This is a genomic window from Streptomyces tailanensis (assembly GCF_008386495.1).
In the GTDB taxonomy this organism is placed as follows: domain Bacteria; phylum Actinomycetota; class Actinomycetes; order Streptomycetales; family Streptomycetaceae; genus Streptomyces; species Streptomyces tailanensis.
The window spans coordinates 55,745-113,135 of the sequence record NZ_VTHJ01000018.1; the positions used below are offsets into that span (position 1 = coordinate 55,745).

At 69.4% G+C, this 57,391-nt stretch carries 52 protein-coding genes and 1 pseudogene (2 of these 53 cut by a window edge); 34 read left to right on the top strand and 19 right to left on the bottom strand.

The features are described 5' to 3' along the window. The 3 genes from F3T56_RS17105 to F3T56_RS17115 all read left to right on the top strand — a co-directional run. Positions 1–38 carry the 3' portion of a prepilin peptidase gene (locus F3T56_RS17105; protein ID WP_149826035.1) on the top strand. 715 nt of this gene lie to the left of the window's left edge, so only the last 38 of its 753 coding nucleotides appear in the window; its start codon lies off the left edge, out of view; its stop codon occupies positions 36–38. A gap of 109 nt (positions 39–147) precedes the next feature. Then, positions 148–1,347 (top strand): cyclic dehypoxanthinyl futalosine synthase, encoded by a 1,200-nt coding sequence (mqnC, locus tag F3T56_RS17110; protein ID WP_149826036.1) that lies wholly within the window; start codon positions 148–150, stop codon positions 1,345–1,347. A 7-nt stretch (positions 1,348–1,354) separates the two neighbouring features. After that, positions 1,355–1,819: a hypothetical protein gene (locus F3T56_RS17115; RefSeq protein ID WP_149826037.1), complete on the top strand. Its 465-nt coding sequence runs from the start codon at positions 1,355–1,357 to the stop codon at positions 1,817–1,819. Positions 1,820–1,831: 12 nt separating this feature from the next. Here the strand turns inward: F3T56_RS17115 and F3T56_RS17120 are convergent, their stop codons facing one another. Beyond that, positions 1,832–2,854 carry a chitinase gene (locus tag F3T56_RS17120; protein WP_149826101.1) on the bottom strand — a complete coding sequence of 341 codons (1,023 nt, stop codon included), beginning with the start codon at positions 2,852–2,854 and terminating at the stop codon, positions 1,832–1,834. Positions 2,855–3,136: 282 nt separating this feature from the next. Here F3T56_RS17120 and F3T56_RS17125 point away from each other — a divergent pair, with 282 nt between their 5' ends. The 6 genes and pseudogenes from F3T56_RS17125 (at position 3,137) to F3T56_RS17145 (ending at position 9,895) form a co-directional block, all read left to right on the top strand. Further along, complete coding sequence (locus F3T56_RS17125) at positions 3,137–3,613, top strand: hypothetical protein (protein WP_246203657.1); 477 nt, start codon at positions 3,137–3,139, stop codon at positions 3,611–3,613. Positions 3,614–3,630: 17 nt separating this feature from the next. Then, entirely contained in the window at positions 3,631–5,925 is a 2,295-nt protein-coding gene (locus F3T56_RS17130) for a bifunctional polysaccharide deacetylase/glycosyltransferase family 2 protein (protein ID WP_149826038.1), read from the top strand. Next, positions 5,925–7,085 carry an acyltransferase family protein gene (locus F3T56_RS17135; RefSeq protein WP_149826039.1) on the top strand — a complete coding sequence of 387 codons (1,161 nt, stop codon included), beginning with the start codon at positions 5,925–5,927 and terminating at the stop codon, positions 7,083–7,085. The genes F3T56_RS17130 and F3T56_RS17135 overlap by 1 nt, the downstream gene beginning before the upstream one ends. 56 nt (positions 7,086–7,141) lie before the next feature. Continuing rightward, positions 7,142–7,840 carry a demethylmenaquinone methyltransferase gene (locus F3T56_RS17140; protein ID WP_149826040.1) on the top strand — a complete coding sequence of 233 codons (699 nt, stop codon included), beginning with the start codon at positions 7,142–7,144 and terminating at the stop codon, positions 7,838–7,840. Positions 7,841–7,969: 129 nt separating this feature from the next. Then, positions 7,970–8,038: pseudogene (locus F3T56_RS49290) on the top strand (zinc-ribbon domain-containing protein); the annotation flags it as partial. Between the two features lie 231 nt (positions 8,039–8,269). After that, on the top strand, positions 8,270–9,895 hold the full coding sequence (locus F3T56_RS17145; RefSeq protein WP_246203669.1) for a zinc ribbon domain-containing protein: 1,626 nt from the start codon (positions 8,270–8,272) through the stop codon (positions 9,893–9,895). A 145-nt stretch (positions 9,896–10,040) separates the two neighbouring features. Here F3T56_RS17145 and F3T56_RS17150 read toward each other — a convergent pair whose 3' ends face one another. Both F3T56_RS17150 and F3T56_RS17155 read right to left on the bottom strand, forming a co-directional pair. Next, positions 10,041–10,364 carry a PASTA domain-containing protein gene (locus tag F3T56_RS17150; protein WP_149826041.1) on the bottom strand — a complete coding sequence of 108 codons (324 nt, stop codon included), beginning with the start codon at positions 10,362–10,364 and terminating at the stop codon, positions 10,041–10,043. Positions 10,365–10,472: 108 nt separating this feature from the next. Next, on the bottom strand, positions 10,473–10,979 hold the full coding sequence (locus F3T56_RS17155; RefSeq protein ID WP_149826042.1) for a GNAT family N-acetyltransferase: 507 nt from the start codon (positions 10,977–10,979) through the stop codon (positions 10,473–10,475). Between the two features lie 147 nt (positions 10,980–11,126). On the opposite strand from F3T56_RS17155, the gene F3T56_RS17160 reads away from it, so the two are divergent. Together F3T56_RS17160 and F3T56_RS17165 are read left to right on the top strand one after the other, a co-directional pair. Further along, positions 11,127–12,431 (top strand): geranylgeranyl reductase family protein, encoded by a 1,305-nt coding sequence (locus F3T56_RS17160; RefSeq protein ID WP_149826043.1) that lies wholly within the window; start codon positions 11,127–11,129, stop codon positions 12,429–12,431. A 105-nt stretch (positions 12,432–12,536) separates the two neighbouring features. Beyond that, complete coding sequence (locus F3T56_RS17165; protein ID WP_246203658.1) at positions 12,537–14,408, top strand: hydroxysqualene dehydroxylase; 1,872 nt, start codon at positions 12,537–12,539, stop codon at positions 14,406–14,408. 106 nt (positions 14,409–14,514) lie between these two features. Here the strand turns inward: F3T56_RS17165 and F3T56_RS17170 are convergent, their stop codons facing one another. Continuing rightward, entirely contained in the window at positions 14,515–15,354 is an 840-nt protein-coding gene (locus F3T56_RS17170; protein ID WP_149826044.1) for a C40 family peptidase, read from the bottom strand. 717 nt (positions 15,355–16,071) lie between these two features. On the opposite strand from F3T56_RS17170, the gene F3T56_RS17175 reads away from it, so the two are divergent. From F3T56_RS17175 to recQ, 15 genes are all read left to right on the top strand, one after another. Next, positions 16,072–16,431 (top strand): NADH-quinone oxidoreductase subunit A, encoded by a 360-nt coding sequence (locus F3T56_RS17175; RefSeq protein WP_033319564.1) that lies wholly within the window; start codon positions 16,072–16,074, stop codon positions 16,429–16,431. Positions 16,432–16,445: 14 nt separating this feature from the next. Then, entirely contained in the window at positions 16,446–17,000 is a 555-nt protein-coding gene (locus F3T56_RS17180) for a NuoB/complex I 20 kDa subunit family protein (protein WP_003998928.1), read from the top strand. Further along, positions 16,997–17,734: an NADH-quinone oxidoreductase subunit C gene (locus F3T56_RS17185; protein WP_149826045.1), complete on the top strand. Its 738-nt coding sequence runs from the start codon at positions 16,997–16,999 to the stop codon at positions 17,732–17,734. The genes F3T56_RS17180 and F3T56_RS17185 overlap by 4 nt, the downstream gene beginning before the upstream one ends. Then, entirely contained in the window at positions 17,731–19,053 is a 1,323-nt protein-coding gene (locus F3T56_RS17190) for an NADH-quinone oxidoreductase subunit D (RefSeq protein WP_149826046.1), read from the top strand. The genes F3T56_RS17185 and F3T56_RS17190 overlap by 4 nt, the downstream gene beginning before the upstream one ends. A 29-nt stretch (positions 19,054–19,082) precedes the next feature. After that, the gene (gene nuoE, locus F3T56_RS17195; protein WP_149826105.1) at positions 19,083–19,913 is read left to right on the top strand and encodes an NADH-quinone oxidoreductase subunit NuoE; all 831 of its coding nucleotides are present in this window, start codon (positions 19,083–19,085) and stop codon (positions 19,911–19,913) included. Next, positions 19,913–21,268 carry an NADH-quinone oxidoreductase subunit NuoF gene (nuoF, locus tag F3T56_RS17200; protein ID WP_149826047.1) on the top strand — a complete coding sequence of 452 codons (1,356 nt, stop codon included), beginning with the start codon at positions 19,913–19,915 and terminating at the stop codon, positions 21,266–21,268. Before nuoE ends, nuoF begins: the two co-directional genes overlap by 1 nt. Continuing rightward, on the top strand, positions 21,265–23,769 hold the full coding sequence (locus F3T56_RS17205) for an NADH-quinone oxidoreductase subunit G (RefSeq protein ID WP_149826048.1): 2,505 nt from the start codon (positions 21,265–21,267) through the stop codon (positions 23,767–23,769). Before nuoF ends, F3T56_RS17205 begins: the two co-directional genes overlap by 4 nt. Further along, complete coding sequence (gene nuoH / locus F3T56_RS17210) at positions 23,766–25,130, top strand: NADH-quinone oxidoreductase subunit NuoH (protein WP_149826049.1); 1,365 nt, start codon at positions 23,766–23,768, stop codon at positions 25,128–25,130. The genes F3T56_RS17205 and nuoH overlap by 4 nt, the downstream gene beginning before the upstream one ends. Beyond that, complete coding sequence (gene nuoI / locus F3T56_RS17215; RefSeq protein WP_149826050.1) at positions 25,123–25,764, top strand: NADH-quinone oxidoreductase subunit NuoI; 642 nt, start codon at positions 25,123–25,125, stop codon at positions 25,762–25,764. The genes nuoH and nuoI overlap by 8 nt, the downstream gene beginning before the upstream one ends. Further along, complete coding sequence (locus F3T56_RS17220; RefSeq protein ID WP_149826051.1) at positions 25,761–26,609, top strand: NADH-quinone oxidoreductase subunit J; 849 nt, start codon at positions 25,761–25,763, stop codon at positions 26,607–26,609. Before nuoI ends, F3T56_RS17220 begins: the two co-directional genes overlap by 4 nt. Beyond that, a complete protein-coding gene (gene nuoK, locus F3T56_RS17225; protein WP_009310327.1) occupies positions 26,606–26,905 on the top strand; it encodes an NADH-quinone oxidoreductase subunit NuoK in 300 nt (99 codons plus the stop codon). Before F3T56_RS17220 ends, nuoK begins: the two co-directional genes overlap by 4 nt. Positions 26,906–26,920: 15 nt before the next feature. Further along, the gene (gene nuoL / locus F3T56_RS17230) at positions 26,921–28,861 is read left to right on the top strand and encodes an NADH-quinone oxidoreductase subunit L (RefSeq protein ID WP_149826052.1); all 1,941 of its coding nucleotides are present in this window, start codon (positions 26,921–26,923) and stop codon (positions 28,859–28,861) included. Positions 28,862–28,866: 5 nt separating this feature from the next. Then, on the top strand, positions 28,867–30,426 hold the full coding sequence (locus tag F3T56_RS17235) for an NADH-quinone oxidoreductase subunit M (RefSeq protein WP_149826053.1): 1,560 nt from the start codon (positions 28,867–28,869) through the stop codon (positions 30,424–30,426). Further along, complete coding sequence (gene nuoN / locus F3T56_RS17240; protein WP_149826054.1) at positions 30,423–32,075, top strand: NADH-quinone oxidoreductase subunit NuoN; 1,653 nt, start codon at positions 30,423–30,425, stop codon at positions 32,073–32,075. Before F3T56_RS17235 ends, nuoN begins: the two co-directional genes overlap by 4 nt. 205 nt (positions 32,076–32,280) lie before the next feature. After that, positions 32,281–34,341, top strand: coding sequence for a DNA helicase RecQ (gene recQ, locus F3T56_RS17245; protein WP_246203659.1), 2,061 nt, complete (start codon positions 32,281–32,283; stop codon positions 34,339–34,341). A gap of 135 nt (positions 34,342–34,476) precedes the next feature. Here the strand turns inward: recQ and fahA are convergent, their stop codons facing one another. Next, positions 34,477–35,715: a fumarylacetoacetase gene (fahA, locus tag F3T56_RS17250; RefSeq protein WP_149826055.1), complete on the bottom strand. Its 1,239-nt coding sequence runs from the start codon at positions 35,713–35,715 to the stop codon at positions 34,477–34,479. 193 nt (positions 35,716–35,908) lie between these two features. On the opposite strand from fahA, the gene F3T56_RS17255 reads away from it, so the two are divergent. From F3T56_RS17255 to F3T56_RS17265, 3 genes are all read left to right on the top strand, one after another. Beyond that, the gene (locus F3T56_RS17255; protein WP_425473578.1) at positions 35,909–37,186 is read left to right on the top strand and encodes a carboxylate--amine ligase; all 1,278 of its coding nucleotides are present in this window, start codon (positions 35,909–35,911) and stop codon (positions 37,184–37,186) included. Positions 37,187–37,246: 60 nt separating this feature from the next. Then, entirely contained in the window at positions 37,247–38,449 is a 1,203-nt protein-coding gene (locus F3T56_RS17260) for an NAD(P)-binding domain-containing protein (RefSeq protein WP_149826057.1), read from the top strand. Between the two features lie 195 nt (positions 38,450–38,644). Continuing rightward, on the top strand, positions 38,645–39,481 hold the full coding sequence (locus F3T56_RS17265) for an HAD family hydrolase (protein ID WP_149826058.1): 837 nt from the start codon (positions 38,645–38,647) through the stop codon (positions 39,479–39,481). A gap of 74 nt (positions 39,482–39,555) precedes the next feature. Here the strand turns inward: F3T56_RS17265 and F3T56_RS17270 are convergent, their stop codons facing one another. After that, positions 39,556–40,320, bottom strand: a complete 765-nt coding sequence (locus F3T56_RS17270) for a LysM peptidoglycan-binding domain-containing protein (protein ID WP_149826059.1) — start codon at positions 40,318–40,320, stop codon at positions 39,556–39,558. A gap of 880 nt (positions 40,321–41,200) precedes the next feature. Here F3T56_RS17270 and F3T56_RS17275 point away from each other — a divergent pair. The 4 genes from F3T56_RS17275 to F3T56_RS17290 all read left to right on the top strand — a co-directional run bounded on the left by F3T56_RS17275 (position 41,201) and on the right by F3T56_RS17290 (position 46,074). Further along, entirely contained in the window at positions 41,201–42,211 is a 1,011-nt protein-coding gene (locus F3T56_RS17275; protein ID WP_149826060.1) for a polyprenyl synthetase family protein, read from the top strand. 509 nt (positions 42,212–42,720) lie between these two features. Next, the gene (locus tag F3T56_RS17280; protein ID WP_149826061.1) at positions 42,721–44,073 is read left to right on the top strand and encodes a LolA family protein; all 1,353 of its coding nucleotides are present in this window, start codon (positions 42,721–42,723) and stop codon (positions 44,071–44,073) included. A gap of 20 nt (positions 44,074–44,093) precedes the next feature. Next, positions 44,094–45,167: an ABC transporter ATP-binding protein gene (locus tag F3T56_RS17285; RefSeq protein WP_246203661.1), complete on the top strand. Its 1,074-nt coding sequence runs from the start codon at positions 44,094–44,096 to the stop codon at positions 45,165–45,167. Continuing rightward, complete coding sequence (locus F3T56_RS17290; RefSeq protein ID WP_149826062.1) at positions 45,154–46,074, top strand: ABC transporter permease; 921 nt, start codon at positions 45,154–45,156, stop codon at positions 46,072–46,074. Before F3T56_RS17285 ends, F3T56_RS17290 begins: the two co-directional genes overlap by 14 nt. On the opposite strand, the gene F3T56_RS17295 is transcribed toward F3T56_RS17290, so the two are convergent. The 12 genes from F3T56_RS17295 to F3T56_RS17345 form a co-directional block, all read right to left on the bottom strand. Next, positions 46,049–46,342 carry an amidase family protein gene (locus F3T56_RS17295; RefSeq protein ID WP_149826063.1) on the bottom strand — a complete coding sequence of 98 codons (294 nt, stop codon included), beginning with the start codon at positions 46,340–46,342 and terminating at the stop codon, positions 46,049–46,051. The two genes, F3T56_RS17290 and F3T56_RS17295, sit on opposite strands and share 26 nt — an antisense overlap. A 4-nt stretch (positions 46,343–46,346) precedes the next feature. Next, complete coding sequence (locus tag F3T56_RS50075; RefSeq protein WP_425473579.1) at positions 46,347–46,610, bottom strand: DUF6406 domain-containing protein; 264 nt, start codon at positions 46,608–46,610, stop codon at positions 46,347–46,349. Continuing rightward, on the bottom strand, positions 46,607–47,659 hold the full coding sequence (locus F3T56_RS17300; protein WP_149826064.1) for a calpain family cysteine peptidase: 1,053 nt from the start codon (positions 47,657–47,659) through the stop codon (positions 46,607–46,609). Before F3T56_RS17300 ends, F3T56_RS50075 begins: the two co-directional genes overlap by 4 nt. A gap of 606 nt (positions 47,660–48,265) precedes the next feature. After that, complete coding sequence (locus F3T56_RS17305; RefSeq protein ID WP_149826065.1) at positions 48,266–51,205, bottom strand: ATP-binding protein; 2,940 nt, start codon at positions 51,203–51,205, stop codon at positions 48,266–48,268. Beyond that, on the bottom strand, positions 51,202–51,696 hold the full coding sequence (locus F3T56_RS17310; RefSeq protein WP_149826066.1) for a hypothetical protein: 495 nt from the start codon (positions 51,694–51,696) through the stop codon (positions 51,202–51,204). The genes F3T56_RS17305 and F3T56_RS17310 overlap by 4 nt, the downstream gene beginning before the upstream one ends. A gap of 132 nt (positions 51,697–51,828) precedes the next feature. Continuing rightward, on the bottom strand, positions 51,829–52,146 hold the full coding sequence (locus tag F3T56_RS17315) for a hypothetical protein (protein ID WP_149826067.1): 318 nt from the start codon (positions 52,144–52,146) through the stop codon (positions 51,829–51,831). A 392-nt stretch (positions 52,147–52,538) separates the two neighbouring features. After that, positions 52,539–53,093: an NUDIX domain-containing protein gene (locus F3T56_RS17320; protein ID WP_149826068.1), complete on the bottom strand. Its 555-nt coding sequence runs from the start codon at positions 53,091–53,093 to the stop codon at positions 52,539–52,541. Positions 53,094–53,131: 38 nt separating this feature from the next. Continuing rightward, positions 53,132–54,454, bottom strand: coding sequence for an amidase (locus F3T56_RS17325; RefSeq protein ID WP_246203662.1), 1,323 nt, complete (start codon positions 54,452–54,454; stop codon positions 53,132–53,134). A 148-nt stretch (positions 54,455–54,602) separates the two neighbouring features. Continuing rightward, positions 54,603–54,815 carry a hypothetical protein gene (locus F3T56_RS17330; RefSeq protein ID WP_149826069.1) on the bottom strand — a complete coding sequence of 71 codons (213 nt, stop codon included), beginning with the start codon at positions 54,813–54,815 and terminating at the stop codon, positions 54,603–54,605. Between the two features lie 268 nt (positions 54,816–55,083). Continuing rightward, on the bottom strand, positions 55,084–55,287 hold the full coding sequence (locus tag F3T56_RS17335; protein ID WP_149826070.1) for a hypothetical protein: 204 nt from the start codon (positions 55,285–55,287) through the stop codon (positions 55,084–55,086). A 95-nt stretch (positions 55,288–55,382) separates the two neighbouring features. Next, positions 55,383–55,907, bottom strand: coding sequence for a hypothetical protein (locus F3T56_RS17340; RefSeq protein WP_149826071.1), 525 nt, complete (start codon positions 55,905–55,907; stop codon positions 55,383–55,385). Beyond that, complete coding sequence (locus tag F3T56_RS17345) at positions 55,904–56,257, bottom strand: hypothetical protein (RefSeq protein ID WP_149826072.1); 354 nt, start codon at positions 56,255–56,257, stop codon at positions 55,904–55,906. The genes F3T56_RS17340 and F3T56_RS17345 overlap by 4 nt, the downstream gene beginning before the upstream one ends. Before the next feature lie 148 nt (positions 56,258–56,405). Between F3T56_RS17345 and F3T56_RS17350 the strand changes: the two genes are divergently transcribed. Next, positions 56,406–56,627 carry a winged helix-turn-helix domain-containing protein gene (locus F3T56_RS17350; protein WP_149826073.1) on the top strand — a complete coding sequence of 74 codons (222 nt, stop codon included), beginning with the start codon at positions 56,406–56,408 and terminating at the stop codon, positions 56,625–56,627. A gap of 197 nt (positions 56,628–56,824) precedes the next feature. On the opposite strand, the gene F3T56_RS50080 is transcribed toward F3T56_RS17350, so the two are convergent. After that, on the bottom strand, positions 56,825–57,391 hold the 3' portion of the coding sequence (locus tag F3T56_RS50080; protein WP_425473580.1) for a transposase. Its footprint extends 90 nt past the window's final position; 567 of the gene's 657 nt are visible here — the last part of the coding sequence; the start codon falls outside the window, past its right edge; the stop codon is at positions 56,825–56,827.

Here is a 57,391-nt window from a genome sequence, read left to right on the forward strand (position 1 = left end):
CGTATGTGGGGCTGCTGGTGGAGGCGTACGCGGCCTGAGCGGTTCACCGGGAGGTTTTCCACAGGCATGCGGGCTGACGTCGGGTGATCAGGACCCCTGGCGTAGTCTGGCCTGGTCCGTTCAACCCTTACGAAAGGGACGCTCCCGGTGACCGAGAAGGCCGACCTTCAGTCCGTTCTCGACCGTGCCGCCGAGGGTGGGCGGATCACGCCGGAGGAGGCGCTCGACCTCTACCGTGACGCGTCGCTGCACGCGCTGGGCGCGGCCGCCGACGCCGTACGCAAGCGGCGGTACGCGGGCACGGAGCACATCGCGACGTACATCATCGAGCGGAACATCAACTACACGAACGTCTGTGTGACGGCGTGCAAGTTCTGCGCGTTCTACGCCCCGCCGAAGGCCAAGGACAAGGGCTGGACGCGCGACCTCGACGACATCCTGCGCCGCTGCGCGGAGACCGTCGAGCTGGGCGGTACGCAGGTCATGTTCCAGGGCGGACACCACCCGGACTACGGGGTGGAGTACTACGAGAAGCACTTCTCCGCCATCAAGAAGGAGTTCCCGCAGCTGGTCATCCACTCCCTCGGCGCGTCCGAGGTCGAGCACATGGCCCGTATCTCCAAGGTGAGCGTGGAGGAGGCCATCCAGCGCATCCACGCCGCCGGTCTGGACTCCTTCGCGGGCGCCGGCGCCGAGCTGCTCCCGGCGCGCCCCCGCAAGGCCATCGCGCCCCTCAAGGAGTCCGGCGAGCGCTGGCTGGAGATCATGGAGGCCGCGCACAACCTGGGCGTCGAGTCCACCTCCACGATGCTGATGGGCACCGGCGAGACCAACGCCGAGCGCATCGAGCACCTGCGCATGATCCGTGACGTACAGGATCGGACGGGCGGCTTCCGGGCCTTCATCCCGTACACGTACCAGCCCGAGAACAACCACCTCAAGGGTCGCACGCAAGCCACGATCTTCGAGTACCTGCGCATGATCGCCATTGCTCGCCTCTTCATGGACAACATCGCCCACATCCAGGGCTCCTGGCTCACCACGGGCAAGGAGGTCGGCCAGCTCTCCCTCCACTACGGCGCGGACGACCTCGGCTCGATCATGCTGGAGGAGAACGTGGTTTCCAGCGCGGGGGCCAAGCACCGCTCCAACCGGCTGGAGATCATCGACCTGATCAGGAAGGCCGGGCGCGTGCCCGCCCAGCGCACCACGACCTACGAGCACATCGTCGTCCACGACGACCCGGCGAACGACCCCCTCGACGAGCGCGTCATGTCCCACATCTCGTCCACCGCGATCGAGGGCGGCACGGCCCACCCCGAGCTGAAGCTGCTGAGCACCAACTAGGCTTGATGTGCTGACGATTCACGCCGCCCACGAGCTGCGGTACGGGTGGGACGACGACACGGAGCCGGTGAAGGACGGCGCCGTCGCCGTGGAGAGCAACCGTGCCGTGTGGTCGGGCCAACTGGCCGAGGTCCAGGAGAGGTTTCCGGGCGCCCGGGTACGACGCTGGCCGGGCGTCATCGGCCCCGCACTCCTCCACCAGGGCCCGCTCCCGGACGCCCCGACACCGCGCGAGCGCGTTCACGAGGTACTGAAACTCGGTGCGACGGCGGTCTTGGAGGAGTACGCGGACACCCCCGAACTCCGGGCCGCCGCAGCCCGCAACGACGTCATCGTGGTCCCACGCGGCACCCCCATCCGCCGCCCGGCAGCCATCATCGGCATCGGCCGCGCCGACCTGGCCGTCTTCGACGAGTCCGGCACCTGCATAGCCACGGTGTGTGCGGGGCGTCTGGTCCACCGCCGCCGCTGACTCGTCTCGCGCTCATCCCGAGAACGCCTCCCCGAACGCCCCCGCCTCCTGCTCCACCCCGCTGCAGTCGGTCAGTTCGTCCTCCGTGCCGTCCCCGCACTCCTGATCCCGGAACGTCGCCCACACAGACACCCAACCGACCCCCTTCGACTCCGCGAACTCCCGCACCTGCGCCGCGTCTTCCAACGTGAACGTCTCGTTGTCGACGTCATTGACGCCGAGCATCGAGGTGAGGGCGAGAGCGCGCCACGCGGTGGACTCGGACGTACCGAAGACCTCCATCAGCTGCTCATGCGTGGCCTCCGCGGCCTGCTCCGCGTAGTCGCCCATGTCGCCGTCGTACGAACTGGCGTAGTTCATGGTCATGATGTTGACGGTGGAGACCCGCACGGAGTGGTTGTTGGCCGAGTCGAGGAGCGCCACGCTGTCGGCGCCGAGACCGGACGGCATGACGGGCAGGGTGAAGGAGACGGAGAGGCCGGAGCGCTCCTCCTGGAGGAGCGCGATCGCCTCGGAGCGCAGGTCGACGGAGTCGGAGTCCTTGAGCGCGCCGCCCTCGACGTCGAAGTCGGCCTCGGTCGCGCTGGCCGCGTCGAGCGCAGCGCCGTACGCCTCGGCCAACGCGTCAGCGCTACCGCAGGCCTGGGCCAGCTCGGTGCCCGAGGCGCCGCCGAACGAGACCCGCACCGACGCCCCGGAGCCGGTGAGCGCCGAGATCCGGGACTTCACCGCCGAGTCGCCGATCGCGGTCGTCCCGTTCCACGCGGGCGTGCACGCGTCGCCGTCCGCGATTACGAAGGCCAGGTTGTACGCGGCCGCCGACCCGGCGTCGTCGAGGTCGGAGGCCTCGGTGGCGTCCACGTAGGGGGCGTACGTCGTGGACGTCTCCGCCGACGACTCCTCGGCGCTCGCCGACGCGCTGGGCGCGGGTGCGGACTCAGCGGACTCAGGCCCGGGGGACTCAGACGTGCAGCCCGCGCAGGTCAGGGCCACAAGACAGAGCAGTCCGGCGACCGGTTTCAGGGAATTCCTCACGGTACTCACGAACGGAAATGAACCACATTCGGCTGTGCTTCATGTGTGCTTCTTGAAGATTGCAGATCTGAAGGATGATCACGAAAGGGCATCCAGCAAAAGGTGCGCCAGTCGGGCAAGTGGGGCATTTAGGTGGAGGGTATAGCCCAAAAGCAAACGCTGACGGCTTCGCAGTCGTTCACAGATTCTCTAAGGAAACGGACAGGTTAAGGAGTTTCTCATGGGGGTCTCACAAGGGAAGCTTGGAATTAACCAAATAAAGCCCGCCTAATATCCGGGGATATGCAATCCGAGTCCGCCAACGAAAACTTCGCCCCTGAGGCCGTGCCGGAGGTCGTGTACGAGATCACCTCGACACCGGCCCGCGGCAGCCGCCGCAAGCAAGGCAAGCAGCACAAGGGGTCGGCAGAGGACGGCCCCGTGTTCGTCGACAACTCCGGGCGCCGCGCGAGACTGCTGCGTCGCTGCGGCATGCTGCTGGGGGTCGTCTGCCTCGGTTACGCCGTCGTACTCGGCATGGCGTTCATGGGCTGGGGCATCTCGGCGAGCCCCTCCGAACTGTTCCCCTTCGGCGGAGGCGGCGGCCAGGCCGGCGTCGCGCCGGGCGGCGGTGGCAATGGCCCGCAGCCCCAGGGCGGCGTCGCCCCCGAAGGCCTCCCCTCGGGTGCCGCCGGCGGAGCCCCCGGCGGCACCCCGCCCTCCGGCGCCCCCACCGCCGTACCCTCCCCGTCCGCGTCCGCCACCGCGTCGGCCAACTGACGGGAGCGCAAGCCCTCATGACCACGACGACACCGCCCGCGCGCCGCGGCCGCCGACGCGCCCCCTCCAAGCTTCAACGCGCCACCGGCAAGGCCGCCGCCCTGCAGAAACCCCGGGTGATCCTCGCCCTGCTGCTCCTGCTCGGACTGACCAGCGTGATGCTGCTCGACGGCTATCTGCGCGCCGAGGTCGGCGGCGACCAGCGCGTCCGCACCGGCGCCAGCTCCAGCGACGTACCCGAGGACATCCTCGAAGGCGGGCCGATCCTGACCTTCCGCGGCGGCGAGGCCCAGACGCAGTCCGTGCCGGACAAGACCATCGCGCTCACCTTCGACGACGGCCCGAACCCGACCTGGACCCCGAAGATCCTCGAAGTCCTCAAGAAGTACGACGTCCCGGCGACCTTCTTCGTGGTCGGCTCGATGGTGTCGCGCTACCCGAGCATCGCCGAGGACATGGTCGAAGACGGCCACGAGATCGGCATCCACACCTTCATGCACGTCGACCTCTCGTACCAGAGCGATGCCCGCATCACCCGTGAAATGACCCAGACTCAGCTCGCCCTCGCGGGCGCGGCCGGCATCACGACGACGTTCTTCCGCGCCCCGTACTCCTCCGAGACGGACGCCATCGACAACTACAGCTGGCCCGTCTACCAGAAGCTCGGCGAGGAGGGCTACACCAGCGTCTTCGTCGACACCGACAGCGACGACTGGAAGAAGCCCGGCGCCAAGAAGATCATCAAGTGGGCCACGCCGGAGGACGGCGAGGGCGCCTCGGTCCTCATGCACGACGCGGGCGGTGACCGCTCCCAGACGGTCAAGGCGCTCGGCACGTACATCGAGAAGATGAAGGCCAGGGGCTACACCTTCACCACGGTCAGCGGCGCCCTGCAGAAGGACGACGCCGCGAACGGTCAGCAGACGGGTGCTCCCGGCGGTGCCCCCGGCGACGCCGGCACGGGTGCCACCGCCAACGGGCAGGGCACGCCCGGCACTTCGAACCCCCAGGCCGCCCACCGCACCGCCACCGGCACCACCCTCTACGAGGGCAAGGCCCTCATCGCGGCCGTCTACGTCGCCGAGTACGCCGTACCGGCGTTGTCGGTCGGCCTGATGGTCGTGGGCGTCGCCGTCATGGGCCGCTTCGGGATGATGCTGATCCTCGCCCGCAGCCACTACCGGCAGCGCAACAAACGCCGGTTCAGCTGGGGACCACCGGTCACCGGCCCGGTGTCGGTGATCGTGCCCGCGTACAACGAGAAGGAGTGCATCGCCAACACCCTCCAATCGCTGTCGAAGAGCACCCACCCGATCGAGATCATCGTCGTGGACGACGGTTCGACGGACGGCACCTCCGAGATCGCGCGCGAGGCGGCGGCCTCCCTCGGCATGGTGAACGTCCGCGTCATCCGCCAGGAGAACGCGGGGAAGCCGGCCGCCCTCAACAACGGTGTACGCAGCGCCAGTTACGACATCGTCATCATGATGGACGGCGACACCGTCTTCGAGCCCGACACCGTCGGCAAGCTCGTGCAGCCGTTCGCCGACCCGGGCGTCGGCGCGGTCGCGGGCAACGCGAAGGTCGGCAACCGCAACACCATGATCGGCGCCTGGCAGCACATCGAGTACGTGATGGGCTTCAACCTCGACCGCCGCATGTACGACCTGCTGCGCTGCATGCCCACCATCCCGGGCGCGATCGGCGCGTTCCGCCGCGACGCCGTCCTGGAGGTCGGCGGCATGAGCGAGGACACCCTCGCCGAGGACACCGACATCACCATCGCCATGCACCGCGCGGGCTGGCGCGTCGTCTACCAGGAGCACGCCCGCGCCTGGACCGAGGCCCCCGGTTCCCTGAAGCAGCTGTGGTCCCAGCGCTACCGCTGGTCCTACGGCACCATGCAGGCCCTCTGGAAGCACCGCAAGTCCCTGACGGACAAGGGCCCGTCGGGCCGCTTCGGCCGCGTCGGCATGCCCCTGGTGGTCATCTTCCAGATCATCACACCGGTTTTCGCTCCTCTCATCGACGTCTTCACCGTCTACGCGATGATCTTCGTCGACTTCAAGGCGTCCCTGCTGGCCTGGTTCGCGGTCCTCGGCGTCCAACTCGTCTGCGCCGCCTACGCCTTCAAGCTGGACAAGGAGAAGTACAGGTACCTGCTGATGCTGCCGCTCCAGCAGCTGGCCTACCGCCAGATGATGTACCTCGTCCTCATCCACTCCTGCGTCACCGCCCTGACGGGCGGCCGCCTGAGGTGGCAGAAACTGAAGCGCACCGGCGAGGTGGGAACCCCGGCGGGGGCAGGCTGATGGGTTCGCACCGCAGAGGAGGTCCCGCCGTTCTCGCTCCTGAGAGCCCTGAGAACGGGGACGCCCCCGCATCCCCACCCGAGCCGAAGAGCACCGGCCGGGACCGCTACTTCGACACCCTTCGTGCCCTCGCCCTGATCCGCGTAGTCACTTACCACACCTTCGGCTGGGCCTGGGCCGGCATGGTCTTCCCCTCCATGGGCATCATGTTCGCCCTGGCCGGCACCCTCATGGCCAAGTCCCTCGAACGCCCCCCGCTCAAGGTGATCAGGAACCGCGTCCGGCGGCTCCTGCCCCCCTTCTGGTTCTGGGGCGCCTTCGTGGTGCTCGCCATGCTGATCCACGACTGGATGCCCGGCTGGCAGATCGTCTTCTGGGTCGTCCCCCTGGGCGACCCCCCGGGCAACGCCTGGGCACAGCAGGCGTGGGAGATCCTCTGGTACCTGCGCACCTACCTCTGGTTCGTCCTGCTCTCCCCCCTCCTCCTGAAGCTGTTCCGGCTCGCCCCGATCCCGGTCCTGTTGCTGTCGCTGTCCCCCGTCCTGGTCCTCGGCTTCCTGTGGGAACCCCCGGGCGGCCGCCTCGGCAGCGCCCTGACCGACCTGGCCACCTACCTCTTCTGCTGGATCCTGGGCTTCGCCCACCGCGAGGGCGTCCTGGCGAGGCTGAAGCCGCTCGCCGTCACGGCCCTCTCCCTCGCGGCCCTCGGATTCGGCGCCTGGTACGCCTTCACCCACCAGGAGGAGACCGGCTCGTACGACCTCGACGACATCCCCCTCGCCCAGGCGTTCTTCTCGGCCGGTTTCGTGACGCTGCTGCTGTACGCGAAGGCGTACTTCAAGGTCGACTTCGCCGGACGGTCCCTCCCCCACTCTCGGCTTCGCTCAAGCGGGGGGACCCTCATCCGCCGCCTCGACCGCATCGTCACGATCTTCAACTCCCGCGCGGTGTCGATCTACCTGTGGCACGAGATCGCCCTGATCCTCGCCGTCCCGCTGATCGACCAGTTCTGGAACGTCCCCGCGTTCGAGAAGTACCTGCCGCTGGAGAGCCAGTGGTTCATGTTCGGCATCGGCTGGGTGCTGATCGGCGTGTTCGTCCTGCTCTGCGGGTGGGTGGAGGACGTGGCGGCGAAGAAGAAGCCGAAGCTGTTGCCGTGACTCCGTATGGGCCGGGCGCCGCGTGTGGGCTCGGCCCGTACTGCCACAATGACCCCGTGACCCGCGCATCCCTGGACAAGCAGCCGCACGAAGTCGCCTCGATGTTCGACCGAGTGGCGAAACGGTACGACCTGACCAACGACGTGCTGTCCCTCGGACAGGACCGCCGCTGGCGCAAGGAGGTCGCGCGGGCGGTGGATGCCCGCCCCGCGCAGAAGGTCCTGGACCTGGCGGCCGGCACGGGCACCTCCTCGCTGCCCTTCGCCCAGACCGGCGCGTACGTCGTGCCGTGCGACTTCTCCCTCGGCATGCTCCAGGTCGGCAAGGAGCGCACCTCCTGGCTGCCGTTCACCGCGGGCGACGCGACGAGGCTGCCGTTCAAGGACGACACCTTCGACGCGGTGACCATCTCCTTCGGCCTCAGGAACGTGCAGGACACCGACGCCGCGCTGCGCGAGATGCACCGGGTGACCAAGCCTGGCGGCAGGGTCGTGATCTGCGAGTTCTCGCACCCGACGTGGACGCCGTTCCGGACCGTCTACACCGAGTACCTGATGCGCGCCCTGCCGCCGGTCGCCCGCGCGGTGTCGTCGAACCCGGAGGCGTACGTCTACCTCGCCGAGTCCATCCGCGCCTGGCCCGACCAGTCCGGCCTCGCCGAACGCCTGCGCGAGGCCGGCTGGGACAAGGTCGCCTGGCGGAACCTCTCGGGTGGCGTGGTCGCGCTGCACCGGGGGTTCAAGAGCCACTCGTAGGGCCTCAAGGTTCACCCGGAAGGGGGTTGTCCAAAAGGGCACCTTGTTGACGGGAACCGGTCAACAGAAAACACCGTCCGTTGAATACGTCTGATTACGGCACGAGTTTTCTGGATGACGGAGCGTTCCATGACGTCGTACTGCCCGCACTGCGGGACACCCGCTCCCGACGAGGCGCGCTTCTGCATGAAGTGCGGGCGCGAGCACGTGGCGGCAGCACGGGCCGAGACACCGCCTACCCCCACCACCGCTCCGCCGCCTGCCCCGCCCGCCGGTCCGCCTGGAGCACCGCCTTCCGCTCCTCCGTCGGTTCCGCCTGCCGGTCCGCCCTCGTTCCCGCCCGCCGCGCCCTTCGCGACGGCACCCGGCGTCCCTCCGTCGGCACCACCAGGCGCCCTGCCCGCGGCCCCACCCGGCACACCACCGTCGATGCCGCCCGGCGCCTCACCGGCCATGGCACCGCCGGTCGGCCCGCCGCCCCCTCCTCCCCTGTACGCCCCCGTCCCCGCCCGCCCCTCACCTCTGGGCGCCTTCTTCGGCCGGGCCTTCCGCGGCGACTGGGCCGGATCCGCACTGGCCGCGCTCTGGCCGGTCGGACTGCTGCTCGGCGCCGCCATCGCCCTGGCCATCCCCGACTACGGCCAGGACGACGAGGTCCTCGTCGGCTTCGGCGACCGCATGGGCATCGCCCTGGCCGCCCTCCTCCAGGGCCTCGGCGGCGGTCTCGAGGTCTCGGAGATCAACCCTGACTACTCCAGCGACCTCCAGACCGCGGAGGCCGCCTTCACCCTCTCCCTCGTCCCGCTCACGGTGACCGCTCTGTTCATCGGGGCCCTCTTCATCGGCGTACGGCAACTGCGTACGCGCCTGGCCACGCGGGCCGCGTACGGCGGTGTCGCCGCCGGAGGCACGTGGGGTGGTGCCGGAGGCACCGGGACCGGCCGTACCGCCGGGCTCGAAGCGGCCGTCCGGGTCACGCTGCTGGTGACCGTCGCCGTACTGCTGCTCGGGCTGTTCGCCCAGCCCACCATCGTCCTCGCCGAGATCTCGACGTCCCCCTGGCTCGCGGCACTGGGCGCGCTGCTGCTCACGGCCGCCGTCTCGGGCGCGCTGCTGCAACGCGACGACCTGGCCGTCTGGCTGGCCGTCCGCCCTGGCCCCCAGACCCTGTTCCGGGCGATCGGCACCGCCGTACGCGCCCTGGCGATCGTCCTCGCCCTCTGCTCGATCGTCGCCCTCATCGTCCTCGCCTCGGACAACGAGTGGAAGTCCGACTGGGAGGAGGACGTCAACCCCCTCCTGATCGCCCTGCTCCTCCTCCCGAACATCGCCGTCAACATCCTCGGCATCTCCTGGGGCGCCTCCTTCGAGGGCGAGGTGGGCCGCTCGGGGTACGGCGACGACACGTCGTACGGAAACGACTCGTCCGGCGACTACGGGATGGTGGAATCCTCCGCGTACGGCGGCTACGAGCGCGAGGCCTTCGGGCTCTCCGAACTGGGCGACGCCGTCAACTCCTGGGCGGTCGTGGGCGCGTTGGCACTGGGCGCCGTCTGCGCCCTCACCCTCGGCATCCTCGCGGCCCGCCGCTCCTCGGGCCGAGGCGAGCAACTCCTCGCGGCCGGCATCTTCTTCGGCCTGTTCCTGTTCCTCGCCGGCATCGGCGGCGTCTCGATGGAAGCGTCCGGCTCCGCCACGACCGACCTGGGCGGCGAACTCTCCGCCGCGGGCCAGGTGGACGCCGGCCTCAACATCGCCGAAACCCTCCTCTTCGCCCTCCTCTGGACCTTCGGCGCGGCCTTCCTGGCCCCGTACCTGGTCCAGATGACCGGCGCCCGCACGGCCGTGATCCCGGCCCCGGTCCCCGCGATGCCCCCCGTCCCTTCAACCCCGGCCCCGTCGTACGTGGTCCCCGTGGTCGAACTCGGCCACCAACTTCCGGCAGCCCCGCCGCCCAAGCCCCGCAACCGAGCGCTCGTATGGACCATCACGATCACGGCGGCGTTCATCATCGGAGGAGGCGGAGCGGCGGCAATACTGCTCTGGCAGAAGTAGAGGGCGCCTGATAACCGCAGGCCAACACCCGCGCCCCTCAAGGGGCGCGGGGCTGTATCGATATACGGCTCCGCCGCGTGGGCGCGACAAGCCCACGACGGCCCGCAGTCCGCGACGGTGCTAAGAGACCACCCCGAACGCGGAACTAAACCCGGACAGCGAACGGATCCCCCGGCTCCGCCAACTCCCGGCGCAACCCGGGCGGAGGCCCACCCCGCCGAGGCTCCCGCACACCCCCACCCTCGTCACCCAACTCGAACCACACGGTCACCACAGCCCCCCGCGGCACCTCAACACCCGGCGGAGGGTACTGCCGTACGACGTAGTCCACGACGGCGAGTTCGAAGTCGGCCCGATCCCCCGCGGCCAGCTGAACCCCACTCGCCTCGGCCGCCTCACGCGCGTCCACGGCCATCAGCCCGACGAACCGTGGCACACGCACTTCGAACGACTTGGGTGTTATACGCACAGACGTTCACCCCCCAGCGGTATCGGAAGGGTAACCGCCAAACACGCTCACCCGGAAGCACTGAGTGGCGATCTGCGCCAAATTGCTACTCTGGGTGACGACTTCGGGCTACAAGGCCAGTCGATAACAGTGCCCCACCTGCTGCGAGACAGGCGTCGTGTACGTCTCAGCCAGCTCCATGCCCAGCCGCCGGGTGACGGCTATGGACCGCTCGTTCCGGGCGTTGACCATGGCGACGACGCTGCCGATGCCCGCCGCCCGCACCCGCTCCAGGGTCAGCATCGCGGCAGCGGTCACGTACCCCTTGCCCCAATGCTCACGGGCCAGCCGCCAGCCGATCTCGATCTCGCCGGTGGGGCCCCACTCCCGGGGCCACGGCTGGGCGCCGGTGAAGCCGATGACCCGTCCCTCCTCGTCGAGGACGGTCCACAGACAGAACCCGTACTCGGCGTCGTGGCGCCGCTGGCGTGCGGTGAGCTCCTCGTAGACGGACAGCTCGGCGGACCTGCCGCCATGGAACTCCATGACGTCGGGATCGTCGAAGATCCGGTGCCACGCGAAGGCGTCCTCGTCGGTGGGGACGCGCAGCCGTACGTCGGGCAGAGCTCGGTTCACAGGGGCAGCCCTTCAGCCGGTGATCGGTACCGCTGAATAGACTGCCCATGTCCGACGCCTGTCGGCACATGTTTTCTGGACTTCCAGTCAGCTCTCTGGTCCTCCAGACGTTCCCGCGTTCCCACTACTTCTTGGGGAGAACCCGTCGTGACCGAGCCCCAGCCCCTTACCGAACACACCGCCGATGTGATCGTCGTCGGGGCCGGGCCAGCCGGTTCCACCACCGCGTACTACCTGGCGAAGGCCGGGCTCGACGTGCTGCTCCTGGAGAAGACCTGTTTCCCGAGGGAGAAGGTCTGCGGCGACGGACTCACGCCCCGCGCCACCAAGCAGCTCGTGTCGATGGGCATCGACATCTCGGAGGAGGCGGGCTGGCTCCGTAACAAGGGGCTGCGGATCATCGGCGGCGGCGTCCGCCTCCAGCTCGACTGGCCGGATCTCGCCTCGTACCCCGACTACGGACTCGTCCGCAAACGCGACGACTTCGACGAGCAGCTCGCCCGCCAGGCCCAGAAGGCCGGCGCCCGCCTCCACGAGAACTGCAACGTCAGCGGCCCGATCATCGACGACCGCACAGGCCGCATCACGGGTGTCACGGCCAAGCTCGGCGACCCCGACTCGGGCGAGAAGCGCGAGGTCACCTTCCACGCCCCGCTCGTCGTGGCCGCCGACGGCAACTCCACCCGCCTCTCCCTCGCGATGGGCCTGCACCGCCGCGAGGACCGCCCGATGGGTGTCGCCGTCCGTACGTACTTCACCTCCCCGCGCCACGACGACGACTACCTGGAGTCCTGGCTGGAACTGTGGGACAAGCGGGGCCCGGGCGAGGACCGCCTCCTCCCCGGCTACGGCTGGATCTTCGGCATGGGCGACGGCACCTCCAACGTCGGCCTGGGCGTCCTCAACACCTCCGACTCCTTCAAGGAGCTGGACTGGCGCGAGGTCCTGAAGGCCTGGTGCGCCTCCATGCCCGGGGAGTGGGGCTACACCCCCGAGAACATGACCGGCCCGATCCGCGGCGCCGCCCTCCCCATGGCCTTCAACCGCCAGCCGCACTACACCAAGGGCCTGCTGTTGGTCGGCGACGCCGGCGGCCTGGTCAACCCCTTCAACGGCGAGGGCATCGCCTACGCCATGGAGTCCGGCCAGATCGCCGCCGACGTCATCGTCCAGGCCCACGCCCGCGCCACCCCCGGCCAGCGCGAACTCGCCCTCCAGCGCTACCCCCAGGTCCTCAAGGACACCTACGGCGGCTACTACACGATGGGCCGCGCCTTCGTGAAGCTCATCGGCAACCCCAAGATCATGAAGCTCGCCACCCAGCGCGGCCTCACCCATCCGCTGCTGATGAAGTTCACCCTCAAGCTCCTCGCCAACCTCACCGACCCCACCGGCGGCGACGCGATGGACCGCATCATCAACGGCCTCTCCAAGGTCGCCCCGAAGGCGTAGCCCCACGGTCGTACGGGGTGTTCACGAGCACGGTGTGAGGATGCTGTGCGTGAGCGGGGCGTGACCTTCCGTCCCGCCGCGCACCTTCCTTACCCTCCCGTGCCCATGACAACAGAACACATTCCCGGCCCGGGGCACCCTCAGGAGCAGTCCGGCGCCACGGGTGACACCGCCGGCTCCGGCCACACCCGCAGACATTTCCTCGCGGCCTCCGGAGCCGCGACCGCTGCCGGCCTCGTCTTAGGAACCCCCGCCCCCGCGCACGCCTCCCCGGCCGCCGCGGGCAAACGCGTCGCCGTCCTCGGCGGCGGAGTCTCCGGCCTCAGCGCCGCCCATGAACTCGCCGAACGCGGCTACGCCGTCACCGTCTACGAGTACTACGACGCCCTCGGCGGCAAGGCCCGCTCGATGGACGTCCCCGGCACGGGGGAGGGCGGCCGCAAGCCCCTCCCCGGCGAACACGGCTTCCGTTTCTTCCCCGGCTTCTACCGGAACCTGCCGGACACCATGCGCCGCATCCCCTTCCCGGGCAACGCCGACGGTGTACGCGGCAACCTCCGCAGCGGCACCGAAGCCCTCTTCGCCCGCGGCAGCTCCGGACACGGACGCCCCGACCTGCACTTCCCCCTCCGCCGGGTCACCACCCCACCCGCCCCCGGCGACATGACCCCGTCCTGGATCCGCGACCAGATCCTCTCCGCCCTGGACCTCGGCACCCGCCTCCCCGCCCACGAGGTCGCCTACTTCGCGAACCGCCTCCTCGTCCACCTCACCAGCTGCGACGCCCGCCGCGAGGACGAGTGGGAGAAGACCAGCTGGTGGGAGTTCATCCGGGCCGGGCAGATGAGCGAGGAGTACCGGACCGTCCTCGGCGTCGGCCAGACCCGCAACCTCGTCGCCACCCGAGCCGAGGTCGCCTCCACCCGCACCGTCGGCCGCATCATCGTCGAGGCCCTGCTCCTGTGGGGCCTGCTCGGCCGGGGCATGGACGGCCCCGACGCCGACGTCGACCGCGTCCTCAACGCCCCCACCAGCGAGGCCTGGATCGACCCCTGGGCCACCCATCTCCGCTCCCAGGGCGTTGAGTTCGTGACCGGCACCCAGGTCCGCGAGGTCGTGTACGACTCCGGCCGCGTCACCGGCGTACGCGTCTCCGACCGGGACGGCGGGCCCGTACGCACCATCACGGCCGACCACTACATCTCCGCCCTGCCCGTCGAACACGCCCGCCCCACCTGGGGCCCGGCCCTGCGTGCCGCCGACCCGCAGCTCGCCCGCTGCGACGCGCTGGAGACGGACTGGATGGTCGGCATCATGTTCTACCTGCGCACCCCCACCCCCGTGGTGCACGGCCACATCAACTGCCTCGACTCACCCTGGTCGGTCACCGCCATCGGCCAGGCCCAGTTCTGGGACGGACGGGACTTTCCGGCCGACTACGGCGACGGCCGCGCCCGCGACTGCCTCTCGACCATCATCTCGGAGTGGGACAAACCAGGAATCCTGTACGGGAAGACGGCCCGGGAGTGCACGCGCGAGGAGGTCGTCGCCGAGTGCTGGGCGCAACTCAAGGACGCCCTCAACGACTCGGGCAAGACCACGCTCACCGACGACGACCGCCTCGGCTGGTTCATGGACCCGGCGGTGACCGGCCTCGGCGGCCCCGACCCGCAGAACCGCGAACAACTCCTGATCCACCCCACGGGCACGCTCTACAACCGCCCCACGGCCCGCACGGCCGTACCCAACTTCTTCCTCGCGGGCGACTACGTCCGCACCGATGTGGACCTGGCGACGATGGAGGGCGCCAACGAGTCCGCGCGTCTGGCCGTCAACGCGCTGCTCGACGCGGACGATGCGGACGCCGAGCGCTGTGAGATCAAGGAGCTCTACCGGCCCCCGGAGATGGAGCCCCTGAAGCGTGCCGACGAGACCCGCTACCGGCTGGGCCTGCCGAACACCTTCGACCTGGGCTGAGGACGCCCTGTGGGGCCGCTGTGGCCCTCTGTGCGGGCAGCGCGGAGGGCCGCTGTCCCCGAACGGGAGAGCGGCCCTCCGAAAGGCGCCTGTGCGACCGCGTGGGTCAGAGCACGCGCACCGCACCCGTCGCCGGGTAGCCGGAGAGGTCCTGGATGACGACGCCCTTGGAGGGGTTCGCCGCGTCGAGGTACTGGCCGTTACCGATGTAGACACCCACGTGGTACGCGGAGCCCTTCGAGCCCCAATACAGGATGTCGCCGACCTGGAGGTTGGACAGGGAGACCTCGGTGCCGACCATCGACTGGTCCTGCGAGACCCGGGGGAGGTCCACGCCGACCTGCTTGAACGCGGCCTGGACCAGGGAGGAACAGTCCCACGCGTCGGGGCCGGAGGCGCCCATGACGTACGCGTCGCCGAGCTGCGCCTTGAGGAAGCTGATGACGGTGCCGACGCTGCCGCTGGCGGGCGCGGGCGCGGTCGTCGTCGTGGTGCTGGTGTCGGTGGACGTGAGCGTGGTCCGCTCACTGTCCCGCGAGGCGCGCTCGGCGGCGGCCTTCCGCTCGGCCTCGGCGGCGGCCTTCTTGCGGGCCTCCTCCTTCTTCGCCTTGGCCAGGTCCTTCTCGGCCTGCTTGGCAGCCTGTTCGGCGGCCGCGTCACGCTCGGCCTGCAGCTGATAGCCGGCCGCCATCTGCTGCGTGGCGTCGGCGGACTGCGCGGCCTGCGTGGCCAGGTCGGCAGTGAGGGTGGGCAGTTCGAGCGTCTGCGTCACCGGCTCAGCGGCGAACGCCTGCGCTGACGCACCGGCCACTGCCACGGTGCTGAGAACGCCACCGGCGACTCCGGCACGCACCGCGATCGAAGGCGCGTTGCGGCGGGGCTTCCGGTGGCTGCGTATGTGAGCGGTGTGGGACATGGGTACAAGCGGTACCAGGGGCTGCTCCATACCTTCAAGAAACGTGTCCTGCGCCACAGTTGTTCAACGGAAGCCGCAAATTCCCTGTGCGTCAGTCTTTATTGACGCCGTAACGGGCATTGTGGACACGACCGATCAAGCCCGTGATCATGCGCTTTCGTGATTTCGTCCGAATTGCCCTGCGCTTACCATCGATTGCGGCGAGTGGCCAGGACCGGTTGATTTGATCTCGCTCCGATGTGGCGCAGGTCACGGAACGGTCACCGATCCGGCTGTGCCCCACGCGTGATCGCCCTCGTTCGACGCTCGTGAATGCGTGCACGCGTCCACATCGGTCACGGGATCCCCCTCTGGTGTGTGAATGCGGGTCACTATCAAGCGGTCTCGTCCAGCACCAATTTGCATGCAGCGGAACTCTCTTGATATGGAGATGCCTCTCGTGGCCTGCGATTACGAGTGAAAATGTCACTTCTGGTGACCACTCTGACGCTTCGTGTACGAAGATCGTCGCTCATCCGGCTTCATGATCGTTCGTCAGGTGGTAGAGATCACAAACTCGGTCCTGTACCCCGTGTCGCAGATCACAGACCCGCAGGCATAGGATGCACGGCAGTTGGGCTTGTGACCTGCTTCACATGTTCGCGATCTTCGCCCCGGGACAAGCGGGGCTCGTGGGACAGGTGAGGCAGGAGAGCCGGTCCACGCAATCCGCCAGCAGTCAGTGCCGACTGAGAGGAGCGAGGAGCGGTGAACGCGTATGCGCCCATCCTGGTACTGGGAGCCCTCGGGGCAGGCTTTGCGATCTTCTCCGTGGTCATGGCCACGCTGATCGGCCCGAAGCGCTACAACCGGGCCAAGCTCGAGGCCTACGAGTGCGGAATCGAGCCGACCCCCACGCCGGCCGGCGGCGGGCGCTTCCCGATCAAGTACTACCTGACGGCGATGCTCTTCATCATCTTCGATATCGAGATCGTCTTCCTCTACCCCTGGGCCGTCACCTTCGACGCCCTGGGTGTTTTCGGGCTCGTGGAGATGCTGCTCTTCGTGCTCACCGTCTTCGTCGCCTACGCGTACGTCTGGCGGCGCGGCGGCCTGGAATGGGACTGAGGGGTCTTTAAGCCATGGGACTCGAAGAAAAACTGCCGAGCGGTTTCCTGCTGACCACCGTCGAGCAGGCCGCGGGCTGGGTACGCAAGGCATCCGTCTTCCCCGCCACCTTCGGCCTCGCCTGTTGTGCCATCGAGATGATGACGACGGGCGCGGGCCGCTACGACCTGGCGCGCTTCGGCATGGAGGTGTTCCGCGGATCGCCGCGCCAGGCGGACCTGATGATCGTGGCCGGCCGGGTCAGCCAGAAGATGGCGCCGGTCCTGCGGCAGGTCTACGACCAGATGCCGAACCCGAAGTGGGTGATCTCCATGGGGGTCTGCGCATCGTCCGGCGGCATGTTCAACAACTACGCGATCGTCCAGGGCGTCGACCACATCGTCCCGGTCGACATCTATCTCCCCGGCTGCCCGCCACGGCCGGAGATGCTGATGGACGCGATCCTCAAGCTCCACCAGAAGATCCAGACCTCCAAGCTCGGCGTGAACGCCGAGGAAGCGGCCCGCGAGGCCGAGGAAGCCGCGCTCAAGGCGCTCCCCACCATCGAGATGAAGGGGTTGCTGCGATGAGCGACACCAACAACGGGGTCAACCCCGAGAAGGACCTCGGCGCCTCCAACCTCCCCGGCCAGCGCGGCGAGGGCGGCGAGGAGATCCGCGTCCAGCGCGGCATGTTCGGTGCCAACAACGGCGGCGACACCTCCGGCTACGGCGGCCTCGTCCGCTCGATCCGGCTCCCGGGCGCGGACACACGCCCCTACGGCGGCTGGTTCGACGAGGTCGCCGACGAACTGGAGGGCGCCCTGGAGGAACAGGGCCTCGTCCCCGAGAACGTCATCGACAAGACGGTCGTCGACCGCGGCGAGCTCACCTTCCACATCGAGCGCGAGTACCTGCTCCGCGTCGCCCAGACCCTCCGCGACGACCCGGCCCTCCGTTTCGAACTGTGCACCGGCGTCTCCGGCGTCCACTACCCCGAAGACAAGGGCCGCGAGCTGCACGCCGTCTACCACCTGCGCTCGATCACCCACAACCGGCTGATCCGCCTGGAGGTCTCCGCCCCCGACGCCGACCCGCACATCCCGTCGCTCGTCCCCGTCTATCCGACCAACGACTGGCACGAGCGCGAGACGTACGACTTCTTCGGCATCGTCTTCGACGGCCACCCCGCGCTGACGCGGATCATGATGCCGGACGACTGGCAGGGCTTCCCGCAGCGCAAGGACTACCCCCTCGGCGGCATCCCCGTCGAATACAAGGGCGCCCAGATCCCGGCTCCGGACCAGCGGAGGTCGTACTCATGAGCACGCAGCACGCAACTCCGCGCGAGACCACCGAGGGCACCGTATACACGGTCACCGGCGGCGACTGGGACGAGGTCGTCGAGACCGCGGCCAAGGCGGATGACGAGCGCATCATCGTCAACATGGGCCCGCAGCACCCGTCCACCCACGGTGTGCTCCGGCTCATCCTGGAGATCGACGGTGAGACCGTCACCGAGGCCCGCTGCGGCATCGGCTACCTCCACACCGGCATCGAGAAGAACCTCGAGTTCCGCACGTGGACCCAGGGCACCACCTTCGTGACGCGCATGGACTACCTCACGCCGTTCTTCAACGAGACGGCGTACTGCCTTGCCGTGGAGAAGCTCCTCGGCATCGAGGACCAGATCCCCGACCGCGCCACGATCATCCGGGTGCTCCTCATGGAGCTGAACCGCCTCTCCTCCCACCTGGTGTGCATCGCCACCGGCGGCTTGGAGCTCGGCGCCACCACGATCATGATCTACGGCTTCCGTGATCGTGAACTCATTCTCGACATCTACGAGCTGATCACCGGCCTGCGCATGAACCACGCGTACATCCGGCCCGGCGGACTCGCCCAGGACCTGCCGCCCGGCGCGGTGGACCAGATCCGTGAGTTCGTGAAGAAGATGAAGAAGAACCTTCCCGAGTACGACAAGCTCGCCACCGGGAACCCCATCTTCAAGGCCCGTATGCAGGACGTCGGCTACCTCGACCTGTCCGGCTGCATGGCGCTCGGCGCCACCGGCCCGATCCTCCGCTCCGCCGGCCTCCCGCACGACCTGCGCAAGGCCCAGCCGTACTGCGGCTACGAGACATACGACTTCGACGTCCCGACCGCCGACACCTGCGACTCCTACGGCCGCTTCCTGATCCGCCTGGAGGAGATGCGCCAGTCGCTGCGCATCGTCGAACAGTGCCTGGACCGGCTGCAGCCCGGTCCGGTCATGGTCGCCGACAAGAAGATCGCCTGGCCCGCCCAGCTCGCCCTGGGACCGGACGGCCTCGGCAACTCTCTGGACCACATCAAGAAGATCATGGGCACCTCCATGGAGGCCCTGATCCACCATTTCAAGCTGGTGACCGAGGGCTTCCGCGTCCCGCCGGGACAGGCGTACGCGGCCGTCGAGTCACCCAAGGGCGAACTCGGGGTGCACGTCGTGTCCGACGGAGGCACCCGCCCCTTCCGGGTCCACTTCCGCGACCCGTCCTTCACCAATCTGCAGGCCATGGCGGCGATGTGCGAGGGCGGCCAGGTCGCCGACGTCATCGTCGCCGTCGCGTCCATCGACCCCGTGATGGGAGGCGTCGACCGGTGACCACCACCCCCGAGGGCGTCAGCCTGGGCATGCCCCAACTGCCCGCGCCCGACTACCCGGACGACGTTCGAGCCCGGTTGGAACGGGACGCCGCCGAGGTCGTCGCCCGCTACCCGGACTCCCGGTCCGCTCTCCTGCCGTTGCTGCATCTCGTGCAGTCGGAGGAGGGCCATGTCACCCGTACCGGCATGCGGTTCTGCGCCGATGTGCTGGGCCTGACCACGGCCGAGGTCACCGCCGTCGCCACCTTCTACACCATGTACCGGCGCAGGCCCTCCGGTGACTACCAGGTCGGCGTCTGTACCAACACCCTGTGCGCGGTCATGGGCGGCGACGCCATCTTCGAGGCGCTCCAGGACCACCTGGGCGTCGGCAACGGCGGGACCACCGACGACGGCAAGGTCACCCTGGAGCACATCGAGTGCAACGCGGCCTGCGACTTCGCCCCGGTCGTGATGGTCAACTGGGAGTTCTTCGACGACCAGACCGTGGACAGCGCCAAGCAACTCGTCGACGACCTGCGCGTGGGAGCGCGGGTCGAGCCCACGCGCGGGGCACCGCTGTGCACCTTCAAGGAGACCGCGCGGATTCTCGCCGGCTTCCCCGACGAGCGGCCAGGGGCCGTCGAGGCAAGCGGCGGTGCGGGACCCGCGTCGCTGGTCGGCCTCCGCCTGGCAAGGGGAGAGACCGCACCCGCGCGCGTGGTCCATCCACGAGACGGCGGCCCCCACGAGGAGCCGCACGGCAAGGTGCACGAGCCGTCGCCCGCCGAGCACCTCAGCTCGCACGACGCGCCGCAGGAAACGTCGGCCTCGGACCCGGCCCACCCGGCAGGGCCTACCGCCGAGGAGGGGGAGTGATGACGTTGGCACCCGAGATCAAGGGCACCAGCCCCGAGAAGCTGCTCGCACCCGTGCTGTCGGCCTTCTGGGACGAGGACAGGTCGTGGTCGCTGGACGTCTACCGAAGGCACGAGGGATACGAGGGACTCCGCAAGGCGCTCGCCATGACGCCGGACGACCTCATCGCGTATGTGAAGGACTCCGGGTTGCGTGGCCGCGGCGGCGCGGGGTTCCCGACCGGAATGAAATGGCAGTTCATTCCTCAGGGTGATGGAAAACCACACTATCTAGTTGTCAACGCCGACGAATCGGAGCCCGGAACGTGCAAGGACATTCCGCTCCTCTTCGCGAACCCGCATAGCCTCATCGAGGGCATCGTCATCGCGTGTTATGCCATCAGGTCTTCGCATGCCTTCATCTATCTGCGTGGTGAAGTCGTCCCCGTATTGCGGCGGTTGCACGAGGCCGTACGTGAGGCCTACGCGGCGGGCTACCTCGGCGAGAACATCCTGGGCAGCGGACTCGACCTAGACCTCACCGTGCACGCGGGCGCGGGCGCGTACATCTGCGGTGAGGAGACCGCACTGCTCGACTCGCTCGAAGGCCGCCGTGGTCAACCGCGGCTCCGTCCCCCCTTCCCTGCTGTGGAAGGCCTCTACGCCTGTCCGACTGTGGTGAATAACGTCGAGTCGATCGCGTCGGTTCCCGCGATCCTGAAAAACGGCAAGGAATGGTTCAGGTCGATGGGCAGCGAGAAGTCTCCCGGCTTCACGCTCTACTCGCTCAGCGGCCATGTCGCCAATCCCGGCCAGTTCGAGGCACCGCTCGGCATCACCCTCCGCCAACTCCTGGAGATGAGCGGCGGAATGCGACCCGGGCATCGCCTCAAGTTCTGGACGCCGGGCGGCTCCTCGACCCCGATGTTCACCGACGAGCATCTCGACGTCCCTCTTGATTACGAAGGAGTGGGTGCCGCGGGTTCCATGCTCGGCACGAAAGCACTCCAGTGCTTCGACGAGACGACCTGCGTCGTCCGCGCCGTGACCCGCTGGACCGAGTTCTACGCCCACGAGTCCTGCGGCAAGTGCACACCCTGCCGCGAAGGCACGTACTGGCTCGTGCAGTTGCTGCGCGACATCGAGGCCGGCAAGGGCGTCATGAGCGACCTCGACAAGCTGAACGACATCGCCGACAACATCAACGGCAAGTCCTTCTGCGCCCTCGGCGACGGTGCCGCCTCGCCGATTTTCTCCTCCCTGAAGTACTTCCGCGCGGAGTACGAGGACCACATCACGGGCCGGGGCTGCCCCTTCGACCCCGCCAAGTCGACCGCCTGGGCAGACAAGGACAAGCACGCGGAGGTGAACGCATGACCGTGACCACCAGCGCTCCCTCCGGAGGCGGGGAGGCGGCGGTCCCGCCGGAGGATCTCGTCTCGCTGACGATCGACGGCGCCGAGATCAGCGTGCCCAAGGGCACCCTGGTCATCCGGGCCGCCGAAGAACTCGGCATCGAGATCCCCCGCTTCTGCGACCACCCCCTGCTCGACCCGGCAGGGGCCTGCCGCCAGTGCATCGTCGAGGTCGAGGGCCAGCGCAAGCCCATGGCGTCCTGCACGATCACCTGTACGGACGGGATGGTCGTCAAGACCCATCTCACCTCGCCCGTCGCGGAGAAGGCCCAGAAGGGTGTGATGGAGCTCCTGCTCATCAACCACCCGCTGGACTGCCCGGTCTGCGACAAGGGCGGCGAGTGCCCGCTGCAGAACCAGGCCATGTCGCACGGCCACGCCGAGTCCCGCTTCGAGGGCAGGAAGCGCACCTACGAGAAGCCCGTGCCGATCTCCACGCAGGTGCTGCTCGACCGTGAGCGGTGCGTGCTGTGCGCCCGCTGCACCCGCTTCTCCAACCAGGTCGCGGGCGACCCGATGATCGAACTCGTCGAGCGGGGCGCGCTCCAGCAGGTCGGCACCGGCGAGGGCGACCCCTTCGAGTCGTACTTCTCCGGGAACACCATCCAGATCTGCCCCGTAGGGGCGCTCACCTCGGCGGCGTACCGATTCCGCTCCCGCCCGTTCGACCTCGTCTCCTCGCCGTCCGTGTGCGAGCACTGCTCCGGCGGTTGCGCGACCCGCACCGACCACCGGCGCGGCAAGGTCATGCGGCGGCTCGCCGCCAACGACCCCGAGGTCAACGAGGAGTGGATCTGCGACAAGGGGCGGTTCGCGTTCCGGTACGCGCAGCGGCCGGACCGGCTTACTACCCCGCTCGTACGAAATGAGGCGGGCACCCTGGAGCCCGCGTCGTGGCCGGAGGCCCTGGAGGCCGCCGCTCAGGGGCTGCTCGCCGCGCGCGGCAGGGCCGGTGTCCTGACCGGCGGCCGGCTCACCGTCGAGGACGCCTACACCTACAGCAAGTTCGCGCGCGTGGCCCTCGACACGAACGACATCGACTTCCGCGCGCGCGTGCACAGCGGCGAGGAGGCCGACTTCCTGGCGGCGCGGATCGCCGGACGCGGACGCGACCTCGACGGTACAGGCGTCACGTACGCCTCCCTGGAGAAGGCGCCCGCGGTGCTGCTGGTCGGGTTCGAGGCCGAGGAGGAGGCGCCCGGCGTCTTCCTCCGGCTGCGCAAGGCGTGGCGCAAGCACAAGCAGCGGGTGTTCTCGCTGGCCACCCACGCCACCCGGGGTCTGGAGAAGGCCGGCGGCACGCTGCTGCCCACCGCGCCGGGCACCGAGACCGAGTGGCTGGACGCGCTCGCGAGCGGGTTCGGCCTGGAGGAGGACGGCGCCAAGGCCGCCGAGACGCTGCGCACCGAAGGCGCCGTGATCGTCGTCGGGGAGCGGCTCGCGGCCGTGGCGGGCGGGCTCACCGCCGCCGTACGGGCCGCGTCCGCGACCGGTGCCGAACTGGTGTGGATTCCGCGCCGGTCCGGGGAGCGGGGCGCCGTCGAGGCCGGGGCGCTGCCTACGGTGCTGCCGGGCGGGCGTCCGGCCACCGACCCGCGCGCGCGGGAGGAGGTCGCCGGCGTCTGGGGCGTTGCCCAACTTCCGTCCCGGTACGGCCGGGACACCGGACAGATCGTCGAGGCCGCCGCCACTGGAGAGCTCGGGGCCCTGGTGGTGGCGGGTGTGGAGGTCGCCGATCTGCCCGATCCGGCACGCGCGCGTGAGGCGCTCGCCGCGGTGGGCTTCCTGGTGTCGCTGGAACTGCGGCCCAGCGAGGTCACCGAGCACGCGGATGTCGTCCTCCCGGTCGCCGCGGTGGCCGAGAAGGCGGGCACCTTCGTCAACTGGGAAGGCCGGGTTCGGATGTTCGAGGCCGCGCTCAAGCCCGACCAGATGACGCGCCGGGTGGCGCCCACCGACGGGCGGGCGCTCCAGATGCTGGCCGACGCCATGGACGTACACCTCGGGTTGCCGGATCTGCGCACCACGCGCGCGGAGCTGGACCGGCTCGGGGCGTGGGACGGGCCGCGGGCCACGGAGCCCCTGGAGACCGCGGCCTCGCTGCCCCGGCCGGCCGCCGGAGAGGCCGTACTGGCCGGACACCGGCTGCTGCTCGACCAGGGCCGGCTCCAGGACGGCGACGAGGCACTCGCGGGCACGCGGCATGCCGCACGCGCGCGTGTGTCACCCGCCACGGCCGCCGAGGCGGGCGTCAAGAACGGCGACGTCCTCGCGGTCAGCGGCCCCGCCGGGGTCGTCGAACTGCCGCTGCAGATCACCGAGATGCCCGACCGCGTCGTCTGGCTGCCGCTGAACTCCACCGGCTCGGGCGTCGCCTCCGACACCGGGGCGCTGCCCGGCGCACTCGTCCGCATCGGCCCCGCGACGCTCGCCGCCGAGGCCCCCGAGGAGGTGGAGGCATGAGCGCGTACTACCTCGCCGCAGAAGACCTCTCGATGTTCGGCCGTGACCCCTGGTGGCTGGTCGTCATCAAGGCGGTGTTCTGCTTCGCCTTCCTGATGGTGACCGTGCTGTTGTCCATCGTGTGGGAGCGCAAGGTCGTCGCCTGGATGCAGCTGCGCATCGGCCCCAACAGGAATGGCCCCTGGGGCATGCTCCAGTCGCTGGCCGACGGCATCAAACTGATGCTCAAGGAAGACGTCATCGTCAAACGCGCGGACAAGGTCGTCTACGTCCTCGCGCCGATCGTCGCGGCCATCCCGGCCTTCATGGCGATCGCGGTGATTCCCTTCGGCCCCGCCGGCAACGAGATCTCGATCTTCGGCCAGCGCACCACGATGCAGCTCACCGACCTGCCGATCGCGATGCTCTACATCCTCGCCGTCGCCTCGGTGGGCATCTACGGGATCGTTCTGGCGGGTTGGAGTTCCGGATCCACCTACCCGCTGCTGGGCGGTCTCCGCTCCTGCGCGCAGATGATCTCGTACGAGATCGCCATGGGCGCCGCCTTCGCCTCGGTCTTCCTGTACTCCGGGTCGATGTCGACGTCGGCGATCGTGGAGGCGCAGGCGGACCGCTGGTACATCGTGCTGCTGCCGGTGTCGTTCGTGATCTACATCGTGACCATGGTCGGTGAGACCAACCGCGCCCCCTTCGACATGCCGGAGTCCGAGGGCGACCTGGTCGGCGGCTTCAACACCGAGTACTCGTCCATCAAGTTCGCGATGTTCATGCTCGCCGAGTACGTGAACATGGTGACGGTCTCGGCAGTTTCGGTGACGCTCTTCCTGGGCGGCTGGCGGGCCCCGTACCCGATCAGCGCTTTCTGGGAGGGCGCCAACCACGGCTGGTGGCCGATGCTCTGGTTCGTGGTGAAGGTGCAGCTGCTGCTGTTCTTCTTCATCTGGCTGCGCGGCACGCTCCCGCGCGTCCGCTACGACCAGCTGATGAAGCTCGGCTGGAAGGTCCTCATCCCGGTCTCCGTGGTCTGGCTGATGCTCGTCGCGACCGTACGGACCCTCAGGAACGAGAACTACGAATTCGCCGAGATCGCGCTCTACGTCGGTGGCGCCGTCCTCGTCCTCTTCCTGCTCTCGGTCGTCGCGGACATGATCCGCGAGCGGCGCGAGGCGCAGGAGAAGCCCGCCGGACCGGCCGCCTTCGACGCGATGGCCGGCGGATTCCCCGTACCGCCCCTGCCCGGACAGACCCTCCCGCCGGTGCCGCGCAGGCGGCCGCGCCGCGAGCGGGAGCTGATTGTCAGTGGTGGGTCCGATACTGACAGTGACGGATCTTCGAATGGGAAGGAGGCGTCCGATGGCTGAGGAGCCGAAGGAGACCAAGCCGGGTTTCCAGAACCCTGTCGCCGGCTTTGGCGTGACCTTCAAGGCCATGTTCAAGAAGCGGCTGACCGAGCAGTATCCGGAGCAGCAGAAGACCACGGCCCCGCGGTTCCACGGCCGGCACCAGCTCAACCGCCATCCGGACGGCCTGGAGAAGTGCGTCGGCTGCGAGCTGTGCGCCTGGGCCTGTCCCGCCGACGCCATCTACGTGGAGGGCGCGGACAACACCGACGAGGAGCGCTACTCGCCGGGCGAGCGGTACGGCCGCGTCTACCAGATCAACTACGCCCGCTGCATCCTGTGCGGCCTGTGCATCGAGGCGTGCCCCACGCGCGCGTTGACGATGACCAACGAGTTCGAGTTGGCCGACTCCAGCCGCGCCAACCTCATCTACACCAAGGAACAGCTGCTCGCCGGACTGGAAGAGGGCATGGTCGACACGCCCCACGCCATCTACCCCGGCACGGACGAGCAGGACTACTACCGGGGGCTCGTCACCGAGGCCGCGTCTGGTACAGAGCGCCAGGTCGCCACCTCCCAGGGCGAGAAGCCGCAGGACGCCGCCTCGACCTTCGGCGAGGGCGAGCCGGCGTCGGAGAAGGTGATCCGCCGATGACACAGTTCGCCGCCGCAGCCACTCTTTCTGCCGGCACCTCCACCGGTGAGGCCTTCCAGTTCTGGGTGCTCGGCACCATCGCCGTGCTCGGCGCCCTGGGCACGGTCTTCATGAAGAAGACCGTGCACAGTGCGCTCTCCCTCGCCGGGACCATGATCATCCTGGCGGTGTTCTACCTCGCCAACGGCGCCTACTTCCTGGGCGTCGTACAGATCATCGTCTACACCGGCGCGATCATGATGCTGTTCCTGTTCGTGGTGATGCTCGTCGGCGTCACGGCCGCGGACTCGCTGAAGGAGACCATCAAGGGCCAGCGCTGGCTGGCCCTCCTCTGTGGCCTCGGCTTCGGCATCCTGCTCGTCGCGGGCATCGGCAACGCGGCGCTGACGGAGTTCGACGGCCTCGCCCAGGCCAACGCGGGTGGGAACGTGGAGGGCCTCGCGGCCCTGATCTTCACCGACTACGTGTTCGCCTTCGAGCTCACCGGCGCCCTGCTGATCACGGCCGCCGTCGGCGCCATGGTGCTCACCCACCGCGAGCGCACCGAGCGCGCCAAGACCCAGCGGGAGCTGGCCGAGCAGCGCGTACGCGAGGGCAAGCACCTGCCGCCGCTGCCGGCACCCGGTGTGTACGCGCGGCACAACGCGGTCGACATCGCGGGCCTGCTGCCCGACGGCACCCCGTCCGAGCTGACCGTCAACAAGACGCTGCGGGACCGCGGCCAGATCCGTGACGTGTCGGCCCAGGCGCTGAACGACCTCAAGGCCCTGGAGCGGCGCGCCGAGGACCGGCTGGAGCGCACGAACAGCGGAAGCAACGGGAAGAACGGGGAGGCATCGAAGTGAATCCCGTCAACTACCTGTATCTCGCCGCCCTGTTGTTCACGATCGGCGCCACCGGCGTCCTGATCAGGCGGAACGCGATCGTGGTGTTCATGTGCGTCGAGCTGATGCTCAACGCCTGCAACCTCGCCCTCGTCGCCTTCTCCCGAATGCACGGCAATCTCGACGGCCAGATCATCGCCTTCTTCACGATGGTCGTCGCCGCCGCGGAGGTCGTGGTCGGACTCGCGATCATCGTGTCGCTGTTCCGTTCCCGCCACTCGGCCTCGGTCGACGACGCCAGCCTGATGAAGCTGTAAGGGGTCGGAAGAATCGTGGAGAACCTGATTGCGCTGCTGGTGGCGGCGCCCCTGCTCGGAGCGGCGGTCCTGCTGTGCGGCGGCCGGCGCCTCGACGCCGTCGGCCACTGGCTCGGCACGGCCCTCGCCGCGGCTTCGTTCGTCATCGGTGTCGTCCTCTTCGCCGACATGGCCGGCAAGGACGCCGAACACCGCGAGATCGGCCAGCACCTGTTCAGCTGGATCCCGGTCGAGGGCTTCCAGGCGGACGTCGCCTTCCAACTCGACCAGCTGTCGATGACGTTCGTGCTGCTGATCACCGGAGTCGGCTCGCTCATCCATGTGTACTCGATCGGGTACATGGAGCACGACGAGCGCCGACGCCGCTTCTTCGGCTATCTGAACCTGTTCCTCGCGGCGATGCTGCTGCTCGTCCTCGCCGACAACTATCTGCTGCTGTACGTCGGCTGGGAGGGCGTCGGCCTCGCCTCGTACCTGCTGATCGGCTTCTGGCAGCACAAGCCCAGCGCCGCCACCGCCGCGAAGAAGGCATTCCTGGTCAACCGCGTCGGCGACATGGGGCTGTCCATCGCCATCATGCTGATGTTCACCACCTTCGGGACCTTCGCCTTCGGGCCGGTCCTGGAGTCCACCGGTGAGACCAGCGAAGGCATGCTCACCGCCATCGGCCTGATGCTGCTGCTCGCCGCATGCGGCAAGTCCGCCCAGGTGCCGCTGCAGTCCTGGCTCGGGGACGCGATGGAGGGCCCGACCCCGGTCTCGGCCCTCATCCACGCCGCGACCATGGTGACCGCGGGCGTCTACCTGATCGTCCGCTCCGGGGAGATCTTCAACGCGGCCCCGGACGCGCAGCTGGCCGTCACCGTGGTCGGCGCGGTCACGCTCCTCTTCGGTGCGATCGTCGGTTGCGCGAAGGACGACATCAAGAAGGCCCTCGCCGGGTCGACGATGTCGCAGATCGGCTACATGATCCTGGCCGCCGGCCTCGGCCCGATCGGCTATGTCTTCGCGATCATGCACCTGGTGACGCACGGCTTCTTCAAGGCCGGGCTGTTCCTCGGCGCCGGCTCGGTCATGCACGGCATGAACGACGAGGTCGACATGCGCAAGTACGGCGGCCTCCGCAAGTACATGCCGGTCACGTTCGTGACGTTCGGCCTCGGTTACCTCGCCATCATCGGTTTCCCCGGTCTGTCCGGCTTCTTCTCCAAGGACAAGATCATCGAGGCGGCGTTCGCCAAGGGCGGCACCGAGGGCTGGATCCTCGGCGGCGTCGCCCTCCTGGGCGCGGCCATCACGGCCTTCTACATGACGCGCGTGATGCTGATGACGTTCTTCGGGGAGGAGCGGTGGCAGCCGGCGCCCGACCCGGACAAGGCGCCGAGTGTCGAGCCCGGCATCGAGGTGCACCCCGGTGAGATGCCGCACCCGCACGAGTCACCCAAGGTCATGACGATCCCCATGATCGTGCTGGCCGTCGGGTCGGTCTTCGGCGGAGCGTTCTTCAGCATCGGCGACCGGTTCATCCACTGGCTGGAGCCCGTCACCGACCACGCCCACGGACACCCGCCGATCAGCGCGCTCGCGGTCACGATGTCCACGGTGGCCGTGATGGTCATCGGCGTCGGCCTCGCCTGGCTCCAGTACGGGCGCCGTCCCGTCCCGGTCGTCGCCCCGCGCGGGTCGCTGCTCACCCGGGCCGCCCGCCGCGACCTCCTCCAGGACGACTTCAACCACGTCGTCCTCGTACGCGGCGGAGAGCACCTCACGCGCTCGCTGGTGTACGTCGACCACACCCTGGTCGACGGGGTCGTCAACGGCACGGCGGCCACCATGGGCGGCCTCTCCGGGCGGCTGCGCCGCATCCAGAACGGCTATGCCCGCTCGTACGCGGTCTCGATGTTCGGCGGCGCTGCGATCCTCATCGCCGCGACCCTGCTGATGAGGGCGGTCTGATACCGATGTCCTTTCTCCTGACAGCGACGGCGGCGCTCCCGGCCCTCGGGGCGATCGCCACGGCCGCCGTACCGGCCGCCAAGCGCAACGCCGCCAAATGGCTCGCGCTGATCGTCTCGCTGGCCACGCTTGTGCTTGCCGCGATCGTCCTGGTCCGCTTCGACCCGGGCGGCGACCGCTACCAGCTCACCGAATCGCACGCCTGGATCAAGGACTTCGGGGTGCGCTACGAGCTGGGCGTGGACGGCATCGCGGTGGCGCTCATCGCGCTGACCGCCCTGCTGATCCCGTTCATCATCCTCGCGGGCTGGCACGACGCCGACCCCCTGGAGACCGGAAACAAGAGGTGGCGGCCCACCCAGGGCTTCTTCGCCCTGATCCTGGCCGTAGAGGCGATGGTGATCATCTCCTTCGAGGCCACCGATGTCTTCCTCTTCTACATCTTCTTCGAAGCCATGCTCATCCCGATGTACTTCCTCATCGGTGGCTTCGGGGACCGTGCCCACGAGCACGGCGAGGAGGCGGCGTCGACGCAACGGTCGTACGCCGCGGTGAAGTTCCTCCTCTACAACCTGGCCGGCGGACTGATCATGCTGGCCGCGGTGATCGGCTTCTACGTGGTGGCCGGGCACTTCTCGCTCCAGACGATCGCCGAGAACGGCGTGCCGGAGATGGCGACCAGCACCGAACGCTGGCTGTTCCTCGGCTTCTTCTTCGCCTTCGCGGTGAAGGCCCCCCTGTGGCCGCTGCACACCTGGCTGCCCAACGCCATGCAGGAGTCCACCGCCCCGGTTGCCGTGCTGATCACAGCGGTCGTCGACAAGGTGGGCACCTTCGCGATGCTGCGCTTCTGCCTCCAGCTCTTCCCGGAGGCGAGCAAGTGGGCGACGCCCGCGATCCTCGTACTGGCGCTCATCAGCATCATCTACGGGGCCCTGCTCGCGGTCGGCCAGCGGGACATGAAGCGGCTGGTGGCGTACGCGTCGATCTCGCACTTCGGGTTCATCATCATGGGCATCTTCGCGATGACCAGCCAGGGCCAGTCGGGCGCGACGCTCTACATGGTCAACCACGGGATCTCGACCGCCGCCCTGATGCTGGTGGCCGGCTTCCTGATCTCACGGCGCGGATCCCGGCTCATCGCCGACTACGGCGGCGTGCAGAAGGTCGCGCCGGTGCTTGCCGGCACGTTCCTGATCGGCGGCCTCGCGACCCTGTCCCTGCCGGGACTCGCCCCGTTCGTCAGTGAGTTCCTGGTCCTGGTCGGCACGTTCGCGCGCTACCCGGTGATCGGGATCATCGCCACCCTCGGCATCGTTCTCGCCGCGCTCTACACCCTCGTCCTCTACCAGCGGACTATGACGGGCCCGGTGAAGGCCGAGGTCGAGGGCATGCCCGACCTGAGAGTGCGGGAACTGGTGGTGGTCGCCCCGCTGGTCGTGCTGCTGATCTTCCTGGGCGTCTACCCGAAGCCGGTCACCGACATCGTCAACCCGGCGGTCAAGCAGACCTTGTCCGACGTACAGAAGCAGGATCCCAAGCCCGAGGTGGAGGCGGCCAAGTGAGCGCATCAGCCGTCCACAGCCTGTGGACAACGGCGGCGACCGATCCGATCGACAAGATCGGCGCGCCGGACATCGAATACGGGCAATTGTCGCCCACCTTGATCGTCATCGGGGCGGCGATCATCGGGATCCTGATCGAGGCCTTCGTGCCGCGCAAGATCCGCTACTACGCCCAGGTGTTTGTCTCCGTCGTCGCGCTCGCGGCCGCCTTCGCCGCGGTCGTCGCGCTCGCGGCGGGCGGATACGGCACGACGAAGGCCGGCATCGCGGCGATGGGCGCCATCGCCGTCGACGGACCGGCACTGTTCCTGCAGGGCACGATCCTGCTCGCCGGAATCCTCGGCGTCTTCACCTTCGCCGAGCGGCGGCTCGACCCGGCGGCACACGGCAACAAGGTCGACTCCTTCGCCGCGCAGGCCGCGTCCGTGCCCGGCAGTGACAGCGAGAAGGCCGCCGTGAAAGCCGGGTTCGCGACCACCGAGGTGTTCCCGCTGCTGCTGTTCGCCATCGGCGGCATGCTGATCTTCCCGGCGGCGAACGACCTGCTGACCCTGTTCATCGCCCTGGAAGTCTTCTCCCTTCCGCTGTACCTGCTGTGCGCCGTGGCCCGCCGCAAGCGGCTCATGTCGCAGGAGGCCGCGGTCAAGTACTTCCTCCTCGGCGCCTTCGCCTCCGCGTTCACCCTCTTCGGCATCGCACTGCTGTACGGCTACGCGGGTTCGGTGTCGTATGCGACGATCGCGCAGGTCGTCGACGGGACCGTCGCGGAGATCACCCCGGCGCTCGCCGGCACCATGGGCAACGACGCCCTGCTGCTCATCGGCACCGCCATGGTCGTCATGGGCCTGCTGTTCAAGGTGGGTGCGGTGCCGTTCCACATGTGGACGCCGGACGTGTACCAGGGCGCGCCGACGCCGGTCACCGGGTTCATGGCGGCGGCCACGAAGGTGGCGGCGTTCGGCGCGCTGCTGCGGCTGCTGTACGTCGTCCTGCCGGGCCTGCGCTGGGACTGGCGGCCGGTCATGTGGGCCGTCGCCATCGTCACCATGCTGGGCGGCGCGATCGTCGCCATCACCCAGACCGACATCAAGCGGCTGCTCGCGTACTCGTCGATCGCGCACGCGGGATTCATCCTCGCGGGTGTCATCGCGACCTCGCCGGACGGTGTCTCGTCGGTGCTGTTCTATCTGGGCGCGTACTCGTTCGTGACGATCGGCGCGTTCGCCGTGGTGACGTTGGTGCGGGACGCGGGCGGGGAGGCGACCCACCTGTCCAAGTGGGCCGGACTCGGGCGCAGGTCGCCGCTGGTGGCGGCCGTGTTCGCGGTCTTCCTGCTGGCCTTCGCGGGCATTCCGCTGACGTCCGGGTTCGCCGGGAAGTTCGCGGTGTTCAAGGCGGCGGCGGAGGGTGGCGCGGGTGCGATCGTGGTGGTCGGTGTGATCTCTTCGGCGATCGCCGCGTTCTTCTACATCAGGGTGATCGTGCTGATGTTCTTCAGCGAGCCGCGACCGGAGGGGCCGACGGTGGCCGTGCCGTCGCCGCTGACCATGACCGCGATCGGGGTCGGCGTCGTCGTCACGCTGGTGCTGGGTGTGGCGCCGCAGTACTTCCTGGACCTGGCGGGTCAGGCGGGGACGTTCGTGCGTTGACGCTCCGCTGGTATGCGGTTGTGCGGATGTGACGGGACCCGGTCTCCTTTGGAGGCCGGGTCCCGCCGCGCGTTGGGCGTGGGCGCTGCGCACTCTGAAGGGTGGAGCCTGTGGATAACTCTGAGACTGTCGGTGCGGGCGCCTATCGTGGCAAGGGCTGGAGGAAGCGCGGGCGGCGTAGGACGTAGGACACGGGGGACGGGCGATGATCGGGACGGGCGGGACGAGTGTGATGGCGGACGAGGACTGGATGACCGGGGCGGGCGAGAGCGGGACAGCCCCGGGACCGGGAGGGGGCGTGGGCACGGGGCGCTCGGCGGAGAGCGAGGCGCTGGCCGTGCTCCATCGGGTCTTCGGGTACGACGCCTTCCGGGGTGAGCAGGAAGCGGTCATCGAGCATGTGGTCGCGGGCGGTGACGCCGTCGTCCTGATGCCGACCGGCGGCGGAAAGTCGCTCTGCTATCAGATTCCGGCCCTGGTCAGGCCCGGCACGGGCATCGTGGTGTCGCCCCTGATCGCGCTGATGCAGGACCAGGTGGACGCCCTGCGGGCGCTGGGCGTGCGCGCCGGGTTCATGAACTCCACGCAGGACTTCGACGAGCGGCGCGTGGTCGAGGCGGAGTTCCTCGCGGGTGAGCTGGATCTGCTGTACCTCGCGCCGGAGCGGCTGCGGCTCGACGCCACGTTGGATCTTCTGGCACGCGGCAAGATCGCGGTGTTCGCGATCGACGAAGCGCACTGTGTCTCCCAGTGGGGCCATGACTTCCGGCCCGACTATCTGGCCCTGTCGCTGCTGGGCGAGCGCTGGCCGGACGTACCGCGCATCGCGCTCACGGCCACCGCCACCCGGGCGACGCACCGGGAGATCACCGAGCGGCTGGCCATGCCGCAGGCCCGGCACTTCGAGGCCAGCTTCGACCGGCCCAACATCCAGTACCGGATCGTGTCCAAGGCCGACCCCAAGAAGCAGCTGCTGTCCTTCCTGAGCCAGGAGCACGCCGGAGACGCGGGCATCGTCTACTGCCTGTCGCGCAACTCCGTCGAGCGGACGGCGGAGTTCCTGAGCAAGAACGGCATCGAGGCGGTGCCGTACCACGCGGGGCTCGACTCGGGTACGCGCGCGGCGCACCAGGCCCGGTTCCTGCGCGAGGAAGGGCTCGTGGTGGTCGCCACGATCGCCTTCGGAATGGGCATCGACAAGCCCGACGTGCGGTTCGTCGCCCACCTCGACCTGCCGAAGTCGGTCGAGGGCTACTACCAGGAGACCGGCCGCGCCGGGCGGGACGGGCTGCCCTCCACCGCGTGGATGGCGTACGGGCTGAACGACGTCATACAGCAGCGCAAGCTCATCCAGAGCGGGGAGGGCGACGAGGCGTTCCGCCGACGGGCCGCCACGCATCTGGACGCCATGCTGGCGCTGTGCGAGACGGCCCAGTGCCGACGGGGGCAGCTGCTCCAGTACTTCGGGCAGGAGCCCGTACCCGGCGGCTGCGGCAACTGCGACACGTGCCTCGTACCTCCGGAGACCTGGGACGGCACCGTCGCGGCGCAGAAGGTGCTCTCCACGGTGGTGCGGCTGCAGCGGGAGCGCAGGCAGAAATTCGGTGCCGTCCAGATCATCGACATCCTGCTGGGGCGGCGGACCGCCAAGGTCATCCAGTTCGACCACGACCAGCTGTCCGTCTTCGGCATCGGCGAGGAGCTGGCCGAGGGCGAATGGCGGGGCGTCGTGCGGCAGTTGCTCGCGCAGGGGCTGCTCGCTGTCGAGGGGGAGTACGGGACTTTGGTGCTGACTGAAGCCAGCGGGGCGGTGTTGCGGCGGGAGCGGGAGGTTCCGCTGCGCAAGGAGCCGAAGAACCCGGTGGCCTCGCGGGCGGGGTCGGGGGCGGCGTCCGGCTCCGGTCGGGGGGAGCGGAAGGCCAAGGCTGCCGTGGCCGAGCTGCCGGCGGAGTTGCTTCCTGTCTTCGAGGCTCTGCGGGCGTGGCGTGCCGAGCAGGCCCGTGAGCAGGGGGTTCCGGCGTATGTGATCTTCCACGACGCCACGCTTCGGGAGATCGCGTCGGTCGGGCCCTCGACGATGGCCGAGCTCGGTGTCATCAGCGGGATCGGCGAGAAGAAGCTGGTCACGTATGGGGAGGGGGTGTTGGGGGTGCTTGCTTCGCTGGGGGGTGGTCCCTCTTCGGGGGGTGCGGGGGAGGACGGCGCGGGGGAGGACTTCGACTGGTCGGAGGGGGAACCGGAGCTTGAGCCGGACGACTGGGCTTAGGGAGGGGTGCGGGGGCCTCCGGCGGTTGGGCCGGGGCGCGTGGGGTGCGCTGTGAGGCTCAGGGCCGCCGTCTTGCGGCTGACCCGCCGTTCCCGTGGCCGTCCCAGTCGCCGGCCGTCGTGCCGCCCTCGTGCTCTAGGCCGGTGGTACGACTCTGCCCGTCACCTCGCCCAGGCCCACTCTCGTGCCGTCTGGGCCGGGGGCCCAGGCCGTGAGGGTTACCTCGTCGCCGTCTTCCAGGAAGGTGCGTTTGCCGTTGGGGAGGTCGAGGGGGTCGCGGCCGTTCCAGGTGAGTTCCAGGAGGGAGCCGCGTTGGGTGGGGGAAGGGCCGCTGACGGTGCCTGAGCCGTAGAGGTCGCCGGTGCGGAGGGAGGCGCCGTTGACGGTCATGTGGGCCAGTTGTTGGGCGGCGGTCCAGTACATGGTGGAGAAGGGGGGGTCGGAGACGGTGTGGCCGTTGATGGCGACGGTGATGCGGAGGTCGTAGCCGCCGGGGTCCTCGGTGGAGTCGTCCAGGTAGGGGAGCAGGTCGTGGGTGCGGGGCGGAGGGGGCACGCGGGCTTCGTCCAGGGCGTCCAGCGGGGTGATCCATGCCGATACGGATGTGGCGAAGGACTTGCCGAGGAAGGGGCCCAGGGGGACGTACTCCCAGGCCTGGATGTCGCGGGCGGACCAGTCGTTGAGGAGACAGAGGCCGAAGACATGGTCCCGGAAGGAGGAGAGGGCCACCGGACTGCCCATGTCCGAGGGGGCTCCGACCACGAAGCCGACCTCCGCTTCGATGTCGAGGCGGGTGGACGGGCCGAAGAGCGGAGCCGGGTCCGTGGGGGCTTTGCGCTGGCCGGAGGGCCGTACCACGTCGGTACCGGAGACGACAACGGTGCCTGATCGGCCGTGGTAACCGATGGGCAGATGCTTCCAGTTGGGGGTCAGCGGGTCCGGTGAGTCGGGACGGAAGATCTGGCCGACGTTCCGGGCGTGGTTCTCCGAGGCGTAGAAGTCGACGTAGTCGGCGACCTCGAAGGGGAGGTGGAGCGTGACGGAGGAGAGCGGGTGGAAGTGGGGGGTGATCGTTTCGCGGTGCGAGGGGACCGTCAGCCAGGCCGTCAGGGCGCGGCGGATGTCCGACCAGGCGGTGCGGCCCGCGGCGAGGAACGGGTTGAGGGCGGGGTGGGCGAGGAGGGAGGCGTAGGGGGAGCCGAGGGCCTGTGCCGCCGCGCCCGCGTCCAGGACATGGTCCCCGAGGCGGACCCCGACCCGGCGGGTCTCGGAACCGGCCGGGGCGAAGACGCCGTAGGGGAGGTTGTGCGGGCCGAAGGGGTGGCCTTCGGGGACGTCGAAGGGATCGCCCTCGGGGACATCGAAGGGGGGCATCGGGTGCTGCCTCGCTCTCGTGTGTTCCGTCGTTCCGTCTGGTCGCGGCACACGTTACGGGGGAGTGACGAGAACGGGGAGTGTCTAAAGAGTTCGCAATGTCCTGATAGGTGATGGTCGGAGGGAAGGGTTCCGGCTTAGCTTCCTCTGGGGGACGCGGACGGGGTGGGTCCGGGTCCGGTAGGGGGGACACGTGGGGGGACCCGTGGCCAGGGGCGTTCGGGGTGCGCCGATTCCTGTGGATCGGAGCGTTCCGGGGCTCATCGTGAAGTTCGGTGACTATCCGCTGCACCATGGCGGGGTGGGTGCCATCCGCAGCCTGGGGCGGCTGGGCGTGCCCATGTATGCGATCGCGGAGGACCGTTGTACACCGGCCGCCGTCTCGCGGTATCTGCGGCGGGCGTTCGTATGGCGGACCACCGGGACCGAGGAGCCCGAGCGGCTGGTGGAGGGACTGCTCGGGATCGGGCGGAGGATCGGGCGGCCGACCGTACTCATACCGACCGACGAAGAGGCCGCGGTGCTCATCGCCGAGCACCAGGACTCGTTGCGGGCGCGGTTCCTTTTTCCGTGCGTCGACGCCAAGTTGCCCCGGCGGCTCGCCAGCAAGCAGGGGCTGCACGAGCTGTGTGCCGAACACGGGATCCCCAGTCCCGCGGGCGTCTTTCCACAGTCGTACGAGGAGATCGAGCGGTTCGCCGAGCGGGCGCGCTTTCCCGTGGTGGCCAAGAACCGGGAGGCGTTCGAGCGGCGCAGCAGGCCCGCGGTGAACGGGACCACGAGGATCCCCGACCGGGAGGGGCTGCTGCGGCTCGCAGGGGGATGGGGCGAGCGGCCCGGGGTCGTCCTTCAGGAGTATCTGCCCCGCGAGGACGCCGAGGACTGGATCGTGCACGCCTGCTTCGACGCGGAATCGACGCCGCTGGCGATGTTCACCGGCGTGAAGGTGCGGTCGTGGCCGCCGCACGCGGGAATGACGGCGAACGCGTACATAGTCGATAATCCGGAACTCGCGGATATCGCCGCACGTTTCATCAAACAGATCGGCTTTACCGGCGTCATCGATCTGGATCTGCGGTTCGACAGGAGGGACGGGCAGTACAAGCTTCTTGACTTCAACCCACGGATGGGCGCGCAGTTCCGGCTCTTCGAGAACGAGGCGGGGATCGATGTCGTGCGCGCCATGCACCTTGATCTGACCGGGCGTTCGGTGCCGGAGGGGGAGCAACTCGCCGGACGTCGGTACATCGTGGAGAACATCGACCTGCCGGCCCTGCTCGCCTACCGGCGCAGTGGGTACACGACGCCGCACGCGCCGGCCCGCGCGAGCGGTACGGAACTGGCGTGGTTCGCGGGTGACGACCCGCTGCCGTTCCTCACGATGCTGGCGCGCTTCGTACGGCCGGGGGCGAAGCACCTCCATCAGCTGTGGCGTGCCAGGCGATCAGCGACAGTCGGCAGGACCCAGTAAGTAGGGCCCATGAGCATGACTCACACGAAGTAGGCACATCGCGTCCTGGGGAGGGACTTCGTGATTCAACCGGTAGCAGTCGTCGGTGCCGGGCCGTTCGGCCTGTCCACCGCCGCGCATCTGCGGGCCCAGGGAATTCCGGTCCGCGTCTTCGGCGAACCCATGGTGAGCTGGCGGGACAACATGCCCGCCGGGATGCTGTTGAAGTCGACCCCGGTGGCGTCGAGCATCGACGCCCCGCAGCGCGGTCATACCCTGCTCGACTACTGCGACGTGGCGGGGATACGGCGCCTGGTCGCCGACGAGGACATCATTCCGGTGGGGACCTTCATCTCCTACGGGGAGTGGTTCCAGCAGCGGCTCGTGCCGGAGTTGGAGCGGGTGCGGGTCGTGTCCGTGGACCGGAACAAGGGGGGCGGCTTCGAACTGAAGTTGGATTCGGGTGAGTTGTTCGCGGCGCGGGCCGTCGCGGTGGCGAGCGGGCTGTTCGGGCTCGCCCATGTCCCGGGCGAGCTGGCGCGGGCGGCCGTCGACGGACCCGCCCCCACGGGGCCCGTCTCCCACAGTTCCCAGCACCATGACCTGAGTCGGTTCGCCGGCAAGGAGCTGATCGTCGTGGGCGCGGGCCAGTCCGCCCTGGAGACGGCGGTGTTGGCGGCCGAGGCGGGCGCACGGGTGCGGGTCGTCGCGCGTGGGCGTGGGGCCGTGGCCTTTGGCGCACCTCCCTGGAAGCAGCCCAGGCTTCGCCCCGAGTCGCCGTTCGGGCGGGCCTTCTCCCTGTGGGCGCTCAGTTATTACCCGCACCCGTACCGGTATCTGCCTGCCGGCGCACGCCACTACCTGGTCCGCCAGGTGCTCGGGCCGCTGGGCGCGTGGTGGTTGCGTGAACGGTTCGAGGGGCGGGTGGAAGTGCGGGAAGTCGCGCGGATCGTGCGGGCGGGCGCCGTCGACGGACGACCGTTGTTGGCCGTTCAGGGCCATGACGGCCGTATCGAGGAGCTGGGCGCCGACCATGTCATCGCGGCGACCGGGTATCGCGTCGACCTCGGGGCGATGGGCTTCCTCGGGCATGAGCTGCGTACGGAGCTGGCCGTGAGCCGTGGTGCGCCGGTGCTGGGGGCCGGGTTCCGGTCGTCGATACCAGGGTTGTACTTCACGGGGTTGCCGGCGGCGGTGTCGTACGGGCCGGTGATGAGGTTCGTGTGCGGGACGGAGTTCGCGTCGCCGCGGTTGGCTCGCCATCTTGCGGCGGCACATGGATGAGAGCGCGGCGGAGCCGCATATGTGTACACCCCGCGCCCCTTGACGAGCGCTGCTGCCGACGGCGTTGATCAAGTCCCGCTGAACTGCCGTTCGGGAAAGGGGCGTTGACGATGGAGGGCTGTGGGGCTGTCGGGGGGTCGGACGTCGTCCGGTTCGGGTCGAACCGATGGGGCGTGACATCCGTATTCTCTGATCATGGCCGCTCCCACCGCATATTCACTCATCGCCACTGACCTGGACGGAACGCTCCTGCGCAGTGACGACACGCTCTCCGACCGGTCCCTCGCCGCGCTGGCGCGGGCCACGGAGGCCGGTGCTCAGCACCTCGTGGTGACGGGACGGCCGGCGCCGAGAGTCCGCCCGCTGCTGGAGGACCTCGGCGGCAGGGGGCTCGCGGTGTGCGGACAGGGCGCGCAGTTGTACGACCACGGCGCGGACCGGCTGCTCTGGTCCGTCACCCTGGACCGGGAACTGGCCGAGACCGCGCTCGGCAAGATCGAGGCGGAGGTCGGACAGGTGTACGCGGCCGTCGACCAGGACGGGGTCGACGGCCTCACCCTGATCGAGCCCGGCTACCTCATGCCGCACCCCACGCTGCCCGCCGTACGCGTGCTGCGCCGGGACGACCTGTGGTGCGAGCCGATCAGCAAGGTGCTGTTGCGCCATCCGTACCTGTCCGACGACGAGTTGGCCTCGGCGGCGCGCATGGCGGTCGGTTCGCTGGCGACGGTCACCATGTCGGGGCCCGGCACCGTGGAACTCCAGCCATGCGGCATCACCAAGGCGACGGGCCTCGCCCTGGCCGCCGAGCATCTCGGACTGACCCCGGGCGAGACCATCGCCTTCGGTGACATGCCCAACGACATTCCGATGTTCGACTGGGCCGCGCACGGGGTCGCCATGGCCAACGCCCACCCCGAACTCAAGGCCGTCGCCGACGAGGTGACCCTGTCGAACGAGGAGGACGGGATCGCGGTGGTGCTGGAGAAGCTGTTCGCCCCCGTGCGCCCAGGACCCGTGTCCGCGGGATGATCCGCCGACACGGGCCCTGGTCGGTCACCGGTCTTCTTCCGGTCCGGGCCTCAGTACGGGCCGCAGTCCGGGCCTCAGTACGGGCCGAACACGTTGTCGATGGAGCCGTACCTCGCGGCGGCGTAGTTGCACGCCGCCGTGATGTTCGCGACCGGGTCGTAGGGGTCGTACGCCGTGCCCGAGACGTGGTACGCGGCGAAGGTCGGGTCGATGACCTGGAGGAGGCCCTTCGACGGGGTGCCCGCGGCGGCGTTGGAGTCCCAGTTGTTGATGGCCTGCGGATTGCCCGAGGACTCGCGCATGATGTTGCGGTAAATACCGTCGTACGTCCCGGGAATCCCCTTTTGCTGCATGACGTCCAGCGCCTCGCGGATCCATCCGTCGAGGTTGTTCGCGTACGTCTTGACCGACGCCGGCGTCGTCGTGGAGCCGTTGCTCGACGTGTCGGACGCGGCGGAGTTCGAGGACGCGGACGTCTTCGTCGACTTCACCTTCAGCTTCAGGCCCGGGCGAATCAGCTGCGGGTTGCTGCCGACAGTCGCGCGGTTGTCCTGGTAGAGCCGCTTCCAGCCGCCGCTCGTGCCGTACTTCCGTGCGATCGAGGAGAGGGTGTCGCCGGAGACCACGGTGTACGTGAGGGTCTTGGCCTGCGCCGCGGCCGGCGCGGACTGCGGGGCCGCCTGTACGGAGGTGACGGCGGCCTGGGTGGGCTGGGCGGCGCTCGCGGTCGTCGCGGCCGTGAGCGGCAGGGCGAGTACGGCCCCGCCCGCGCCGACGGCGATGACGCCACGGGTGAACGGATTGGTTCTGGGGCTGCGGTGTTTGCCTCGTCCGGGCATGGTGGATTCCTCTCCGGCGCCTGCGAGGTGAGCTGTCGGGTTCGGGCGGGAGGTGCCCGGCCGCGCGCGTCGTCCAGCGATCGCGGTGCGTGCTGCGTTCGCTGTGCGTACTGCGCGCGACTTCACCCCGAGCCGGTCCTGATGGGGAAAGTCGGACCGGCGGCTTACCTGGGTCCCCCGCTCCTGCCGTGCGCGGATGAGTGGTGATGGGTGGGGAGTCCGGGCAGTGGCAGGATTCGGCGGTCCGTCCGGACGAGGTGTGAACGTATGCGAGAGCACACGATCGGAACAAGCCCTGACTTTGCGGATTGATGTAGTTGACCTTGACTTTGTCGGATATGTGCCGCGGTTTCGGGTGGGCGGTGGAGCTCAACTTGCCTTCCGCAAACGGGAAGTCGGCGAGGGTGGGCGAACGGTGGCGCCGGGCGTGCGTGACTCAACTCACGGGAGGAGTCGGGTGAAGCGAGTGGTATGCCGCAATTCGGTCAACTCGGGCTGGGGGGAGAGCTGCGAGGGAGGGGCGAGAAGGGTGTCCGGTCGGCCGTGTGCGGTGGGCGTCCCCGGGGGAGGGGTGGGCACTCGGGCAGGGGCGGCTTGCGAGCCTCGCGGGTCGATGGGCGGGTGCGCGTCGCGCGTCGACGGACGGGTGCAGGTTGCGCGTCGATGGGTACGGCCGCGTATCGGTTGATCAAGAATATTGCGCAGCTGGTCCCATACCGCCCTGGCCGAACCCCTGGGTGCTCGTGGTGATCGAAAGGTGACCGGATACGCTGACTCGGGTGATGGCAGCGACAGATCGACAAACCATGTCATCGACCGTGAGACCGACCTAGACCGACCGTGTGACCGTCAGTAGACGTCAGCAGACAGGAGAACCCTCGTGACCGTCGTCGAGCCGTTTGGGCTGAGCGCGCGGGACCAGGCTCTCGAAGCCGATGTCCAGGCCGGACTGGCTGCCGTCGAAGAGGGTCTCCTCGAGGCCACCAAGAGTGAGGTCCCCTTCATCCAGGAGGCCGCCCAGCACCTGCTGCGCGCCGGCGGGAAGCGGTTCCGGCCGCTGCTCGTGATGCTCGCGGCGCAGTTCGGTGATCCGTACTCGCCGGGGATCGTGCCCTCGGCCGTGGTGGTCGAGCTGACGCATCTCGCCACGCTGTACCACGACGACGTGATGGACGAGGCGGACGTGCGCCGGGGTGTGCCCAGCGCGAATGCCCGCTGGGGCAACTCGCTGGCCGTCCTCACGGGTGACTTCCTCTTCGCGCGGGCCTCGCACGTCCTCGCCGACCTCGGTCCCGACGCCGTCCGCATCCAGGCCGAGGCCTTCGAGCGGCTGGTGACCGGGCAGATCCTGGAGACCGCCGGTCCGCGCGACGGACGGGACCCGATCGACCACTACCTGGACGTCCTGGGCGGCAAGACCGGATCGCTGGTGGCCGTGGCCGGCCGTTTCGGCGCGATGATGTCGGGTGCCGACGAGACCGTGGTCGACGTGCTCACCCAGTACGGGGAGCGGCTCGGCGTCGCCTTCCAGCTCGCGGACGACGTGCTGGACATCGCCTCCGACTCGCACGAGTCCGGCAAGACGCCGGGGACCGATCTGCGTGAGGGTGTGCCGACCATGCCCGTGCTGAGGCTGCGCGAGCGGGCCGGGCGGCTCGGGCTGCCGGACGACATCGCGCTCTGCGAGCTGCTCGACTCCGATCTCACCGATGACGCGCGGCACGCGGAGGCGCTGGCCCGGCTGCGGGTCCACCCCGCGCTGGAGCGGGCCCGCCGGGACACTGTCCGGTACGCGGAGGAGGCGCGGGCCGTGCTGGCGCCGCTGCGGGAGTGCGGGGCGAAGGTGGCGTTGGTCGAGCTGTGCGATGCGGTGGTGCACCGGGCCGGTTAGGCGCCCTCGCCGGGACCGTCCTCGCCGCCGGCCTGAACGGTGCCGACGGGGGTACCCGCGCAGGGTGGGCCCGCCGTGTCCAACTCCAGCTCTTCGTGATGAAGCCCAACTCCGGTACGCCGCAGTGGATCGCGCCCGACCGCAGCGCGGTCACCGGGGCACTCATCTCCTACGTGTGCATCAACCGCTGGAGCTAGGACGCCAGTTCGAGAGGCGGGCCTCCCGTAAGGGTCAAGGGTTCGACCGGCGGCGCTGCCTCCAAGGGTTGTGGACTCGACCGGCGGCGTCTTCCTTCAGGGACCCCTACGGGTTCGAGGGGAGGCGCCGCCTCGTGTTGTCATCCCTGGCGGCTCGCCATGTCATCCCAGAGCAGTACGCCGAGTTGGCTCCCGAGGCTGACGACTCTCACTGGCCGATTTGGTCAGATAGGCATCACCACTCCTCACCGATTCGGGTGAGAATGGCGGCGCTAAGCGAACGCCGCCGCCGACGACGGAGGTAAGGCACACATGGCACCGTACGAATCCGACGACAGCGCCCGGGCCGACGACGCGGCCGTGCTCGCGGCCGAGGCCGAGGAGGTGCGCTCGGCTCGGCGACGCAAGGCCGCGCGGTACCTCGTCCCGGTCACCGTGGTGGGCGTGGCGGCGGCGACCATCGGGCTCGTCCCGGCCTTCGCCGGCTCGGGCGACCCCGATCTGCCGAAGATCAGCGCGCAGGAACTCATCGAGAAGATCGCCGCATCGGACGTACAGCAGGTGTCCGGCACGGTGAAGATCACCACCGATCTGGGGCTGCCCGACTTGGGCGGTCTGGCCGACAGCCTCGGCTCGCAGATGCCCTCCGGGGGCTCCGGAGGCGACAGCGGTTCCGCCGCCGCCCCCTCCGCCAAGCTGCTCGAACTCGCCTCCGGCACGCACACCTTGCAGGTCGCGACCGACGGCCCCGACAAGCAGAAGCTGTCTCTGCTGGACGAGGCCGCCGAGTACAGCATCATCCACAACGGCGACGACCTGTGGGCGTACGACAGCGCCTCGAACGAGGTCTACCACGCGACCGACGCCGGTGAGGGCGAGGACAGTAAGGGCGGCGAGGACCGCAAGGACGCTCCCGACGCTTCCGAGGACGTGCCCGCCACGCCCCAAGAGCTCGCCGAGGAGGCCCTGAAGGCCGTCGACGACACCACGTCCGTGACCGTCGACGGGACCATGCAGGTCGCGGGGCGGGACGCGTACCGGCTGGTGATCGAGCCGAAGCAGTCCGGTTCGACGGTCGGCGCGATCTCCATAGCCGTGGACTCCGAGACGGGGCTGCCGCTGAAGTTCACGCTGACCCCGGCGAGCGGCGGCGCGGCCGTCGTGGACGCGGGCTTCACGAAGGTCGACTTCGGCAAGCCGAGCGCGTCGACGTTCGACTTCACGCCGCCGAAGGGCGCGAAGGTCACCGAGGCCGACGAGATGGAGGAGTCGGGCCACCACGACTCCAGGTTCGACGAGCTCGACAAGGGGCTGGGATCCAAAGACGCCGAGAACTCCAAGGCGTCCAAGGATGCCGCGGGCTCCGAGGAGGACTTCGCGAGCGGGCTCGACGGGCTGAAGACCATAGGCAAGGGCTGGAGCACCATCGCCGAGTTCGACACCGGCGCCGAGGGCGGCATGCCGGGCGGCGGCTCCGACTCGACCGGTGACGCCCGCGTCGACGGGTTCCTGAACTCCCTCGGCGACCAGGTCAAGGGCGACTTCGGCTCCGGTACGGTCTTCAAGACCCGGCTGATCAACGTCCTCTTCACGGACGACGGCAAGGTGTACGCGGGCGCCGTCACCAAGGACGCCCTGGTGAAGGCGGCCAACGCGGCCGAGTAGAACAGGAATTGAGGGAGCCCATGGAGGAGCTGTCCGCCGGGTCCACCGGGTCCGCTGGGTCCAACGGGTCCGCCGGGTCCGCTGTGTCCGCCCCGGACAAGGACACGGATACGGATGAGGCAGCGGGCGGGGGCGCGGGCTCGGCGGTGATCGCCACCCGCGCGCTCACCAAGCGCTACCGCGGCGGGCAGCTCGCCGTGGACGGCCTCGATCTGACCGTCCCGGCGGGCAGCGTCTTCGGGTTCCTCGGGCCCAATGGCTCGGGCAAGACCACCACCATCCGCATGCTGATGGGCCTGATCGAGCCCACCTCGGGCACCGCCCAGGTCCTCGGCCGCCCCATGCCGCGCGCCGCCAAGGCCGTACTGCCCCAGGTGGGCGCGCTCATCGAGGGGCCCGCGCTGTACGGGTTCCTCTCCGGCCGCGACAACCTGCTGCGGTACGACTCCGCCGACCCGACCGCCGACCCGCGCACCCGGCGTGCACGTGTCGCGGCCGCGCTGGACCGGGTCGGGCTCACGGCCGCCGCCGGCAAGAAGGCCAAGGCGTACTCGTTGGGCATGAAGCAGCGGCTGGGCCTGGCGGCGGCGCTGCTCCAGTCCCGCCGTCTCCTGGTGCTCGACGAGCCGACGAACGGGCTCGACCCGCAGGGGATGCGTGAGATACGCGCCCTGGTGCGGGAGTTGGCGTCCGACGGCACCACCGTCTTCCTCTCCTCGCATCTGCTGGACGAGATCGAGCAGGTGTGCAGCCATGCCGCCGTCATGGCGCAGGGGCGGCTGATCGCCCAAGGGCCGGTGAGCGAGCTGGCGGCCGGGGCGCGCGGGCGGCTCGTCGTCACCACGCCCGACGCGGCGGACGCGGCCCGAGTGCTGAAGGAGCAGGGCATCGGGGACGTCGTGGTGGAGGAGGGGGCCGAGGGTGCGGGGGCCCGGGTGACGGCGGAATCGCCGCCACCGGACCGCGACCTGGCCGAGCTGAACGCCGCGCTGGTCACCGCGGGCGTCCGCGTCCGCGGCTTCGGCCTCGAACAGGCCTCCCTGGAGGACGCGTTCGTGGCGCTCACGGGGGAGGGGTTCGATGTCGCGGGTTGAGACGTCTCGTGCTGAAGCCATGCCTGAGGCAGCTTCGCAGGCCGCCCGTGCTCCCGGCCTTCTGTGGACCTTCGGGTTGTTCCGCAGTGAGCTGGTGACGACGTTCCGGCGGTGGCGGACCATCGCGCTGCTCGGCGTACTCGCGGCCGTACCGATCCTGGTCGGTATCGCCGTGAAGATCGAGACCGGCGACGGGTCGTCGACGGGCGGCGGGCCGGGCGGTGGTGGCGGCGAAGGCCCGGCGTTCATCGCGCAGATCACCAACAACGGGCTGTTCCTGGTGTTCACGGCGCTCGCCGCGACCCTCCCCTTCTTCCTGCCGATGGCGGTCGGCGTGATCGCGGGAGACGCGATAGCGGGCGAGGCCAACGCGGGCACGCTCCGCTATCTGCTGGTCGCTCCGGCCGGCCGTACCCGGCTGCTGCTCACCAAGTACGCGACCACGATGACCTTCTGCGTGGTCGCCACCCTCGTCGTGGCGGCCTCCGCGCTGGCCGCGGGGGCGTTGCTGTTCCCGCTGGGCGATCTGACGACGATCTCCGGCACCCGTATCAGCTTCGCCGAGGGGCTCTTCCGGGCGCTGCTGATCGCGCTGGCGGTGGCCGCGTCACTGATCGGGATCGCGGCCCTCGGGCTGTTCATCTCCACGCTCACGAACAGCGGCATCGCGGCGATGGCGACCACGGTCGGGCTCCTCATCACCGTTCAGATCCTCGACCAGATACCTCAGCTCGACGCCCTCCACCCGTACTTCTTCTCCCACTACTGGCTGTCCTTCGCCGACCTCATGCGCGAGCCGGTCTACTGGGACGACCTGCAACGCAACCTCGGCCTCCAGGCCCTCTACGCGGCGGTGTTCGGATCGGCGGCGTGGGCGAGGTTCATGGCGAAGGACGTGACGGCGTAGGGGCGGCCGTTCCCGTCAGCGCGCCCGCCGCACGCACCCCATGCCGCCCCTTGACGCCGATCGGCACCCCGGCCAACGGCAGGGCCACACCGGTGGCGACCCGAGCATCCACCTCGGCGGCACACCGCAACGCGTCCTCCGGCCACACTTCGGCGAAGGCACACGACGAGCGGTCGACACGCTCGATCCGCCCCAGCGCCGCGGCGACAACATCTACGGCCGTCACCTCACTTGCTCGAACGGCGGCGGCGATTCGAACAGCGTCCACGCGGTTACTTCACTCGGGTGAGTACGACGGTCCAGTCCCCCGAAGGCGAGTGGAGGTCCTCGATCCGGTCCAGCTTCCACTCCTGGTCCTGGACCGGAAAGACATCTCCGGGTGCGAGAGAGTGGCGGGTTTCCGCGCCACCGGATTCGACGGAGAGCCTGACCGTCGGGGCCTGGTCTCTGGGCGCGTGAACATGGATGACGCTGAAGCTTCCGATGGGCCTGTTGGCCTGCGTGTTGGGTGAGAGTGCGATTACCTGAACTGTCATTTCGGTTCCAGAGTGGTGTAGAACGGCAGAAGGCTCGTCCGGAATTCCTCGAACGTCAATGGTTCCGGATGATCCTTGTTGTGCGGGTTACGCAAATGGATGCGTCCCTTGTCGTCCACTTCCGTGACCTCGTAGGCGTGACCGCCGGAGAGGTCCTTGGGCAGTGGCGGCTCCTCCACCCCCGGCTTGCGCGTGCCGACGACAATCGGGCAGTTGTCGGCCAGCTTCTCCCTGAAATGGTCGAGGACCTGCCGCTTCGCACTGCGACCTGTGTAGTCGTAACCGGTGGGAAGATCCCATGTCTCGGCCGGCACCCCGGTCAGCTGCACCAGCAATTCCGCGTGTTCATGCGATTTGGTGCCGACGCCCAACCGTACGTATCCAGTTCGCAGGTCGTCGGGCCTGTTGTGCGTGAGCTTCCACGATGCGGCACGCTCCTCGGTCCACGTCTGGTCGAGCCCGGCGACGGCCTTCTCCATGATGGGCGCCCACGCCGCTCCGGTTGTCACCGAGTCGGCGAAGGCGGGCCTGTCGGGGAGTGCGCTATGGACGGGCAGATCCGGTGTCACAGTCAGCTTGATCATGTCACCGGTCGGCTCGTACCGGCCGAAGCCGGCTGACTTCGCCCCATGGAAGCGGACCTCGTAGGTGCCGTCCTCGCTCTCACGGACGGCATTCGTGATGTCCTGCGGGCCGTGCCCGGCCACTGCTCCCAGTGTCGCGATGACGCCGCAGTCTCCGAGTTCGCCCTGCCTGGTCTGCTCCCGCGTCGGCGTCCCGTCGAAGAGCGGGGTGCGCGTGCCGTCCGGTCGGTCGAGTGGGGTCCCGTAGCGGTCCGGGGGGAACATCTTCTCGGGCACCTGGAAATCTGGTTTGTCGACGAAATCCGAGATCTCCCTGACCTGATCCGATTTCTCACCGAACATGCCCTTGATGCGGTCCAGTCGCGGGCCCTGCAACGGGATTTCGTCCGACGGGGCGGCGACGGCCTCCTCCGGCTCGACCGGGGGCGGGATGTCCGTGACCTCCAGGGGGGACGGTGCGTCCATGGCATCTGTCGGGGGTGAGGCCTCCGAGGCGGCCGGTGTGATCGGCTCGTTGTGGTCGACGAGGACCGATTCGGCTACGGAAGCCGGTACGTGGGCCTCCGGATTGGGGGCTCGCCCTGCCCGGAGTCTTCGACGGTCGTGGTCGGCTCATGGGGTTGCGGCTGCTCTGGCCCCGCCATCGGGTCCGGCGCCTCTGGAGAATCGGGTGCCTCCATGGGGTGGGGTGACTCCGGCGGCGTCGGTGTCTCCAGAGGGTTGTGAGCCTCCAGTTGCTCAGCGGTCTCGGACGGTTCGAGTGACTCCGGCGGCTCGGGTGCCTCGAACGTGGCAGGGTCCTGCGCAGGCTCGGCTGTCCCGATGGGTTCGGGGGCTTCGGCGGAGTCGGCAGCTTCAGTGGTCTCGAGTGCCTCGACCGGCTCAGGCGCCTCCTCTGCAGATTCAGGCTCAATCGCCTCATCTGACTCAGACGCCTCGAACGGCCCGGGGGCTTCGATCGGCTCGGCTGCTTCAGCGGACTCGGGTGCCTCGACCGACTCGGGTGCCTCGACCGGCTCGGGCGCCTCCGTCTCGTCTGCCGTCTCCGCCGCGCTGGGCACCTCGGTCGGGTCAGTGGCCTCCGTCGGAGCGGGCGGGGCCTCCGCAGCCGTTGCCGGTTCCGCCGTCTCCGTCGGCTCCGGTGCTTCCGGGGCCGGTGTCGGTGGTTGTTCCGGTTGGGGTGGGCGTTCCGTGGGCCGGTCGGTCATCAGAGGGCTTTCGGGGTGGTGCGGGTGCGGTAGAGGCGTATCCAGGGGAGCGTCTTGCGCTGCCACGCCTCGCGGGCCACGTGGACGAAGACGCAGGCGCGGTAGTCGGACAGGGCCGCGGGCGCTGCGGTGCCCTGGTCGGGGAGCCGGACGGTGTCGGCGAGCTCGGCGATCCAGGCCGACGTCGACCCCCACCAAGCGGCCTGCTCGTCCTTGGACTTGGGGTACGACGTTTCACCCGCTCCCGCAGCTCCTTGCCGTGCTCGGGCCATACCGCGGTGGACGCGCGGGAGCGGAACGCGCAGCGGTGCCGACAGCCCTCGCACTCTGGGAAGGGCGCCAGGGCCTTCGCCGCCGCCGGCACCGAGGCGGTGAACGCGTGGAAGCGGTCTCCGAGTTGGGTAGGTGTGGCCAGGACGGCTCGCTCCAGCCCCGCCTCGCGGGCCGCCTGAGCGCGCACGTTCGGAACCGCGACCAGAGCCGGGCGATCCAGTCGGTCGTGGTGGACGAAGGACTGGAAGGGCGCCAGGGCGGCGGCATACCGCTCCTGGTCCGGCGAGAACCGCATGGTGCCGCCGATCAGCTCACGGTCCGCCGCCGACGGCAGCCGGTGCATCACCTTGAGGTTGGTGTTCTTGTAGGCGTCCTCCACCAGTTTGCCCGGTACCTGCTCGACGATCACGACACCCTCGCCGTACTTGCGATTCTCGGCGAGGGTGTTGGCGAACGCCTGGGCCGCACGGGCCTGCGCGTTGCCCTCCTTGGCGTCCCCGGACTGCGCGAGGGGCTGCCCGAGCAGCCGATGTGCCTCCTCTATCACGGTGACGTGGGCGAGGGAGCCGCCGCCGCGGTTCGCCTTGTAGTACTCGGTCATCGCCTGCAGGGTCAGCGCGGTGACCAGCGACTGCTCCTTCTCGTTGTCGCCGACCGCCGCCAGTTCCACCACCACCGGCCGGTTCAGCAGATCGGCCACGGGGTACGACCGCGCCACGTCCAGCGTGCTGCCGCAGGCACCCTCGGCCAGCGACTGGGCACGCAGCAGCGAGGCGGCCACGATGTTGTCCCGGATCTCGCCGGAATAGTCGAGCGCCTCGCACTGCCGCCGCATCTCGGCGATGAAGTCCCGCAGGCCGGGCCACTCGTGATCCGGTCCTGCGATGTCTGTCGGCACGAGGCCCTTGCGTGCATAAGTGGCCCGCAGTGCCCGGTTGTAGATGCTCGGCAAGGGGTCCCACAGACCGAACGCCGCGTCGAAGCAGGCCATCAGCCCGGCCGTATGGGTGCTGATCCGCACCCCGGTCGGCACCTCGAAGGGGTTCAGCCGCAGCGGGGCCGTCGTCTCGTCGCCCACAGTGAGGACCAGAAGGTCCTCGAAGCCGGGTCGGGTGGCGAGCCAACGGTAGTCGTCCAGGTCGGAGTTGACCGGCTCCAGCACCAGGAACGGCACCCGGTGGTCGCGCCACAGCTGCTCGCAGAACGCCAGCGTTGTGTTCGTCTTGCCGGATCCGGTGGTCCCTACGAACAGGGCGTGCCGGGTGAGGTCGTCCAGGCCGATGCCGAGAGGGCCCGCCGGCCTGTCGTGGACGAGTTGGCGACCCAGGGTGATCGTGGGCCCGTCCGCGCGGTACGCCGTCCCGCCGGCCAGGCCGGGGCGCCGTACCGGAAAGCCGGTCATGTGGCCGCTCACCGCCAGCGGCAGCCGGAACGCCGACCCCGCCTCGCGGGCGTCCACCAGCTCCGCGAGCAGCCGCAGCTGCGGAGAGAGCGGCTCGGGCAGCTGCCAGCAGTGGTCGCCGCCCCAGCGAGCCTGCTCCAGGGTGGTCAACCCCTCCCATGCGGCCGGGAGTTCACCGGGCCCGGGCCAGGCCACGCTGTGCGCTGGACCGGTGAACGTCTCCGTGAGCGCCCCCTCCTCGCGTGCCCGCTCCGGCGGGGACACCGTGGCCCCGACCAGCTCGGCCAGCGACTCGGGCAGTGGCGCGGGTGAGGCCAGGGCGACCCGAATGCGGAAGGCGCGACCGGTGTAGCGGCGCGCGGCGTCGGAGTACACCCGGGAGGCGTCCACCGCGAAGGCGTCCGGGGCGAGCTGCGCGCCCGGAGACCACAGGCCGTCCGGTAACTGGCCCTGCGTCCCCAGCCGGCCGTACTGCGTGGCGATGGTGTGCAGCAGCGGGCCGAGGTCGTCCGGTATGACGTACGGCTCCAGGCCGATCGTCAGCATCACCGGGTACGGATGCTCGGCCAGCGCCTGCCACAGTGCGTCCCACGGCGGCGCTGATGCGGTGAATGGCTGCGGCGAGAGGTAGTATCGTACGCCCGCGTCCGGCCGGTTGGGCACGCCGGTGCGATACCGCTTGCGGATCTCGGCCACACCCGCGACAGGGTCGGGCGTGAACGGGGTCAGCAGCCGCGCCACCTCGGTCGGGTCCTCGACCGGGGTCGCGTGCACATGTCGGGGCAGCGCGGCCAGCCGGGCGCGCAACGCGAGTGCGGCGGCCTCCGCTCGGTCGGGAGTGGCCGCAGAGACGCGGCCGAGTAGAGAGCAGGTGATCCGGCGCTCCGCTGGGCCGGTGACGTAACGCAATTCGACGCGCTCGCCGTGTGCCACGTCCCACTGCCCGGTTAGCCAGGCTGCCTCGGCGGCGACCGCCTTGATCCGACGGTCGTCCTCCGTGAGATCCGCGTACTCCTGGGGCTCCGTGAGGTCGGCGGCGGCGTCGATGCGTACCGCTGCCCAAGCCCAGACGGTCGTGCCGTCGGCGACGGTCACCACTCCGGTCGTTGGCCCGTCGATGGGGCTCAACTCCTGTTCCAAGATGTTGCGTTCGGGCCCTGGGGGGATACGTGCGGGGCTGTCGGCGGAGCCGTGGGTATGTGGCCAGCCGACGGATACCCCTGAGCGGGCTGAGCCGGCGCCGAGTACATCGGCGGGGCAGGGGGGCCGGGCGGTGCACTCGGGGCGGGGACCGGGGCCGACTGGATCGGGGGCTCCTGGCCAAAGGCCGAGGTGAGGGGCACCTCGATGCCCTGGATCGCGATCTCCACGCCCTCACGTGCAGCCGAGTGCACCGCTTCCCGCATGGCGCGCGGGCGGTCGGTGCGCAGCATCTGGTTGAGGCTGTCCGAGCGGTTCAGTATGGAGGCGACGATGTCTTTCACGAAGTGCCCGATCACCACGGCGCCGGAGCGGCTGCGCCACATCGTCCAGCCGACGTAGAGACTGGTGCCATAGGCGAAGACGGTCACGTAGGCCACGTACCGGCCGCTGGTGACGACCAGCCGGTTGTGGACCACCTCTGGTGCGATGTCGCTGCGGATCCGGGCGGGAACGGCGGTGACGGGGATCCGGCGACGGGTCAGCGCGCCGTAGATCGTCGCGTACGCGGAGGAGGAGGCCGCGGCCTTGTCCTCCAGAAGCGTCTTCCGCTACGAGATCGGCTCGTTCTGCCGGACCAGCAGGAAGACGACCCAGAAGGTGGTGATCGACAGGATCAGGCCGGGGCCGATGGCCTCGAAGCTGCCTGCGAAGAGGGCGGGCAGCAGACCGAGGACGAAGAAGACCAGGAAGGACGCCACGGTCGCCTGGAACCACAGCTGCCTGATCGTCCTGAACTCCACCGACTCGTCGAAGCTCAGCTCGACGTCCCGGTACTGCAGTGTCTGATTGCGGTACGACCCGTTCGGACCCACCGCGCCGGAGGCCGCCCAGTCTGCGGGACCTGGCGTCCCTGCCGGTTCCGTCATCTCCGTTACCCGTCCCCGTTCGTACCTCGTGTCGCCGTGATCACGCGGCCCATACCCGAGTGCGATGCGTGCACGATTCTCGTACGCAAGTCGCCCATGGGTTCAGTCGATTGATCACCCTAGACCAGAGGTCTGACAATCGGTCACCGGCCCGGTGCTGACGGGAGTGAGGCCTGAGGTGCATGCCTCAGGCAGCAGCTTCGGCGGCCTCCGCTGTGTCGTACGGGAAGCATGCGAACGGCACTTCGCGCGGATAACGTCTTGGCGCGCGACAGCGCCTCCGCGTCGCGGGGTATGTCGCCGGGCTTGAATGCGTCGACAAGACATGCCCATGCATGTGAATTCCCTCGAGGGGTGGAGGAAGGCGGGGGCCTGAGGCGGACCGGGGGTGGTCAGCCGGTGTCCACGGTCCCGTCGCTGGTCGGCAGGTCCAGGAGGAGGGCCATGACGCCGACGAGGGTGGCGCCGCTGACGATCTCGCGGCGGGTGATCATGGCCGGAATCTCGGCGAGCGGAATCCATTCCAGCCGGTCGGACTCGTTCCGCTCGGTGGGCTCGCCGATCCGCCGGGCGTCGTCGGTCCGGAACACGAAGTGCTGGGTATCGCTGATCCCAGCGGCGGGCTGCGCGTAGATCAGCTCCCGCAGCGACCCCGGACGCCACCCCGTCTCTTCCTCCAACTCCCGCGCCGCCGCTTCCTCGGGCCGTTCCCCCTCCTCGACCAGCCCCATGGGCAACTCCCAGCCCCAAGCGTCCGTGACGAAACGGTGCCGCCACATCATCAGCACCCGCCGCCGCTCGTCCACGGCCGCGGTGACGGCCAGATCCCGCAGCCGAACCACGTGGTAGTCGCACCGGGTGCCGTCAGGTTGCTCCACATCCAGCGACCGCAACCGCACCCAAGGGGTGTCGTGGATCGCGCGTTCACCGTGGACGGTCCATCGCATGGCAATGCCTGCTTTCTCCGGTTTCCGGGGTGGGGCCACTACTGGTACCAGCGGAACTGGCCTGCGGCCACGCGAAGCAGTGTGCTCTCCTCACCGTGCCGGGCCACGAGTTGGAGGCCGACCGGACAGCCGTCGGAGTCGAGGCCGGCCGGGATGCTCATGGCCGGGTGGCCGCTGAGGTTGAACGCCCAGGTGAGGGCCGTGGAGTAACGGTCGCCGGGGCCGTCGTGGCCGTGTGGGGGGTTGGGGGTGGTGGGGGTCAGGATCAGGTCGGCCGCGGTGAAGAGGTCGGCGAGGCGCCGGTCGTTCTCCGTACGAAGCCCGCGGGCCCTTCGCACGGCCGCCGGGTCGGTGTTCGGTGCAGCACGCAGGGCCAGCCACGCGGTTCCCGGGTCCTCCAGGCGTACGGGTTCGTCCCGCCGTATGAACCGGAGGAGGCCGGTGTCCGCGAGGCGGAGTGCGGCGGCGTGGGCGGTCGCGGCGGGCTCGGTGTCGGTGTCGGCGAAACCGAGGTCGGGCGACCAGAGGGCGGTGACGGGGGGCGGCGTGTCCCAGATCAGGGTCGGCTCCTCGTGGCCGGTGTGCCCGACTTCCTCCGCAGCGCTGCCCCCTACCCAGCGCCAGTACGCCGCTGCGTCGGAGGTGTACCGGGTAATGACGCCGGCAGCGGCGAGCCCGGCACGGTCGGGGGAGGACAGGCGCCCGTTGGTGGTCTTCAGGCCGACGACGCCGCACCACGCCGCCGGGATCCGTACCGACCCGGCGCCATCCGTGCCGGTCGCCATCGGGACCAGGCCGGCGGCCACCGCCGCCGCGGACCCGGCGGAGGAGCCGCCCGGAGTCCGGTCGGGGCGCCAGGGGTTCACGGTCCGGCCACCGGCGCCAAGGCCCCAGGTCTGCCAGGGAGTTCCGGGCCCGGGAACGGAGGTCGCCCCCACGGGCACACACCCGGCCGCCATCAACGCCCGAGCCGCAGTGGTACGTAACCCGGCCCGTCCCTTGACCCCGATCGGCACGCCCGCCAACGGCAGCCGCACACCGGCCGCGACCCGCTCGTCCACCTCCGCCGCCCACCGCGACGCCTCCTCCGCCCACACCTCGATGAACGCACACAGCGTGGGCTCCGCCGCCTCGATCCGGGCGAGCGATGCGGCGACCACGTCGACGGCACGAAGCTCGCGCGTGCGTACGCCGGCGGAGATCTGCTCGGCCGAGAGCGTCACGAAGTCGTCGGGCGGGAGGGAGATGAGAGGAGGGGGCGCGAGCGGTTGGGAAGCAAACGGCGCAGCGAGAGGGCTTGGGGAGCGGTGCGGCGGGGAGCCGGTCGCGTTGGGCTGCATGGGCTTCTCGGGCTTCGTCACGGTGGATCAGCGGCTCGGGCCGCCTGGGGTGGGCGGGTTCGGAGGAGTGGGCATCTGAGTGCGGGAGGGTATGGACGGCTTGGGGGCTGGGGTGGCTCGTACCGCCGTCCGTGCCCCGAGACGGACGCACCAAGTGGAACGGCGTATATCAGTCTTCCGGAGCGTCCAGGAAGGCGGTCGGGGCTAAGAACTCCGTGCTCGCACCAGCGGCGGCGACCAGACGGCGGACGGTTGGGGCGGCGTCGAGGATGTCCGCCCGTGCGGGAGCAGGGCACGGCTCACCCGCGACACGTGCCTGCCGGAAGTCGGAACGAACCTGCTGAGCCAGCTCGCTGGAGGACGCTCCTGGCCCAATGCTCATGGCATCTTCACCCTTCCTCTCCACAGGCCACGGTTGGTGCCTTGGCCGCAAGAAGCAATGATTTCGGCCGACGGGACGGCGGTCACGGAAATCAATGAAATCAGGCGGTGGCGCACCGAGTCCGGGGTGTGCCGACCTCGCAGTCGGTGCCGTTCGCGGGCGGTGGGGGCCGTCCGCCATGTTCACCCCAGACCGGCGGATGGCCGTCTCCGAGGCCGCCCGCCCTGACCCGGGGAGGCAAAAGCGCGGACGGCCGACTGCGGGGCCACTACCGGCCGAGCGGACCGTGGCCGGTGCGGCAGCGGGGGCTGCGGCACGGGGGCCGGCCCAGGGACACGGGCGCGAGCGTGGCCGCGCCGGGGGCGTACGCGGTCGGCACTGTCACGCCGAACCGGCGCCCGTCGCCGTCGAGACGGTAGGTGCTGATCGTCAGGCGCGACGTTCCCGGCTCGGGCGGAGTTCCGGCCTTCACGACGGCACCTCCCACCCGGTGACCACGCATTCCACACGGTCGGCGCACGCGCGCATCTCGCCGAGCCGGGGCCACGGTCACCGTGCGACGTGTGGTCACCGCTCCCCCTCCCTACGGCGCGCCTCGGTCAGGAGGGAGAGCACGTCCGGCACGGGCGGGAAGTGCGGGGCGCAGTCCGGGCAGGCGTACACGTTGAAGCCGGGACCGGTCGCCTGGTGCACCTCGGAGACGATGACCGGCCGGTCGGTGACCACGTCGCAGCGGACGCACATCCGCACCGGCCGCCGCTCCTGCCGCTCGGGGCGACCGGGCGCGGCAGTCCAGCCGGCGCACGGGCCGCACGCGGGTCCGTCCCGGAACGTCCCGTCCGGCTCGGGGACGGTCAGTGTCTCCAGCGGGCTCGCGGCGGTGCCGCAGTCCCCACGGTCCCCACATGCTGGGAACCACGTCGAGTTGAAGGCGTCGCGGTGGTCGCCGTCGTGCCCGCCGGGCAGGAGGCAGGGCAGGCGGTGACTGCCCGGCCGCCCCGGACGCTGCCAGTCGTACCGGCGTGCCCCGCACAGTTTCGCTTCGGGGGCCGCCTCGGAGGCTGCCTCGGGGTGCTCGGGAGTCGTGTTCATCGGGCCACCGCCTCAGCGCCGATCAGGTGCCGGTCGAGGTCGACGCCGAGGTCAGGGACCAGGACCAGGGCGGTGCGGCGCCTGTGTTGCAGAGCCCGCTCATGACTGGCGCGTTCCCGCTTCCACACGATCACGTACGGGCGGACCATGGCCGCCGTTTCGCCGTCGAGGACAGGGTGAAGCCCGTACGGGGAACGGTGGGCGGGAAGCCGCAGGGCGGTGCTGAGGGGCGCCTCGGGCCGTTGCTCGGAGGCCGGTACGGCCGGGTCCATGGTGGCCCGGCGCTTGCCGGTACCGGGCGCGAACACGCCCAGCAGCCACGCGAGCAGTACAACGATAAAGTTTCGCATAGCCGAAGCTCCTATCTTCGGTCAGCCCCTGGGGATCGGCCCTTGCCCGGCCGCCCTGGGGGCGTTTTGCGCACTTGGAGAATCGAGACTAGCTGACTAGTAGACTACATCGATAGCCGACTAGTGGAATTGCTCGCACGCTGAATACATGAATCTTGATCGCTCAGTGCCGTTCGCCCCGCAGGTTGCCGATGATCTCCGGCGCAGGCTGGACGCCGGCGAATGGCGCAGCGGGGACAAGCTCCCCGGCACCGTGGCGCTGAGCGCCGAGTACGACATCAGCCAGTCGACAGCCGTGCGCGCCGTGGCAGTGTTGGTGTCGGAGGGGCGGTTGCGCAAAGAGATCCCGCGAGGGTTCTACGTGGTGTAGCGCCCAACTCGCCTACAAGAAGTGGCAGTTGAGCGCGTAGTCTGCCTGCTGACCTGCGGGGTGTGACTCGTGCGCCCTGGTGGCTCTCTGCCGGTCATGGTCGCTGTATCGAAGCCTCAAGGGTTGCGGGACGGGAGGACCGGGCAGAGGAGCCAGGGAGGGTTGACAAACGCACGGGAGGGGGGCCAGGGCGGGGATCAGGAGTGCCGACGCTCACTCGGAGCCCACCTCGCGCGGTTGAGCGTGACGCGAGCAAGGGACAGCGGGAGCTGGTCGAAGAACTCTGCTCTGTCCGGTGTCCAGTCCGTCCCCTCGGCGCGGTGTCCTGGTGGGCGCGAGGGGCTACCTACCCGAAGCGTGGCTGCCGTTCCACGCCCGCGCCCTCGAAGCTCCGGCCGTCGAATTGGAGCGTCGAGGGCGTTTACGTGCGGGGTGAGACCGACAGCCCGCCCGCCCCGAGGGCCACCGTATGGCGGGGCGGGCGGGTACGCGGAGCCGTAGGGCCTGGGGCAGTGGGACGGGTCCTGGGTTTTGGGCGGTCGTACATGCGGGCCATCCACGGCGCAGTCGTCCAGGTCCAGCAGTTCGGCGCGGCGCAGCTCGCCCAGCAGGGCGGCATGTGGGCGGGGCCAGTCCCCCGGCTGGCGCCAGGTCGTCACTCCGGAGCAACCCACGGTCTCCGCGGAGACATCACGCCAGGCGACACCGTTCCGCAACACATACATGACGCCGGCGAGCGCAGTTCGGTCGGGAACACGCAACCG

Excerpts from the sequence above, each read along its gene's own strand:
- F3T56_RS17300 (WP_149826064.1), bottom strand. The coding sequence starts at position 47,659 with ATGGACGCACCGTCCCCCCTGGAGGTCACGGACATCCCGCCCCCGGTC.
- F3T56_RS17180 (WP_003998928.1), top strand. The coding sequence starts at position 16,446 with ATGGGACTCGAAGAAAAACTGCCGAGCGGTTTCCTGCTGACCACCGTC.
- F3T56_RS17190 (WP_149826046.1), top strand. The coding sequence starts at position 17,731 with ATGAGCACGCAGCACGCAACTCCGCGCGAGACCACCGAGGGCACCGTA.
- F3T56_RS17125 (WP_246203657.1), top strand. The coding sequence starts at position 3,137 with ATGCAATCCGAGTCCGCCAACGAAAACTTCGCCCCTGAGGCCGTGCCG.
- F3T56_RS17205 (WP_149826048.1), top strand. The coding sequence starts at position 21,265 with ATGACCGTGACCACCAGCGCTCCCTCCGGAGGCGGGGAGGCGGCGGTC.
- F3T56_RS17130 (WP_149826038.1), top strand. The coding sequence starts at position 3,631 with ATGACCACGACGACACCGCCCGCGCGCCGCGGCCGCCGACGCGCCCCC.
- F3T56_RS17290 (WP_149826062.1), top strand. The coding sequence starts at position 45,154 with ATGTCGCGGGTTGAGACGTCTCGTGCTGAAGCCATGCCTGAGGCAGCT.
- fahA (WP_149826055.1), bottom strand. The coding sequence starts at position 35,715 with ATGCCCCCCTTCGATGTCCCCGAGGGCGATCCCTTCGACGTCCCCGAA.
- nuoI (WP_149826050.1), top strand. The coding sequence starts at position 25,123 with ATGGCTGAGGAGCCGAAGGAGACCAAGCCGGGTTTCCAGAACCCTGTC.
- nuoF (WP_149826047.1), top strand. The coding sequence starts at position 19,913 with ATGACGTTGGCACCCGAGATCAAGGGCACCAGCCCCGAGAAGCTGCTC.
- F3T56_RS17345 (WP_149826072.1), bottom strand. The coding sequence starts at position 56,257 with ATGCGAAACTTTATCGTTGTACTGCTCGCGTGGCTGCTGGGCGTGTTC.
- F3T56_RS17265 (WP_149826058.1), top strand. The coding sequence starts at position 38,645 with ATGGCCGCTCCCACCGCATATTCACTCATCGCCACTGACCTGGACGGA.
- F3T56_RS17165 (WP_246203658.1), top strand. The coding sequence starts at position 12,537 with ATGACAACAGAACACATTCCCGGCCCGGGGCACCCTCAGGAGCAGTCC.
- recQ (WP_246203659.1), top strand. The coding sequence starts at position 32,281 with ATGATCGGGACGGGCGGGACGAGTGTGATGGCGGACGAGGACTGGATG.
- F3T56_RS17220 (WP_149826051.1), top strand. The coding sequence starts at position 25,761 with ATGACACAGTTCGCCGCCGCAGCCACTCTTTCTGCCGGCACCTCCACC.
- F3T56_RS17320 (WP_149826068.1), bottom strand. The coding sequence starts at position 53,093 with ATGCGATGGACCGTCCACGGTGAACGCGCGATCCACGACACCCCTTGG.
- F3T56_RS17285 (WP_246203661.1), top strand. The coding sequence starts at position 44,094 with ATGGAGGAGCTGTCCGCCGGGTCCACCGGGTCCGCTGGGTCCAACGGG.
- F3T56_RS17185 (WP_149826045.1), top strand. The coding sequence starts at position 16,997 with ATGAGCGACACCAACAACGGGGTCAACCCCGAGAAGGACCTCGGCGCC.
- F3T56_RS17350 (WP_149826073.1), top strand. The coding sequence starts at position 56,406 with ATGAATCTTGATCGCTCAGTGCCGTTCGCCCCGCAGGTTGCCGATGAT.
- F3T56_RS17235 (WP_149826053.1), top strand. The coding sequence starts at position 28,867 with ATGTCCTTTCTCCTGACAGCGACGGCGGCGCTCCCGGCCCTCGGGGCG.
- F3T56_RS17280 (WP_149826061.1), top strand. The coding sequence starts at position 42,721 with ATGGCACCGTACGAATCCGACGACAGCGCCCGGGCCGACGACGCGGCC.
- F3T56_RS50075 (WP_425473579.1), bottom strand. The coding sequence starts at position 46,610 with ATGACAGTTCAGGTAATCGCACTCTCACCCAACACGCAGGCCAACAGG.
- nuoH (WP_149826049.1), top strand. The coding sequence starts at position 23,766 with ATGAGCGCGTACTACCTCGCCGCAGAAGACCTCTCGATGTTCGGCCGT.
- nuoE (WP_149826105.1), top strand. The coding sequence starts at position 19,083 with ATGCCCCAACTGCCCGCGCCCGACTACCCGGACGACGTTCGAGCCCGG.
- F3T56_RS17270 (WP_149826059.1), bottom strand. The coding sequence starts at position 40,320 with ATGCCCGGACGAGGCAAACACCGCAGCCCCAGAACCAATCCGTTCACC.
- F3T56_RS17315 (WP_149826067.1), bottom strand. The coding sequence starts at position 52,146 with ATGACGGAACCGGCAGGGACGCCAGGTCCCGCAGACTGGGCGGCCTCC.
- F3T56_RS17170 (WP_149826044.1), bottom strand. The coding sequence starts at position 15,354 with ATGGAGCAGCCCCTGGTACCGCTTGTACCCATGTCCCACACCGCTCAC.
- F3T56_RS17145 (WP_246203669.1), top strand. The coding sequence starts at position 8,270 with ATGCCGCCCGGCGCCTCACCGGCCATGGCACCGCCGGTCGGCCCGCCG.
- F3T56_RS17135 (WP_149826039.1), top strand. The coding sequence starts at position 5,925 with ATGGGTTCGCACCGCAGAGGAGGTCCCGCCGTTCTCGCTCCTGAGAGC.
- F3T56_RS17340 (WP_149826071.1), bottom strand. The coding sequence starts at position 55,907 with ATGAACACGACTCCCGAGCACCCCGAGGCAGCCTCCGAGGCGGCCCCC.
- F3T56_RS17330 (WP_149826069.1), bottom strand. The coding sequence starts at position 54,815 with ATGAGCATTGGGCCAGGAGCGTCCTCCAGCGAGCTGGCTCAGCAGGTT.